The organism is Bacillus sp. UNC438CL73TsuS30, from assembly GCF_000482325.1.
Taxonomy (GTDB): domain Bacteria; phylum Bacillota; class Bacilli; order Bacillales; family Cytobacillaceae; genus Neobacillus.
Genome location: NZ_KI535299.1, coordinates 57,672 through 113,325 on the forward strand (window position 1 = coordinate 57,672; position 55,654 = coordinate 113,325).

The window sequence follows — 55,654 nt, forward strand, 5'->3', positions numbered from 1 at the left end:
TCCTTATCGGTAATCATTTGTGCCTCATCAATGACCACCACATCATAGAATTCTTTTTCATGGAACATTTCAACCGTACAGGAAATATGATTGGCCCCAGGAACGATTTTTTCCTCCTCACCCGTTTTTAAGGAACAGGGTGTTCCTTCGGCATTTAATTTATCATAAACTTCAAGGGCCAAAAGGCGTAGCGGCGCTAAATAGATACCGCTGTCGGCTGCCTTCATCCGCTCAAGGGCATGGTGCGTTTTCCCCGTATTGGTTTCTCCAATATGAAGAATATAACGAATTTGTCTGCCCATTGATGGATTGTATTCCTGGCCGAAAATATCCTCCATCATCCGGGCCTCTTCTTCCCTTTTTCGTTGTAATTCCGCTTCCTCTTCTGCTTTTTTTCGTTCTCGTTCCGCAAAATCTTTTTCAAAAATTTCTCGGTGAACCTCTAAATCAAATGGAAGATCGACAAGTTTTAAGAGATCCGAAACATATTCATCCTGGATATCCTGTGTAAAATATTCCTCTACCTCATATATAAGATTTTCAATACAATTTTTCACGAAAGAGATGGTCAGTTCTTCGTTAAAGATAGCTTGAAATTGTTGATGGATTTTTTCCGGAAGTTGTTCAAATACCTTTTGCGGCAAAAGTTCAGAAACATAGTCGGAAATTAAGCCTTCATATACGAAAAAATAGGTTTCGTATTCGTAAAAGCTTCTGCCCCAATGAAGCGTTTTATGGATGTCACCGGTTAGTTCTTCAAAAAACGTTGCTAACGTAGTATAGGCATTCGGATCAAAATTCCCTTGGTTGACTAGTTTTTCTTCAAGAGCAAAGGTGTCAACGGATTGGAATTTAGGATTGTTTTCGAAATCTGCTTCCAATTGAACTGCAACAAATCTTCGGATATAGAGGTAGAAATTTTGATAATTCTCCTCAATAAACTCTGCCGCAAAAGAGTCAATTTCATTTTGCAGCAGCTGTTTTTCAGCCTGCCGTTTGCTCTCTTCTTCCCGTTTTAAAAAGTCGGCCTTTGCTTGATGGTACCGCTTTTCCCATTTATCTTCTTCACCCTGAAAAGTGTCCTGCAGCCATTCCAAGGCTTCAAACGGTTGATATGTCCGCATTTCATCTCGAAACAGTTTGTTGATTAATTTCCGGTCGATGCCTTCCACCACAAATCCTTTTTCCTTTAAAAATGCCTTTTTTTCATTCCTTGGAACATCATTGGTCGATTTATTCAGCCAAACATTAATCCAAATTTGTTCAGTATACTCGCTTCGATCGGTGAGGTATTGTTCAAAGGTTGGGATCGTTTCTTTCGATACCAAATAATGATCAATGTCTTCAAATAGCTTTTTTTTCGTATGTTCGACCGCTTGAGGATAAATGACAGTTAATTTACTCATTTCGCTAGTCTCCTCTTAAAAATTTGCATCTTTTCTGATTTCTTTTTTTCTTATTTTTATGTATAATGGGATCATAGAGATCGTATAGTAAAAAAGACCGAGCATGACAAAGAACTACTCGGTCAATGCAATAGACGGTTCCCCATTGGGAGTCGGCATATTGGAAGAGATAATCCACCGTTTATGCTTGTCGGCTCAAGGGTGGATTATTTTTTTTTGTTAAATGACAGCACGGTGACGATGAGACCTGCAAATGAAATTGCCAGCGTCAAAGCTTCATAAACTGTCAAACGGCATCACCCCCTTTCGATAGGAGTGATCCGACCACCCTTGAGAGATCCTATTCTATTGCATTTCTAATTATAGCATAAATTTCCACATCGAACAAGCGTTCCCTTAAATATTATGTTGGGTACAATATTGGTCCACTAAATCCTCGATTTGATCTAGCTCCGGAAATTTTCCTGAAAACTGAAATTTAATTTCTTCGATGAAATGTTCGCGATTATATACATGGATGGCTCCATTTTGTGCGATAACGCTATATTCCGGTACAAAACGGTAACCGCTTCTTTCAATAGCCCCCATCATCATGCTCCTTTTTCCTTGTTTTGGTTAGTATTTGCAGATTTTTGGGGAATCATCCTTGTTTGTGAATACTTCGAGCAATGCCCCCCAATCACATAAACAAAAGAACGGCCCTCTAAAAAAGGAGCCGCCCCAAAACCAACAAACCTTATGCTGTTGTATAAACCTCTTCTTTATTTTCATGACGAATCGTCGCTTGTGCTGCTGCCAGACGAGCTAGCGGCACACGGTATGGTGAACAGCTGACATAATCCAAGCCGGTTTTATAGCAGAAATCAATCGAGCTCTTTTCACCGCCATGCTCCCCGCAAATACCAGTTTTTAAAGTAGGCTTCGTTTCACGGCCAAGCTTCACGCCCATCTCAACCAACTTCCCTACGCCATCCTGATCAAGCACAGCAAACGGATTATCCGGAAGCACCTTATGCTCAATATATGCCTGCAAGAACTTTCCTTCCGCATCATCACGGCTATAACCGAAAGTCGTTTGTGTTAGATCATTCGTACCAAACGAGAAGAAGTCAGCTTCCTCCGCAATCTGATCCGCCGTTAACGCAGCACGCGGGATTTCAATCATCGTCCCAACTGTGTAATCAAACTGTTTACCCGTTTCCTCTTGAATACGAACTCCGGCATCAACCACCAATTGACGCATTTCCTTCAGTTCATTCACATGACCGACAAGAGGAATCATGATTTCAGGCTTAACTTCCATTCCCTTGTCAGCTAGCTTTGCCGCAGCATAGAAAATCGCTTTGGCCTGCATATCGTAAATTTCTGGAAAGATCATTCCCAAACGGCAGCCGCGGTGGCCGAGCATTGGGTTGAACTCATCCAATTGGCGAACCTTTTTAAGCAATAATTCTTTTTCCTTTAATTCTGCAGAACCCGGATTTAAAATTTGCAGCTTTGTTACTTCGACTAACAGCTCCTCTTTATCCGGTAAGAATTCATGTAATGGCGGGTCTAGCAAACGAATCGTAACCGGATGCCCTTGCATCGCTTCAAAGATTCCTTCAAAATCGCCCTGCTGCATTGGCAATAACTCATCAAGAGCTTCCATCCGCTCAGCATAGTTCTCCGCTAAAATCATTTTTTGGACAATTGGAATTCGCTTTAAATCCATAAACATATGCTCAGTACGGCACAAACCAATTCCACCTGCACCGAAATCAAACGCTTTTTGAGCGTCCTCCGGATTATCCGCATTGGCACGAACACCAATTTTGCGCTCTTGGTCCGCCCATGCTAACAATAATTGGAACTCATCTGATAATTCAGGATCGATCATTGGGATTTCACCAAGCATGATTTCACCTGTTGACCCGTCAATCGTAATCGTTTCACGGTATTTCACAACCGTTTCTCCAACTGTAAATTGCTTCGCTTTCAAATCAATTTTCAATGGCTCACAGCCGCAAATACAAGCTTTTCCCATCCCTCTTGCAACAACAGCAGCATGGCTTGTCATGCCGCCGCGGCTTGTTAAAATCGCCTGTGAAGCAACAATGCCGTGGATGTCATCCGGCGTCGTTTCCGGACGGACCAGAATGACCTTTTTACCCTCATTGCCTAGTTGTTCTGCTTCATCTGCGTCAAAGACAACCTGGCCAGTTGCCGCACCTGGTGAAGCCGGTAAGCCTTTCGCTAACAATGTACGCTGATATTTATCATCAATGCGGCGGTGTAGCAATTGATTTAGTTGATCTGGGTCCACTCGAAGCAACGCAGTCTTTTTATCAATAATACCTTCTGCCACCATTTCAACAGCAATGCGGATCGCTGCCTGTGCGGTCCGTTTTCCATTACGAGTTTGCAAGATAAATAGTTTTCCACGCTCAACAGTGAATTCAATATCCTGCATTTCCTGATAATGCTGTTCCAAGCGTTTGCACGTTTCTGTGAATTGCTGGTAAACTTCCGGCATTTCATCCCTTAGTGTCGCTATTGGCTGCGGTGTACGAATTCCGGCTACAACATCTTCGCCTTGTGCATTAATCAGGTATTCACCGTATAGAACATGCTCACCTGTCGAAGGATTTCGTGTGAACGCGACCCCTGTACCTGAGTCATTTCCCATATTACCGAACACCATGCTTTGAATATTTACAGCCGTTCCTAAGTGATCCGGGATTTTGTTTAAGCGGCGGTATACAATCGCACGCTGATTGTTCCAAGAATCGAACACGGCATTAATGGCTAAGAATAGCTGCTCTTTTGGATCCTGCGGAAACTCTTTTCTTGTATGCTTTTTGACGATTGATTTATAACCGACAATCACTTCCTGCCAATCTTCTGCACTCATTTCAGGATCAGAACTATAGCCTTTATGCTCACGAACTTCTTCTAAAAATTGTTCGAAAAAATACGTATCGATATCTAACACAACATTGCTGAACATTTGGATAAAACGGCGGTAGGAATCATATGCAAAGCGAGGATTGTTTGTTAACTTTGCCATTCCCACAACGGTTTCATCATTCATCCCAAGGTTTAAAACCGTATCCATCATTCCCGGCATCGAAAAAACAGACCCGGAACGTACAGAAACTAACAATGGATTTTGTGCGTCACCCAATTTTTTACCCATTTTTTCTTCCAATCGGCTAAGAGCTTCTAAGCTTTGAGCCTCTACTAAAGCAGGAATTTTTTTGCCAGAATCATAGTATGCGTTACATGCCTGTGTAGAAATCGTAAATCCATAAGGTACAGGAAGGCCAATCCGCGTCATTTCCGCTAGGTTTGCGCCCTTACCTCCAAGCAATTCTTTCTTATCGCCATTTCCCTCATGAAAAAGGTATACGTATTTTTCCATTGATTAAAAGCTCCTCTCTTTTTTTAAAATATCTAAAATGAGACCGGCTGTTTCCTCAATTGCTTTATTGGAAACATTAATAATCGGGCAGCCAACACGTTTCATAATTTTTTCTGCATGTTCTAGTTCGTCCAATATTCGTTCAAAGCTCGCGTAGCTTGCCTTCGAACCAAGTCCTAGTGCTTTTAAGCGTTCTTTCCGGATTTCATTTAATTTATCCGGAGAAATGATTAAGCCAATACAATTTCGGCGCGGTATTTCGAATAATTCATCCGGCGGCGGAACTTCTGGAACCAATGGAACATTCGCTACTTTAAAGCGTTTATGAGCTAAATACATGGAAAGTGGTGTCTTGGATGTTCTTGATACGCCTATTAACACGATATCTGCCTTAGTAATTCCCCTTGGGTCACGTCCATCATCATATTTAACCGCAAACTCGATGGCCTCAATTTTCCGGAAATACTCCTCGTCCAGCTTTCTCATCATGCCAGGCTGGTGATGCGGGGTTTTATTAAATCTTGTTGTAAAGGCATTCATTAAAGGATTTAATAAGTCAACTGCATAAATCCCCTCTTCTGCAGACCGCTGATCCAAATAATCCTTTAAGGTTGGAACAACGATGGTATAAGCGATAATCGAATGGCCCTCTTTTGCCAATGAAATAACATCTTCAATATCTTCAAAATCCTCCACATAGGAATTGCGGCGGATTTCCACATGGCCCCCATTAAATTGAGTAGCCACGGCTTTTACCACAAGCTCAGCCGTTTCCCCAACTGAGTCTGATACAACATAGACCACTTCTTTTTGATCCAAAATTCCTGCCACTCTCCTCAACCAAGTTTTTGATCCATTATTTCAAGGTATGCACGTGTAATCGTTGTCTTGGTAATCCGACCTACAAGTAAATATGTATGGTCATCCACTTCCTTCACAACGGGTAGGGAATCAATATGATTATTAATCATCTTTTTTGCTGCTTCGAGCAAGGTTTCTTCTGGGCGAATGGTAACGATGTTCGGCATCCGTGTCATGATGACACTAACAGGGAGCTCATTGAGGTTTTGATTACCGATCGCAGTTCGAAGCAAATCCTTCCGGGAAATGACCCCTGCTAGGTTTCCTTCCTCATCAACTGCATAAAGTGTGCCGACATCCTCTAAAAAAAGTTGAACAATTGCGTCATAAACTGAGGTGGATTTTTCTACAACAATTGGGTGGGCTTTAAAATCACTTACTTTTTGATGTAAAAACTTTTCTGCATGCTGTTTAACTTCTAATTCCTGATTATAAAAATATCCAACCCTGGGTCTTGCATCCAAATTGCCGGACATTGTTAAAATAGCCAGGTCAGGTCTTAGAGCCGCCCTTGTTAACGATAGTTTTTCGGCAATTTCCTTCCCGGTGATCGGCCCGCTTGCTTTTACAATTTGTAAGATTTCATCCTGCCGCTTTGTTAGTTTAATAACTTCCGCCCTCCTCTCAAAAAATAGGTCCTAATCTGACGGAGTTTTTTAAATGTGTTATACTTATTTACATATAGTATATTACATTTAGCCAAAATGCGAAACATTTATTTATACTATTTTCGACAATTTTCAAAACTATTAAAAGTTTCCCTCTAAAAAGGCTCCCTCAAGGAGGTGAGCCTCATTTTTGACAAACAGGACAATAAAAGGATTTCCTTGATGCAATGGTTGTTTTTTTAATCGGTGTTTGGCAGCGAAAGCAAGGCTGATTTTCACGATCATACACCTTGCAAAGCTGGTTATAGCTCCCTGTCTTTGTATCTCCAATAAAAAATGGATTTTCTAAATATCCCCCATGATTAAGGGCATCGGTTAGTACATTTTTCATCGAATCAAACAAATGGCTTTTCTTTTCATCCCGTATCTCTTGGATTTCCCTAGTTGGCAATATTCCGGAATGATAGCAGATTTCATCTGAATAGCAATTCCCAATCCCAGCAATAAATCCTTGGTCAAGCAGCTTCGCCTTAATTTTCCCACGCTTATGATCCATTAATTTCAAAAACGCTTCTAAAGTAAAGCTGCTTTCCAGTGGTTCCGGGCCTAAATCAGATAACTCTTGCTGCACGGCTTTTTCACTATATAAATGTAAGTAGCCAAGCCGTAAGCCGATGAAATATAAATGCTGATTCCCAAAGGATAAGCGAATTTGAATTGTCCGTTTCGGTTTTTCTTCCTCTGTCCCGTAAAACATCCAGCCGCCAAGCATTAAATGCAATAACAGGACTTGTCCATTTTGAAAATGGAAAAGCAAATGCTTGGCTCTCCTGTCAACGGTCGTAACCTTCTGGTGAAGAACGCTGTTTATAAAAAGCTCCGGTTTTACATTAATTGATTTTTCACGGTTAATTTGCACATCTGTAATGACGTGGTCAGCAATCCGTTGATTTAATAATCTTCGGTAATTCTCCATTTCGGGAAGTTCAGGCATTTTGATTCCCTCCAATATTTTTCCTTTACTGAATATCTTTTCCTAAACTCCTAAAAAAATGAACGCAAAAAAACCGGACATTGAATTGGTCCGGTTTTCTCCATTTTATACATGTTCTTCTTCAAATGAACATTCTTTAAGCGGGATTACTTTCGTTTTATGGACAATTTTATATCCAAGCCAAACAATTAAAAAGATTGGCAATCCAATATAGGATACGGCTGCACCGTACCAATCAATTTTATCGGCCGTAAATGCTTGATAGTTTTGGCCAAGAATAATCACGACACACATTGCTAATGCAAGCAGCGGACCTAACGGGAACCACTTTGCTTTGTATTTAAGTTGATTCAAGTCTCTTCCCTGTGCATTATAGGCTTTTCTAAATCGGTAGTGGCTTATGGCAATACCTAACCAAGCAATAAAACCGGTTAATCCTGAAGCATTTAATAACCAAGTATACACTTGATCCCCAAAGATAGAAGTTAAAAACGCTAATGCTCCAACAATGGTCGTTAAAACAAGGGCATTCATTGGAATACCACGCTTGTTTACATTTTGCAAAAATTTAGGTGCCTGTCCATCCTTTGCCATCGACCAAAGCATCCGTGTCGCTGCATATAATCCTGAAGATCCACACGATAAAACGGACGTTAATATAACAGCATTCATGACAGAAGCAGTAAAGGCAATCCCTGCTTTTTCAAATACGAGGGTAAACGGACTCACCGCAATGCTATCAACGTCTCCGCCTAATAGCTGAGGGCTTGTAAATGGAATGACGAGACCAATAACGGCAATGGCGCCAATATAGAATAATAAAATACGCCAAAATACTTGTCGGATAGCTTTTGGTACGTTTTTACCAGGATTTTCACTTTCCCCAGCAGCAATCCCGACTAGTTCCGTTCCTTGGAACGAGAACCCGGCGATGAAGAAGATACTTAATATTGACATAAATCCGCCGTGTACAGGAGCATCTCCAATTGTAAAGTTCTTAAAGCCGAGAGATTCACCGCCAAAAATACCGAAAATCGTCAAAATCCCTACTCCAATAAAAACAATAATGGTAATAACTTTAATTAGTGCGAACCAATATTCTGACTCCCCGTAGCTTTTAACGGATAAAGCATTTAATAAAAACATAAGTCCTAAAAACAGTACGCTCCACACGATGCTTGGAACATCCGGAAGCCAAAATTTCATAATAATAGCCGATGCCGCAATTTCAACCGCCACAGTTACTGCCCAGTTAAACCAATAATTCCACCCTAATGCAAATCCAAGTGCTGGATCTACAAACCGGCCGGCATAGGTTGCGAAGGATCCGGATACCGGCATATGGGTAGCCATTTCCCCCAGGCTTGTCATTAAAAAATAGACCATAATTCCAATTAATCCATATGCCAGCAGCGCACCACCTGGTCCAGCCGTATGGATGGAGGCTCCCGTAGCTAAAAAGAGACCTGTTCCGATTGATCCGCCAATCGCAATCATCGTCATATGACGCGCCTTTAAATTACGTTTAATGGTGATTTCTCCACTATTATGAATTTCCTCTTTTACCTCTTCAACAACTGCCATCCACTTCCCGCCTTTACTATTGAAATATAAGATTAATATTTTTCACCTTTTCTCCCATTATTTTCCCCTCTTGATCCCTTCCCTTCTATTTTTTTAAATTGTTTTGGTTATAAAAAAAACCAGACAAGACATCTATCTTCAATAAAGAGGTTCGACTTACGAATATTCCTTACGAAGTGCCCAATGTCTGTCTGATTTTAATTACGATTATGTGTATAGGGACAACTCTTTTTAACTTTATGTAATCGCTTACTTAATTAGCGACAGTTTAACGAAATTCCACTGTCCTCATTCATTATTATATGGACTGAAAAATATCATGTCAAGACAACTATTATTAATTTTCAAAAAAATAAATATATTGAAAATACGATTTGACTATACACCATTCAGCAAAATCTTTTTTAGGGTTAAGATCCCCTTTTCCATTTCCTCAAAGCTTGCATAGGAATACGATAAGCGAATCGATGATTGATAGTCATGATAAATATAACCCGGATTAATTAACACGTTTTCATTTACACATTGCTTAAATAGTTTTTGCATATTGATCTTTTTGTTAAAGAGAACCCAAATAAATAATCCTCCTGATGGTTTGGACCAAGAAGCAACATCACTAAAATGTAGAGTAAGTAATTGCAGAAGGTAATCTCTTCTCTCTTTAAGGATGGTTCGAACCTTCTTTAAATGATTTTCATACATCCCTGATACAAGTAGCTCTTTTACTAGTAACTGAGACAAATAACTTGAACCATAATCGGTTTGCATTCTCACATCCCGAAGGCGGTTAATGACCGCTTCAGGTCCCGTCAACCATCCAATGCGAAGACCAGGCGCAATCGTTTTTGAAAAACTGCCAATATATAAAACTTGTCCATTTTTATCTAATACTTTTATTGGAGCTGGGGGCGGCTCATCCATCCATAAATCTCTAAAAATATCATCTTCAATGATCGGAAGTTGATAATGCTGGCATTTTTCTAGCAAGATTTTTCTTTGTTCCAATGACATACTAGTTGTTGTCGGATTGTGAAAGGTAGGGTTGATAAACAGGGCAGAGGCGTTTCTTGTAAAGGTTTGTTGAAATAACTCCTCGATTCTTACTCCATTCCCATCGACAGGGATTCTTTTGATTATCATCTCTGCCGGAAATAGATTGACGGAATGTAAGTACGAAGGGCTTTCTAGAAACACGGTTGACCCCCTTTTCAATATCCCTACTGTAATTAATTTAAGTGCCTGTAAGGCGCCTGAGACGATTAATATACATTCCGGCTTTATCTTGATGCCGCTTTTTTGGAGATGCCTACTAATCTCTTTTCTTAATCCCAGATCCCCTAACCCATCACCGTACCCAAAATCCTGAATCTGGGTTGAGACTGTCCCCATTGCTTCGGCGATTTCTGCATGTGGAAACAGGTCAGGTCCAAGCTCCCCTTTACTTAGTTGGATTAAATCCTTTCTCGTTTCTAATTCATTAATCAGTTGGACCGTATGTACACTTGAGGGCTGCAGGGACCATTTCGTTAAATCATTCCAGTCTGGGGGAGATATTTCCGAATCAAGGGACCATTGATTGTGAATGACATATATACCGCTGCCTGCTTTTCCCTCCAATAAACCCTCAGACTTGACGATTTCGATTGCGGTTATGACTGTACTTCTGTTGACACCAAATTTTTCCGCTATTTCTCGTTGGGTTGGGATCTTACTCCCAATCACCCATTCGCCCTGTTCAATTTTCTCCCGCATCCAGTGAACGATTTGCAGGTATCGAGGCTTTTTATTCATAAACATCATTCTTTCATATTTGTTGGTTTTTTTCTTATTCAATTGGTTGGCGATTTTGATTCTTTCCTATTTTATTATAATTTTACAAGAAATTCTATTTTGTATTGTTCTCTAATTGGCGGTTGACGCTCTTCAATATTTGAAAGAAATGAGGGAAAATCATGAATGGTAGACTTTTCGTTGCTTATAGTTTGATCATTGTTGCATGGGGATCGGCTTTTCCTGGAATCAAGGCTGCACTAGAATCGTATAGTCCGGAACATCTTGCCCTGTTCCGGCTATTGATTGGCTCCATTAGCCTCATTATTTTTGCGGTGGTTAAAAAAATGAAACTACCAGATTTAAAGGATATCCCCGTCATCCTTTTACTTGGTTTTCTTGGCTTCATGACCTACCATACTGCTTTAAGTATTGGAGAAGGAACAGTGAGTGCCGGAATGGCTAGTTTGTTCGTATCCACCACACCTATAATCTCAGCTATTTTAGCAGTCGTTTTTTTAAAAGAAAAATTCCATAAAATAGGGTGGATTGGCTCACTAATCGCCTTTTTAGGTGTTGCGATAATTTCGTTCGGATCAGGAATTCCACAAACGGCGTATCTAAAAGGGGTTATCTTTATTTTGATTGCCGCCATGGGGGAGAGCTTTTATTTTATCTTTCAATCAAACTATTTAAAAAAATACGGTTTCATCCCTTTTACGATTTATACGATTTTTGCAGGTACGCTTTTCATGCTGATCTTTTTACCGGGTTTAGGAAATGAAATTGCTGCAGCTTCTTATTCTGCTACTTTTTCAGTTATTTATTTGGGGCTGGTTCCGACTGTTCTTCCATATTTGGCGATGGCCTATGTAACCGAAAATGCCGGTGCATTGGCTGCAACAAGCTCGTTATATTTAACTCCTGTCGCTGCATTTGTGATCTCTTGGATTTTTTTAAATGAAGTGCCTACATGGATTACGCTTGTCGGCGGGGTGATTACTTTAGTTGGGGTAAGTATATCCATCATGAAGATTAAACAGGAAGATGTAACTCTCGGTTGTGAGGCAAATACTCGTGGTTGAGCGCTGAATACTCTCGTTTTCCGATCTAATAACCACAAAAACAGATTTGGTCCGATTTTCCATATTAAGTACATAAAATTTATTACCGATATCCCCCAAAATATGATATACCAATATCATAGATGTTCACAAAATATACATAAATCGGGGGAATTAAAAGACATGACGGTTCTACAAATTTTAAGTTTAATTGGAATCGATATTCTGTTATCGGGTGATAATGCTGTGGTTATCGCATTAGCTGCGAGTAAAGTACCACAGCACATGAGAAATCGAGCCATTTTCGGCGGGACATTAATGGCGATTGTATTAAGGATTCTAGCAGCAACAGTATTAATTCAGTTTCTAGAATTCCCGTTTGTGCAATTAGTGGGCGGTTTAATCTTATTGCGTATCAGCTACAATTTAATCGCACATAAAGAAGAAGACGACCCGAATATCAAACAATCCGACAAAGTTCTAGGAGCAATCAAAACGATTGCGATTGCCGATTTCGCCATGTCTATTGATAATGTGATTGCGTTATCAAGCGTTGCGGAAGGCATTCTACCGATTGCAATTGGAATTCTCATCTCCATCCCAATCATTATTTTTGGTAGCAAATTACTAATGAATTTAATGGAGAAATTCCCCATCATCGTGTATGCTGGTGCAGGACTATTAACCTTTGCTGCTGGTAAAATGATGGTTGAAGATAAAGGATTAGAAAAGTTCCACATCTTAGTTCCAGAATCCTTTCACATAGTTATTCCAATTGCTATGGCTATCATTTTGGTGGTAGCAGTATTTGTAAAGAACAACATGACAAAAGAAGAAAAAGCTGCAGCATAATGAGGAAAAGCACCGATTAATCGGTGCTTTTTCTACTTATTCATACTTAATTCTTAAGTAATCTTACGAGGACATCTCCTCGTAAGCATCAAATAGTACACACCTACCACTACACCGTAAAAATACATATGGTGTGGACCTTTTAGAAAAGGCGCTTGTATGTAAAAATGTTAGCAAGGGGGTGAATGCAGTGTTTAACGATTTTAAGTTAACGGAAGGCCGTCCTGTATATATTCAACTGAAGGAATATTTAAAAAGAATGATCACCAATGGGCATATACTTGAGCACCAAAAGCTTCCATCCACCCGTGAACTTAGCACATTATTATCCATCAGCCGAAACACCGTTCTAACGGCATATGCGGATTTGGAACAAGAAGGCATGATCTATGCGGTAAAAGGAAAAGGAAACTTTGTAAGTCACGTTGAGACCTTCAAATCCCCATCCAACCAGTTGAATTGGATTGAAAAAATCAATGAGCAATCCTATTTGGCAGAAGAAATGGACCTCATGAAGCATGGAGTCCGCTGGAATAAGGAAATGATTTCATTTACTAGTATCGCACCTGATGAAAAGCTGTTTGATGTAGAAAATTTTAAAAGAGCTTTTTTAAATCGGATGTCCATTGAGGGTGACATTGTTCTGAACTATGGATATGCAAAGGGCTATAAACCACTGATCGAATACTTGCTTCACTACATGGAAATTAAAGGGGTAGACATTCGAAATAAGGATATTTTAATTACCAATGGCTTCACGGAAGCTTTGGATCTCCTTCTATCCTCTTTAAATAAAAAGAACGGCCGTGTTATTTGTGAAAATCCAACCCATCATTCCGCCCTTAAGCTCTTTCGATTGCATGGCTTTGAAATCGATGGAATTGAAATGGAGGATGACGGTGTCAATATTAGGAAATTAGAAACATCCTTATCAAAAAAGGAATATGATTTTGTCTACTTGATTCCGTCTTATCATAATCCAACTGGAATCGTAACGTCCTCTGAAAAAAGGAAGGAAATCATGGAACTATTTTCCGCCTATCAGCTTCCAATCGTTGAGGATGGATTTAATGAAGAATTACGTTACTCAGGGTCACATCTGGCACCGTTGGCTGCTTTCGCGGGACGCGGCAATCATGTCATTTATATTAGTAGCTTTTCTAAAATTCTTTTTCCTGGCCTACGGGTTGGGTGGATTTTAGCAGACAAAGAGTTGATTTATTACTTGGAAAGTATGAAAAGAGCTCGAACAATTCATACGTCTACATTGGACCAAGCGGTGTTATATCAATATTTGAATGATGGCTACTTTGAGAAGTATATAAAAAAAGCTAAATCCGTCTATAAGAAAAAGTATGAATTAGCTGTTCATTATTGTAAGCAACTTATTCCTTTTAAACGGTTAACGGGTGACGGTGGACTCCACCTTTTTATAGAACTTGAAAACAATATCGATGCACGGAAACTTTTAGAAAAATGTTACCAAAACGGAGTTGTTTTTTCTCCGGGCGATGTTTTTTACACAGACAGTAGTGGAAAGCATACGTTACGTTTAGGATTTTCCAGGCTGAAAGAGAGCGAGATTATTGAGGGAATTAAAATCATCGGTGACACGATAAAAAATCATTATGGGGGATAAAAAAATGAGAGTTGGCGTTATTATGGGAGGGGTTTCTTCCGAGAAACAAGTTTCGCTCATGACAGGTGAAGAAATGATGGTGCAATTAGATAAAAATAAATATGAAATTCTACCGATCCAACTAGATCACAAAGAAGATTTAGTGGAAAAGGCGAGAAATCTTGATGTTGCGCTACTAGCGCTGCATGGCAAGTACGGTGAGGATGGCACCATTCAAGGGACCCTTGAAACCCTTGGAGTTCCTTATACAGGGAGCAACGTCTTGTCCAGCAGCTTGTGCATGGATAAGAATATCTCGAAAAAAATCATCCGGTATGAAGGAGTGCAAACACCGGATTGGATTCACCTAACGAGCATGGATGAACTTAATATGGATGAACTAGGCAAGATGGGATACCCAGTAGTGGTGAAACCGAATTCAGGCGGTTCAAGTGTTGGCGTAAAAATTGTTTATGACAAAGACTCGGTAACGTCTGCGATTGCTGAGGTATTCAAATGTGATACCGAAGTGGTGATTGAAAAATGTATAAACGGTGAGGAAATCACTTGTTCGATATTGGACGGACAGCTTTTACCAGTCATTTCCATTCGTCATAAGGGAGAGTTTTTTGATTATTCCTCCAAATATGATGATGTGGCTACCATTGAAGAAGTGGTCGAGCTCTCGCCTGAAACACAAAACCTTGTCGCAATTGCAGCAATGACTTGCTATAAAGCATTAAAATGTAGTGTTTATGCCCGAATCGACATGATGATTCAAAACGGGATCCCTTATGTTTTGGAAGTGAATTCGTTACCTGGGATGACAAAAAATAGCCTGTTGCCAAAAAGCGCACAAGCAGCGGGGATCCCTTATCATAAGCTGCTAGACATGATCATTGAAAATTCACTTAAAGTAAGAGAAATGGAAGGTTTTAAAAAGAGATTATAAACACTAACTAGAAATTCCATTGGAAGGATAAAAAACCCTTCGTTTGAATAGAAACGAAGGGTCCGTTATAAAAATCTTATCACTTGCTTAGTGCAGACAAGAAAACCTTTTGTGCGGCTCTAACTCCTGCCCCAGGTTCAAATGAATAGGAAAAATCCTGTAACCCCGCTTCGATTAGAGAAACAGCTTCGAGGATATCACTTGGGAAGCAATAGCCCATATGTCCAAATCTAAAAATTTCACCTTGCAGATGGCCAAGCCCGCCGGCAAAATCAAGGTGATATTTCTTCTTTAAATGTCCTAAATAAGCAGAAAGGTCTATTCCTTCTGGGGTCCGAATCGCCGTGATTGTTGGCGAGGCAAACTCATCACTGGTCAATAATCCAATGGAGAGAGCCTTCATGGCTTCACGAACCATATTTTTCATTACTTCATGTCGTTCGACGGTTTGTGAAAATCCGCCTTCCTCCTCAATTAAGTCACATACCGCAGAAAGTCCCATAATCAAGGAAATTGCAGGCGTGTTAGGTGTCATCCCCTTTGTAGCCCACTCCCGATAACTCAATAAATTTAAATAATACGCAGGTGTAGGATTCGCCTCGATCACTTTCCAGGCTCTTTCACTTACACTTAAAAGAGAAAGTCCTGGTGGAAGCATCATTGCTTTTTGTGAACCTGTTACAAGAATATCAATACCCCATTCGTCCATTTCAGCTGGAGCACCGCCAATACAGCTCACCCCATCGACAATGAAGAGTGCTTCTGTATGAGTGCGCACCACCTCGCCTAATTGATTGATCGGGTTTAAGATTCCGGTAGAAGTTTCATTATAAGTTGCAAAAACAGCTTTAATGTTGGATAACGGCTTCAAAAATTCAGTTAGAACTTCTTCCGTACAGGCCTCTCCCCAATTCTTTGCAAGCTTATGTACATGAAAGCCGTATTTCTCACAAATTGAAACGAAGTAATCACCGAAGGCGCCAACCGTGATAACGACTACTTCTTCTCCAGGAGAAACGGTATTGACTGCAGCCGCTTCTAACGCAGCTGTTCCCCCTGAGGGTAGAAGCAAAATATCTTGCTTTGTCCCGAAAATAGGCTTCACTCGATGTGTTGTTTCTTGATATAACTTAACAAATTCCTCCGTACGATGACTAATCATATTCTGCGCCATGGCCAGTTCTACTTTTTTAGGAATTGGTGTCGGCCCTGGATGTCTTAATATATTTGGATACATGCCTTTCCCTCCGTTCTATAAAGATTATTCTTCAGCAAAACTCTTCCCATTGAAATAATAATCAGACTCTTTAAACGTACTAAAAGCAACTTCTACTTCGGGGATCTCGATGGTCTGAACCTGTTTCGTGATAATGTTCGCAAATTCGTCCCGAATTTCCTGCCCTCTTTCAAACCATTTCACTTCAATAAATGGATATCCCGGCACCTCTCTTTCATCAAAAACAAAGGTAGATTGGACAACCTCTAGCGTAAAATTGTCCGTCCCACAGGCACATAGATCCGCTAATTCCTGAACGAGTGGTTTACTAATCGTTTTCACCTGCTCAACTGTTACTCCTCGAATAAATAAATGAGGCACTTCAAAACCCCTCCCGTTTTTTGTAATCTACTCCGATTATAATCGTTACCTTGCTTGTTTCCAATAAACTCGCCTTCCCTCACGATTTCCATCACTTCAAAACGGACTTCCCAAAAAAGTTGTGCTAATAGTTTCAGGGTTTTCACTACTTTATCAGAAAATTGAAAATTATTTTTTTCAAAAAAGCAATTGAAGATTTTAATGAATTATATTAAAATGGTTTCTTTGCTGGCATATTAATGATATATCATAATCCGGAGGGAAATCATGAGCAAAACAGAAGAATTGAAACAGGAATTACAGGTCTTAACCAGTCGACGTGAACGGATGCAGAAGAACCTTTATGAAGTGGAAAAACGCATTAATGAGATTGTTAATGAATTGAAAAAAAAATAAGTATTTAAACCAGAGGAACCGTCCGTCCCTCTGGTCAAAGTTTCACTTTTATAGGCTTTTTTTCCTTGCTGACTTTGATGATTTCTCCGATAATCCCGATAGCAATTTCCTCCGATGTTTCTGAGTCAATTTTCAATCCAATTGGGGAATAAACCTGTTCCAACTGTTCTGGTGTGACCCCTTCACTTTTTAGTTTTTCACATACATGGATGGCCCTTCGTTTACTGGCAACCATTCCAATATAGGCACACGGAAATTGTAGTGCAGTTTTTAAGGCAATATCATCACAATCCTTTGTAAAAATCGCCACATAGGACTTTTCATTTAGATTTGCTGCGAGCAAGGCCTTTTCAATATCTTCATTCACAAATAGATTAGACGCATGAGGAAAGCGTTCCCTCGTACAATAACCTACACGATCATCGACAATGCAATAGGGATATTCAAGGAAATCCGCAAGCTTTGCCACAGCGTAGCCTATATGACCAGCTCCAACCAGAACGAGTTCTGGCCTGCTGGTATACACTTCAATAAAAACCCGTAACGTCCCGCCACAATCCATGTCAATCCCATCTTTTGCGTATTTATTCAATTTATATTCAACGATATTCGATTGGCCATTTTCGATCGCCTTTACACATTCTTCGATCACATAGTGTTCAGCCAAGCCCCCTCCGACAGTCCCTTCTATCGTACCATCACGGTAAACAATCATTTTCCCTACATGCCTGGGAGTGGAACCCTTTGACTCAATAATCATGGCTAAAGCAAAGGTTTCATTTTGACGTGTCAGCATTCCCACTTTTTCCATCAGCAGCATGAAAATCTCCCCCCTTTTTTAAGAAAGTGATTTCGTTTGATCGTGCTTCTGGCTGAGAAAATAACGTAAAAGATTTAACGCTACCGTTTTTCTATAAGCCGCAGTGGAGCGTTGATCGTCGATGGGCCGAATAATCTTTTCGAAGGCTGCCACTATCATCGCGATGTCTGCATCGACCAATGGGATTGTTTTTCCAACCAACATCTTCTCAATATCAAGGGATCGAACCATCGTAGGTCCGACCGCCCCGAAGGCCAAGCGAATGTCATCGATTCGATCTTTGCTTATCTTGATGAAACCCGCAAACGATACTTTGGCAATGGCATCTGCGTTTCGGTTGCCGACTTTCTCAAAAACGACCTTGGAATCTTCTTCTAAAACAGATGGAAGAATAATCTCCGCTACGATTTCATTGTGAAAGCGTTGAATTCGTCGTGGACCTTGAATAAAATCGCCAATCGCAACGATGCGATCCCCATTTATAGAACGCAACAAAAGCTTTGCATTGTATACATATAATAATGGAAGCATGTCACCGGCTGGAGAGGCGTTGCAAATATTACCACCTAATGTTCCTCTGTTTCGAATGGCAGGGGCCGCAATCGTTTTAATTGCGTTTTTTAATGGCAGAGGTATAAGCGGATGTTCAAGTAATTCACTATAGGTACAGCAGGCCCCGATGTGGATATCCTTGTGATTTTGATATACCTGCTTTAATTCGGAAAGGTGATCAATAAAAACAATTGGTTTGGGGATTTTTAGGGGTACTCCCCTACCACTTTTATGAAGAACCATGACATCGGTACCACCGGCGATGATGGCACAGTCTTCTCGATTCAATTGGCTTAAGGTTTGGTCTAAACGCTCAAAACGGTACGCGGCTATTTTTTCTGCCATAAGCCGTCACCTTTTTTAGCTGCTAGGTTAATCGCATCTACAATCATATTGTAGCCGGTACACCGGCACAGATTTCCGGAAATCCCTTCACGAATTTCAGCCTCTGAAGGATGTGCATTTTTTGATAACAAAGCTGCACTCGCCATAATCATCCCCGGAATGCAATAGCCACATTGCACGCCACCGGCAATAGAATAGCTTTCATCTAAAATCTTAAACTGTTCCGTTACCATTATCCCTTCAATCGTTTGAATATCAGCACCAGCAATCGAGCCAATCGGAATAAGACAGCTGTTTTGCAGGAGGTTATTGACAAAAACACTGCAGGCTCCGCACTCCCCTTCCCCACAGCCCTCCTTCGTTCCAATTAACTCAAACTCATCTCTTATTAAATCTAGTAATCTTACTGTAGGAGGGGCGTCCGTTTCTACGATTCTTCCATTTAGTGTGAATTTAATCATCCTTCTTCACCTTCTTTCAACAGAAGACTTTCCATAATGACTTCCGGTGTAATCGGAATTTGCTGAAAAGACGTTTGCAATGCATCTTCAATCGCCGCTTGGACTGCTGGAGCGCCACCGATTAAGGTTAATTCACCTGCGCCCTTCGCGCCGTATGGACCATCAGCATAGGGGTTATCGAAGACCTTGCTCTCAATTGGAACAACGTCCAATGAAGTCGGCGGACCATAATCCGATATGCTTTTTTGCTGGATTCTGCCTTGTTTTGACGTCATCTTTTCTAGATAACCGTACGCTAGCCCCTGCGCCAAACCACCGTCAATTTGGCCTTTCATAATCAGTTCATCGATGACCTTCCCAACTTCATAATTGCCGTAGACTTTTTCTAACTTTACATTTCCTGTTACTGTATCCACTTCTACTTCTACAATATTGGTCCCCCATGAATAAGCAGGGTAGGCATCTCCCGTGAAGGTCGATTCGTTCCAAGGTATCATTTCACGGTGAACATAATGCTCGACTACTTCCTGTTCGACCCCCTTTTTCCACTGTTCTTTCAGTTTTTTTGCGGCCCGTTCAAGCAATTTTCCGACAATCATCGTCGTCCTAGAGGCAACGGTCGGACCGGAGTCGGGAACTTCTTTTGTATCGGGATTAGGGTATAAAACTCTCTCAAATGGGAGGTCGAGTTCTTTGGCAACAATTTTACTCAGCGTCGTATAAATTCCTTGTCCCATATCAGAATTCGAGATTTTTAGCATAACCTTGCCGTCTTTTGATTTAACCAGTTTCACCGTTGCTTTAATATGATCCCGTTCGCCACTGCCGGTAAATCCACAGCCGTGGAGGAACAACGAGGTTCCGATGCCCTTTTTATAGCGCTGGCTTTGTTGGTTGAAACGTTGAAACTCCTCTTTTCTCCTTTTATATTCAGATTTGGTTTGCAAATCCTCAATCATTTCTTCCATTAAGATTGGGTCGCGAAAATTTCCTTTAGTGATTGTGGGGTCTCCTTGTTTGACGAGGTATTTTCGTTTATATTCAAGCGGGTCGATGTTTGCTAGTTTACTAAGATGTCCCATATGACTTTCGATTCCAGCAAAGCTTTGTGGGGCTCCAAAGCCTCTGAAGGCTCCGTTGGGAACAGTATTGGTTTTTAAGACATATCCTTTTGCATGAAAATGAGGAATTTTATAAACACCTGCACTATTTATTAAGGCACGCTGTAATACGACAGAGCTCAATCCCTCATTCGCTCCGCCATCAAGAAAAACATCCACACACATGCTCAAAATATTTCCTTCCTGATCAAGGGCCGTTCGATATTTGAGTTTGGCCGGATGCCTTTTCGTCGTCACCACCATATCCTCAGAACGGTCGAACACGAGCATCACCGATTTTTTAACTGCTTTTGCAGCTACTGCGACGTGACAAGCCATCATCGAGGGAAAATCTTCTTTGCCGCCAAAGCCACCGCCAGTAGGGCTTTGAACCACTCTGACTTCCTCGTCACCACACGCTAAAGCGTTTACCAGCGCGTTTTTTATATAATAAAGACATTGCATCGATCCCTGGACGACAATTTCATCCTCCTTATAAATGGCGAGCATTCCTTGTGGCTCAAGGTAGACATGCTCCTGATAACCTGTATCATATTCTTCTTCAATGATTTGATGGGCCCCCTGCTCGATTGTTGAAAGAGTCTCTAAACTTTCCCCAAATTCATAGCAAGACATCATAACCCCGGATGTTGATTTTTGCTGGATCGCTTCGTCCAATGTATAAATAGCCTGATGTTCTTCAAATTCAATCTTTACTTCATCTAACAAACTGTACAGGATATCCAGGTCTTTTCCAACGAGCATCAGAATCGGCTCACCAATATACTGGACCCACTCATTGGCAAAAATGGGCTGGTCATCTTTGATAATTTTGACATAATTCGGTCCGGGGATCTGCTCTGCGCCAACCGCTTCATACCCTTCCGGAAGGGTTGGTAATTGAATGGATAAGATTTTTCCGTAAGCAATGGGCGACCGATATAACACACCATACACCATGTTTTCCACTTTCACGTCACTAATATAGGGTAATTGACCTGATACTTTACCTTTATGGTCCTTTTTGGGTACTGAAATGCTTATGTCTTTGAGATTCATGGCAGCAACACCCTTCGACTCGTTTTTTAAAAGGGGACATAGAATGATAGAAACCTCTTCCTTCCGATTTTATAAATAAGAAACCTATTTTATGATTAATTTTTATGATAATAAACGACATTTAAAAATGCAGGTTCATTCGACCTGGAAAGCTAATCGAATAAACCTGCATGGATAAAACGCAAAAAATATTGAGAAATTTAAGCTTTAAAATAACTTAGGGCTTTTTGGTAATCCTCCTGCGTATCCACATCCATTAATACTCCCGGATCCTCTACATTCATATAGTTCTTTTCATACTGGTTGAGAACCTCACGCAAATTGCGATCTGGATGGGTTTCAAGAATTGCCTTTTTCACTTCGCTTGATAATTTGATGGGGTGACCACCTTTATAATGAAAGCTGGGAATGACCACGTCCCCTTCGGATTTTTCGATTAGCTGAATGGTCTCTTTTTTAACAAGCGGACAATCTCCAGGTGTTAAAAAGAAGGTTGTGCTCTGTACTTCATTGCAGCCTGCTTGAATGGAACGAAACATCCCCTGGGTAAAGTTTTCATTATAGACAAACTTGATTTGGAAAGAATAGGCATTCTTACTGCTGATTTTTGCGATTTCCTTTTGGATGATTTCCGCTTGAAACCCAGCTACGACGATGACCCTGCTGCATATTCCTTCATATTTAGAGATGGTTTGCTCCAAGACGGTCATTTGCCCCAATGGCAACGTCAGCTTAAATGCATTTGCTCGGCTGGAGTATCCAGCAGCTAGGATGATGGCTTCCATATTTGTCACCTTCTACCATTCAGTATTCTTAACCCTCTATAAGTCTTGTGAATTTATTCCCGCATTGTTTACTTTCTTTATTATATGGAATGACAAAGTTTGGCATGACTCTTGGAAATGAATGGAATATGGAAATAACACTTAATCATACTTAAAATAAAAAACAGTGGGACACCAATGCCTTCACTGTTTTTAACTTTATTCAGCTGGTGTTTTTATTAATTGATTTGAACAGTTGACTGATCTAATTTCACTAACAAATGTAGAGCCTAATAGCAGTACACCACCAAGCACTTGAACAATTGTCATCTGTTCTTGCAGGACAATTGCAGAAATCAATATAGCTACAAATGGATCCACATAACTTAGCATAGCTATACTCTGTCCTTTTAATCCTTCCATACCAGAGAAAAATAACCAAAACCCAATCCCTGTATTGATAATCCCTAAAATTAAAATAAAAGGAATGGAAGAGCTTGATACTTCAAAGATACCAACGCCGGAAGTCAAGAAAACATATGGCATTAGAAGTAAAGTAGTTATTCCAAGCTGAATGATGGTCAGCTCTAACTTTCCCATATCTTTAATAAATTTATTTAAAAGCAATAACGCAGCATAAAATGCAGCTGCGATTAATCCGAAAGAAAGTCCAAGCACATCGTCTGAGCTGGATGCTCTCACGCCTTCCCCTACAATCATTAACATCCCTAGGATTGCTACACCAATACACACAATTTTCTTGATGGATAATTGTTCCCGAAGTACAAAAGGAGAAAGAATCATCACAAAAACAGGTGCAAAGTAATAACCTAGCGTTGCATTGGCAATTGTCGTATGGTCATACGATTGATAAAGAAAAATCCAATTTCCTCCCAATGCAATACCTGAAAGAATCAAAAATAAAGCATTTGATTTAACTACTTTCCATGATATTTTTTTCTTAATCATGAAGAATATTAACAGTAAAAATATGCATCCTATGAAACTGCTAAGTAAAGCTCTTTCACTCGAAGATAGACCAATGTTTCGAACAACTAAACCAATTGTACCGAAAATAATCATTGATAATATAAACTGAATTTTAGATTTCATCATCTAACCCTACTTTGATGAGAATTGTAGCTGTTTGGTTTTTTTTCGTCATACACCTTTTCCTTTCCTAACTTGAATAATTAATAGAAATAATTTATCATACTTACACACATTACAAAAACGAATGTTTATCATGATAGGTATGACAAAATCAGATGGGATGAGAAAAGAGATATGAATATCCAAAAATATATGGCATTTGTCAAAGCAGTAGAATTGGGTAGTTTTACAAAAGCTGCCGAAATATTGGACTATTCACAGTCCGGGATTAGCCGTATGATTAACGATTTAGAAAAGGAATGGGGGATTTTCCTTTTTGAAAGAGGACGTGCCGGTATCAATTTAACCTCGGATGGTTTAAAGTTACTGCCCCAATTAAAGCGAATATGCAATGAGTATGAAATCTTAATGAAGCAGATAGAAGGCTTACATAATCTGGAGTCTGGAATAATACGTATTGGGACATTTTCCAGCGTAGCATCTCATTGGCTCCCTAACATTATTAAAATTTTTAAGAAGGATTACCCATTGATAGATTTTGAATTCTTGCTTGGCGATTATACTGAAATTGAGAGCTGGATCCTAAATGGGCGTGTTGACTTTGGATTTTTGCGACTACCGACAAAAGCAGAACTTGAAACAATCTTTTTGGAACAGGATCGTTTGCTGGCAGTGATTCCACAAAATCATCCTCTTGCTAATTGCGAAAAGTTTCCGATCAACGGCTTACTGAACAGTCCGTTTATGCTGTTGGAAAAGGGGGCAAAAGCAGAGATCTCTGAAATTTTTGAGAGGCACTATATTTCACCGAATGTTAATTTTACAACCTGGGATGACTATGCCATTATGTCTATGGTGGAAAATGGGCTAGGAATCAGTATATTACCAGAATTGATCTTACAGCGTATTCCACACAAAATTATAGCAAAAGAGCTTGAAGTTCCTGCTTATAGAAATATTGGTGTTGCGATGAGAGAACAAAAATCACTTTCCCTTGCATCCAAGAAATTTTTAGAATATTTATCATATAGGAACAACAAGTGAGTGAGTATTTACATATCGTCCCCTTCGTTTAGCAGCAAATTGCTATAAAGAATTTGTTCTATCATCTTATTTGTAAACATCCGACACTATGTTCAAAAAAGCCTGCAAGGCATGTGTTTTATATGCATTTTTCTTCACAACGATGCCAATTTTCCATGGGATATATTGACTGCAGATTTCTTTTAAACAAAGATTCTTTGAGATCATTTCAGTTAATGGCCTTGGAACAATAGCAACGCCTAGTCCATCACGGACTAATGCCATTAACAAGTCCCATTGCGTTGTACTATATGCAATATTCGGTACAAATTGCTCCTTACGGCAACTATCTAGAACTACCTGACGCAAAGCGAAGGTAGGATCAAACATGATCCAGTCATCGTGTTGTAGTTGTGCAAGTGAAATCTGCTTTTCATCTTTTGAAACATGAGCTTTTGGCAAACAGGCAACAAACGGTGCTTCAAAAATAAGTTGTTCTTCTAGTTCCTTACTTTGTGTTGGTAACACTACAAAAGCTACATCCACTTCCCCTTTTTCAACGAGCTTTTCTACACTCAATCCCCCTTCTTCGACAATTTCAAGTTTGACCTCTTGATATTTTTTAGAGAAAGTTTTTGCCACTTGTGGAAAGAAAAATGTGCCAATAATTTGTGGCAGTCCGACTTTTAAATGCCCTTTTACATGTTCACTCATATCTTCAAGCTGTATATGTAACTCCTTCATTTGCTGAAGCATTATAATCGCTTTTTCATATACAAGCTCACCTTCATCGGTTAAACGAATAATTCGATTAGAACGCTCAAAGAGTGTTACGCCGAGCTTTTTTTCCAACCTTTGAATCGTTTTAGAAAGGGATGGCTGTGCGATAAATAGCTTCTCACTCGCCTTAGAAAAGCTTCTACACTCCACAATTGTTTTAAATACCTCGAAGTCTTGTAAGTTCATCAATTTCCTCCATTATTCCTTTTAGGCATAATTAATATGATTATCATATATTTTACACTATAATCGGCTCCTCTTAAAATTTGAGAAAAAGGAGGGATTCAAGTGACAACATGTAAAGTTGCTGTCGTTCAAGCGGGTTCAATTGTAATGAATAAAGAGAAATGTGTTAACAAGGCCATAAAGTTTATCGAAGAAGCTGGGGAACAAGGAGCTAATATTATTGTTTTTCCGGAAGCTTTTATCCCGGCGTATCCACGGGGGATGAGCTTTGGGGCAGTAGTAGGCAGCCGTTCTGCAAGTGGACGCAATGATTTTTTACGCTACGCAAAAAATGCCATAACGGTACCCGGAGTCGAAACAGAACAACTAGGAGAAGTCGTGAAAAAAGCAGGTGCTTATACTGTTATTGGTGTCATTGAACGCGACCAAGAAACAAGCGGAGGAACACTTTATTGCACTGCGATTTACTTTGGTCCAGATGGAAATCTGTTGGGTAAACACCGAAAACTAAAACCAACAGGAAGTGAACGTCTCATTTGGGGTGAAGGGGATGGGAGTACACTCCCTGTATTTGATACACCTTATGGCAAAATTGGTTCGCTCATTTGCTGGGAAAACTATATGCCTCTAGCACGCGCAGCTATGTACGAAAAGGGGATTCAGATTTATGTCGCACCAACTGCTGATTCGCGTGACACTTGGTTTTCTACTATGAGGCATATTGCTATTGAGGGCCGTTGCTTTGTTTTATCCTGCAATCAATATAGTACAAAGGATATGTATGAAGATGATTTACTTGAATCAGAGGAAATGCAAAAAATGCCTAATGAAATAACAAGAGGTGGAAGTTGCATCGTAAATCCACTTGGTCAATTTATAGTTGAACCAGTATTTGGAAAAGAAGAAATACTGTATGCGACTTTAGATTTGGATGACAGCACTCGGGGTCATTTTGACTTTGATGTTGTCGGACATTATAATCGCAAAGATGTGTTTCAATTAATCGTGAATGAAGAAAAGCAATAGATTTCTTTTTGGTATTTTTATTCATAAAGGTCCCTACTCACCTGCAATAACGGGGTAAATGGTTGCATAAGTATAAAATCACACATACAATAGGTGCGAACTGAACACGCTAAAAATCCTTTTGAATCGGATACGCCCTGCAAGCCCTATCCCTTGCTTCCCTACAAGATTTATTTAATCCATACACTGAGTTTACAAGGATTTAATATTCAGATGATATGATTCGTTTATCAACGAATGAGGAGGCAGTATAAATGAATGTGCGTGCAGTATTTATTGATATGGATGGTACACTACTAACAGCCTCAAACAACATTACCCGCCGAAATATGGAAGGCATTTATAAGCTTATGAATCAGGGAGTCAAGGTTTTCCTTGCTACTGGTCGACACTATGAAGTAACCGCTCCTTACCATAAAGAAATTGGATTGCAAACTCCTATGATCTGTTTGAATGGTGCCGCTATTCACGATGCAGTGACAGGAAGAGCTATTCAAATGAAAACCGTCCGACTAAACGAAGAACGTTTCCACGATCTGACCGCTGAAAATCCTTGTAATGTTATGATCCATACAGTAAATGGACTTTATTGTAAGGAAACAAATGAAGAAATCGATTATTGGACTAAAGTTGGGCAAATTGCGCCAAGTTATATTGGAGATTTAAGACAGGCAAATTACCAAGATGTTCTTAAATATAGTGTTCGAACAGGTACACCGTGTCAGGAATTTTCCGCTATGTTTCAAAAGGAAGCAGAAGTCATCAATTGGAATGACGGATTTGAACTGGTTGCTCCTCATGTTTCCAAATGGTCTGCTATAAAAAGTTTACTTCGAGAATTTCGAATTAGTCCCAATGAAGTGGTTGCCATTGGTGACGGACCCAATGATATTGAGATGCTTCGGCATGTCGGAACTGGTGTGGCAATGGGGAACGCTAGCGAAGAGGTTAAAGCGGCAGCAGATTTTGTTACAGGACACCACGAAAATGATGGATTAGCAGAGTTTATCGAACGTTATCTTCATAAATCATATGAATCAAATGTGATTTAGGTTATTCAAAAAGGACGGATATTCCGTCCCTTTTTTGTGTATGCATTTTAAAAAGCGTTGCGGTGAACCCTGGTGAATCAGGTAGCTAATCACTGAAAGATCTTAGTCCATTCCCCCATAAGGCGCCTAAGTAAGCATGCAATCAACTGCCAGGGAGATGTTGCTAGAAAAACAAAAATTTCTCAGCTGATCAAATGTGATATGTTATGATGAATAAGTGCGTTAACCTATTTATTCTTTTGGTTAACATTTAAATATTATCGAACTTGTCGGACTGGGGGAAATTTATGTATAAGCTAAGAGGTCATCATCTTTTTTGCCTTCTGGGCTATCGTGGAATGGGCTATTCCAAAGAATACGTGGAAAATATGACCCGTTTGCATCAAACATTGAGAAGCGACCCCAAGACGTGGATTGAGCTAGTACATGGACCTGATCATTTGTGTGAAAAGTACCCCAACTCTGGTGATTACCACTGCCTACACAATAATATTTATGAAAGAGATGCCGTTATTTTAGAGAAATTGGGGCTTAAAATCGGGCAATTTCTAATTTGGGAGGATATTGAGTCGCACATCCAAAAGTATGTCGTACCCTCCGATATTCAAACTGTCTGTGAAACTTGTTTCTGGCGTTCATATGGAGTTTGTGAAGAAGGTATTCAAGAGATTCTTGAAGGGAAGGGCTTAAGGGAAGTTAAATAAGTCCTGTCCTTTTATTAAATCGAATCTGTCCGAATGAGACCTTGATTCGGACACAATTGCCACATGGCATCATCGAAGCTGTCCGAATGAAGTCTTGGTTCGGACTCGATTGCTCATGGTTACATCGAAACTGTCCGAATGAGCCCTTGATTTGGACTCGATTGCCACATGGCGACATCGAACCTGTCCGAATGAGCCCTTGATTCAGAATCGATTGCCACATGGCGACATCGAACCTGTCCGAATGAGCCCTTGATTCGGACTCGATTGCCACATGGCGACATCGAAGCTGTCCGAATGAGCCCTTGATTCGGACTCGATTGCCACATGGCAACATCGAAGCTGTCCGAATGTGCCCCTGATTCGGAATCGATTGCCCTTGGCAACACCGAAGCTGTCCGAATGTGCCCCTGATTCGGACAAAAATGCCCATAGCTTCGCCAAAGCTGTCCGAATGAAACCATGATTAGGACTCGATTCCCCGTGGCTCCGCCCAAGCTGTCCAAATGAACCCTTGATCCGGACTCGATTGCCCTTGGCAACATCAAAGTTATCCGAAAATCCTCTAAATGGAATATTTTTTATACCAAGAGTAACAAAGTTTACCAAAAGAGCCAATGGTAAAGAAGAAGGATATACATAATACATCCTTCTTAACCCACTTCATCAAGAGTTTGAAACCCTTATTTCCATTTACCTGTTAATACCTCTCCTCGGTCTGTTGCTGGTGCTGGTGTTCTTGATAAATTGGAGATTTCTGTATACATTTCAGGTGTCATTTTAAAATCAGCAGCTGCTAATGAATCTTCCAACTGGTTTAAATTACGTGCACCAATAATTGGAGCAGTAACAGCAGGATTAGCTTTTACCCAAGCAACGGCTATAGTTGCAGGTTTCACATTATGTTCTTGTGCAAATTTGGTGAACAGTTCAGCTGTGATAAAATCTTCATTTGCACCGTAACGGTCACCATAGCGGGCATTCTGTACAAGGCGACCCTGCTCCGGACGTTTGTTCACACCATATTTTCCTGATAGAAGTCCAGCACCAAGTGGGCTGTAAGTAATAACTCCAATTTGTTCGGAAGCAGCCATTGGTAAAATTTCAACCTCTGCTTGGCGTTTAACGAGGTTATACATAGGTTGGATCAATTCAAAACGAGCAAGTTGCTCTTTTGCAGAAATTCCTAAAGCTTTTGTGATTTGCCACGCTGCCCAATTGCTTACTGCTGGGTAAAGAATCTTTCCTTGACGCTGCAAGTCATCGAGTGTTCGTAGCGTTTCCTCCATTGGCGTTTGTTCATCAAAATCATGGACGAAATAAAAATCAATATAATCTGTCCTTAAACGACGAAAGCTATTTTCAATCCCTTGCATCATATGTTTTCGAGACAATCCTCTAGCATTTACATCAGTTCCCGTGTTCCAGAACACTTTTGACGTTAAAACGATTTCGTCTCTTTCATGTTCGATACACTCTCCTAGAATTTCCTCAGAACGCCCATAAACATCGGCAGTATCGAAAAAGTTGATACCAGCTTCCCGACAGCGTTTATACATGGCTATAGATGTTTCTTCATCAGCGTCTCCGCCAAAAGACATTGCACCAAAACATAAATTTGAAACCTGAATTCCTGTTTTTCCTACTGTGCGATACTCCATCATATACCTCCAAAATTTTTCGTTCTTTTATTAATATAAGGTTAATTCGCATCTTTATTTGCAACGTAATCAGTACATCCTCCATTTAACACCTTTCTCGTAATTCGCCACTTTTCTAGTAAGGCTAAATGAGACCGCCGCTATAATTGCAGCAATTGCCACTGATGCGGCCCCGATCCAGCTGACCGATAGTACGGATGTGCTTTTTACGGCAATACCCCCAATTCCTGCCGCTGCCGCTATCCCTAACTGTATAAAGGAGCCATATAAGCTAAGCATGATTCCTGAAGCTTCAGGGGCAAGCCATACCAGGTTATACTGCATACCTGGACCAGACGACCATGCCGAAAAGGACCAAAGCATAAGCAACGGAATGGCAACAAAAGTTGACCTGGCGATGGTAGAGAGTAAGACAAGAGCTATACAATGGACAATCAAACCGCCAACAAGAGTTTTTGGGTTACCAATCTTATCCGTCATAAATCCACCAAACTTGGAACCTATTAAAGTTGCGACGCCAAACGCAAACAGGGCACCGCTCACTTCTCGTCCACTCATTGCTGTGATGGTTAGTAAAAATGGTGCAATATACGAATACATCACCCCATATCCTAACTGCCAAAAGAACGTTACACCAAGGCCCATTAATATTTTCGGGTTCTTTAAATAAGCGAGTTGCTTGACCAGAGGAACGGTGGACCCTTTAATTGTGGCCGGAATCGTTCGGATGATAACGAAAATAGCTAGTAAACTAAGAACACCGATCCCCGCGAAGATTAGCTTCCAATCGTAGAGGAGCGCTACAACACGACCAATTGGTACACCAATGATGATGGCAGCACTAAACCCAAGTATAACTGTGCCGATAGCCCCTGCTTGTTTTTCGGGTGGTGCTAATTTCGACGCAGCAGTCTTCGCAGCAATGGCAAAAACTCCACTTCCTAAAGCAAGAATAATCCGTGAGACGATTAAGAAACCGTAGCCAGGAAGAGTAAAAGTCATTACACTGCCAAGCACCATTAAAACAAGAGAAAGTATCAATAACTTCCGCTGATTTAGTTTTGTCGTTGCCATCACAACGAGAGGAGAACCAACCGCATTCGCAATCGCAAATACGGTGATTAGTTGTCCTGCTGCTGATACAGAAACGTGATTAGAAGCAGCGATTTTATCCAGAATACCCGCAATAACGTACTCCGATGTACTTACCATGAAGGTAATCAAGACCAGCGTGTATATTATCCAGGTGCTTTTCATAATTTTTATATCCCCAACCTTCCTTTATTTTCCCCTTATTGATTTTCATTCCTGTTCGGGAATAATTTCATTGATGCACGCTAATGCGTTCAGTGTTCTCGGAAATCCTATATATGGGAGACAGTGAGTGATGGCGGTGATCAATGTTTCCTTGTCATTACCTACATTTTTGTTTCCCTGCACATGTGCCTTTACTTGACCTTTAGCGCCGCCTAAGCTACTAACGATGCAGAGGGTCAGCAGCTCCCGTGTTTTTAGATTAAGTCCCCCGCGAGTGTAGAAATCTCCGAAGCAAAAAGCAGAAAGATAATCTTGGATATGCTTTTGATTTGCTGGGGCAGCCTCACGCATTTTTGCGATTATCTCGCCAAAAATTTCTACCTGAACAGCAAGTCCCCTCTCACAGCGATTATCTTCATCTACAGTCTTTTGGCTTTCAATTGGTAAAGCAATATTCTTTGCTTTGAAAACCTCATTGACTTCATTGATGGCGTTTAATGTTTTCGGAAATCCAATGTACGGAGCACACTGGTAAACAGCCTCTTTTATTTCCACAGGTGTCAGCTGGGCGTTCAGTGCGGCAATTACATGTGCCTTGAGCTGAGGCAGCGTCTGGTTCGTAGTAAGCACTGCCAAAGTAATCAACTCACGTTGCTTGTCATCCAGATTTCCTTGATAGAAAACTTCTCCAAAAATGAAGCGGCTAAGAATGTCCTGAAAATCAGGATCTGAAGCATATGCGGATGGCACTCCATTTCCAAATAGCTGTCTATATTTTTGCTTGCTCTTTTCAATGCGATCCATAAATAAGCCTCCTGTTTCTTGTTCATTTATTTTTTTATTCCAAAAGTTAGCGGTAACATGATGCTTAAAAAATCAATATTGATTGATTAATCAACAACTGTTTATAATTATAAAAAAGCTTTTCATACTTTCAATGGTTAAAAGAATGTAATTCGTTGATTACTCAACAAATCCATTAAAATTGTTGATTATCTTTAGTGTGATTGGAGAAATAAAATGTCTAAAGTAGATAGAAGAATAGCCAAAAGCCAAATAGCGATAAAAAATGCTGTAACGGAACTGATGTCTGAAAAAAGTTTTGACGACATTACCATTCAGGATATTGCGGACAGAGCAGATGTGAATCGAGGAACCATTTATCTTCATTACACGGATAAATACGACCTCCTGGATAGGATGATTGAAGAACATATGGACAATCTCCGAGAATTATGCCAATTGGCCTCTGAGATGACGTTTCAAGAAGGAAATTATGTCTGGTACGAATACTTTGAGCGTCATTATTTATTTTTTTCAACGATGTTAGCAAGTAAAGGTGCACCCTATTTCCGTAATCGTTTTCTTGATTTAGTGATTGAAGAGACTAAAGCTGAGGTGGATACAACCGAAGGAAAAAATCAAGGATTAAGTGATGACGTGATTCTTCAATTTTTTGGTTCAGCGGTTGTCGGTGCAGTGGAATGGTGGTTCAAGAATGGAATGCCATTGCCAGCTCGTATTATGGCAGAACAAACGGGGGCATTGTTAGATAGAAACCTAGAATAATTCATTCATTTTCAAAAAAATAACCTGGGTCAGCATTCTATACAGACCCAGGTTATTTCTTTGATTAAGGATTGCTTGATAGAGTACACTCATCTGATGTTTATTTGTCATCATTATGCTACTAACCAGGCGCTTACTTTTATTTTACTGCATCGGTTTTTCCCAAGCGCCTCTAACCTCAACACCAGTCTCTTCAGCTGCTGTCTCAAGATCACGGATTTCCTGTTCTGTCAGACTAACCTTAGTCGCTTTTATAGCATCTTCAATATGAGACGTCTTGGTAACACCGATAATCGGCACCGTTCCTTTTGCAATGGACCAGGCCGTTGCAATTTGTGCTGTAGACGCATTATGTTTGCTGCCGATTTCCTTCATTACTTGGATTAAGCCTTCGAGCTTCGAAAGCACGTTTACGTTAAATGCCTCGCCCCTTCTGGTGTCACTTGGAAGAGGATGTTTAGCACTGTATTTGTCGGTTAATGCACCTTGTTCCAAAACCATATATGAAAAGAACACCATATCATTTTCATTGCAGTAATTAATAATTCCAGCTTCTTCCGATGAACGGTAAAGCAAACTGTAATGGTTTTGTACAGCGGAAACTCTCAACCCTTCTTTTGCCAATATGCTATTTGCCAGTTTAATTTCTTCTAGATTGTGATTGGAGACACCTGCATATTTCACCTTGCCGCTTTTCATCAATGGGACTAATTTTGAAGTCCATCGTTTCACATCTGCTGGGCTGTGTATCCAATAAATATCGGCATGATCCATGCCAAGTCGGTTTAAGCTTCCCTCCAGTAGCTCCTCAACCGCGTTCTCATTGTCTCCCGCCATTTGTGGAGTGAATTTAGTGGAGATTAAGACATCCTTCCTTCCCTTGATGAAACTACCTAAAATATCCTCTGATGCGTTCATCCCATATACAGCTGCCGTATCCCATAAATTGAATCCAGCATCCATCGCAGCATCAAATACCGGCTTTAAGTCGGTTTCCGTAAGATGATTTCCAAAAACAGCATCTCCTCCATTTGCACCAGTGCCCCATGACCATGTACCAAATGCAATTGGAGGGATTTTCCCATTTTGCAATTTAATTAATTTCATTGCGTTAAACACACCTTTCTAAATTGTTAATTGTTTACTTTTGTGAATTTTTATATACCAAAATTTTATAAACCATTTCTGAATATAAAAAGAAAACTGTCGATGTATTCGACAGCTAAAGTTTTAGAAAATAAATAGCTCTTTAGTTTTAACTTATCTCGCAATTATTCTCAAGGTTGACTTGTTGGTCCAATTGTATATTCAATACTGTTCGTATCTTCTGGTTGATCAATCGCCAATGCTAAAACATTGGCGCAACTCGAACTAATTTTGCCAAAAGTTCTTCAGGGGCATCATTATTTTATTATTTACCAGAGTGCAAGTCTCTGCTTTGATTGGGGTTTACTAAAGACGGAGTCAATTTTAGTGAGCTCAAATTCATTTAAAATTATATTTACAGAATCAACATTTTTTTCTCTACTAATTTCAAATCATCAGCCCCTATTCTTTCCCATTATAATACGTAGCACCTAAATGTTGATTACATCATGGAGTTTTAAATGATTTTTTGAGAATCTCATCCCAATGAGATAAATAAAGTAAGTGTCCTTCATTATCTATAAAGGAATAAGTGGAATTAGAATATTTTTCACGAAGGTAATTAGAAGTCTCCGAAGTCCAAATAGTATCTTTGCCGCCTTGCCAGATATTTACTTTTACATTAAGAAATGGACTCCTTTTGTCATCAAATTTTTGGCATAATGCAAGAGCGTCATAATATACCCCGATGCCTTTATTATGGTAACTTTCCACTGCACCTTTGATAATGACCGACATCATTATAGGGTCAACTGCAACTTTTTTGTCCTCTTCAACCATTTGTTGTATAGATTTATGTATGGTAGAATCCAAATTATTTGTTATCTTCTTACTGAGACTTTTAAAATATAATTTTGTCATAAGAGGTATGTACTTGTTCATATTCACAATGCTTTTCCAATTCGCAGGTAGAATCTTTGTAGTTTGGTTACTATTTAAAGGTATCGCACTACTAATTAGGTTAAGGGAAGTGACTTTTTCGGAATATTTGCCTGTGAAAACTTGGCTATATAATCCACCCGCTGACCACCCTATAATCGAAGCCTTTTCAATTCCTTTAGCAATAAGGAGCTCATTTATTGAGTCAGCAAAATCCTCCATCGAATATTTTATCTTCACATCGGATTCTCCATAACCTGGGCGATTAATGGCAAAGAAACGAACATTATATTTATCTAATATTTTTGTATCAGGATGTATGGAACTAGCTGACGAACCGAAACCGTGAAAGAAGATAACTGTATTCTCGTTCGTATCCCCGTAACTTAAAAAAGATAATTTTCGATTATCCTGTAATCGAATAAATGAGTCATTATACTCTTTCAATATTATACTCCTCTCTCTCTTGGTTTTTCTACATTATATTCTACGCAGGAATTCCAATATCCTTTTTCAACTCAATCAACCTGATAGGTTAAGAAAGTTACATTGATTTTAGTATTACACCTGAAAAATCCCCTTTTAATACTTCTTTTTCATTCTGGTTTTTACATAAAAAGGATGCAATAATAGCGGTTCTATTATTTTCTTGCCTTTCATATTTTTCAATTTTAACTTCACAAATGATCGTATCGCCTGTAAACACAGGTCGTAAAAAATCAAAATTCATAGTTCGTGCCAAAACGTTATGATCTCCACCTACTTTTGTTGGTAGAGTGGCCGTTAATAACCCTTGAACGACAAGTCTCCCCTGTTCATCTGGGGCTATATGGTGAATACCTTCATCACCTGAAATCTCTGAAAATAATTCAACATCCCTTATAGAAAAGATCCGTTCAAACGTAATGATATCTCCTACTTTTAATGGCATATAACTACCTCCTTCAAGGGTTTATACTGCACACATATTATTCTGAATATTGCGAGAATATAAAGTAATAATCAAATATACCACTTTATAAGTTCATAAGCTTTTCCTCCTAAAATACAAAACTCCTCCTCAATTTATATGTGACAAATATTCAAATGCTGTTGTTCCGTATACACTTTTAAAATGTTTATTTAAATGAGGTAAAAACTAACTCCCTTTTAAAAAAGATGTCTTGTCCTTAATCGAGTAACCAGCAGAAGTAAATAAGCGGAGTTTTTTCCGTTAGATGCAGAATGGAGCACGTTTCGGGGTAAATAAGGGAAGATTTTCCGGTTATGCAAAGGAAAATCTCCCGTTTTTGAATTTTTCGAGTCAATAGGCGAATTATCTACGCCTATTTACGCCATTTTTAATAATAATTAACAATTAAGCGAAATTTTTCCGTCTATTTATCAGATCGGGTGCTTAACCTTTGGATAGGTTTTTTCTTTTGTAAGGTAACGATCACGACACCTATCATAATGATGAAACCACCAATAAAAAAGTTCACGTCTAACTTTTCTTTTAACATAAGCCATCCTAAAAATGAACCTACAAGTGGCTGGAAAAAGAAAAACAAAGAGCCGATTCCAGCATCCATTAAATCCATGCCTTTATTCCAAAGAAAAAATGCGCCAGCAGTTGAAACCACTCCAAGATAAATAACTCCTAAAATGATTAAAATGTTTTGATAATATACATCATTCGATTGAAGTTCCCAAATCATTGCCGGCGTAGTAAAAATAAGTGCAAATAGTACTGCATAAGTCGTTATGGTTAAGGAGGAAAGTCGGCTCGAGGCAACCTTTACATAGACTGATAATAACGCCCAAGTGATTGCAGCCCCCACCAATATGATACTTCCTGTTAGGTAGGTTCCAACCTTTGTATCCCAACCAATGACAATAACAACTCCAAATGTAGCTAATAAAACAGAAATAATCTTTCTAACGGTCAGTTTTTCCTTTAATATAAATCGTGCAAAGACCACAATAAAAGCTGGTGTAGCGGATGTAATCAAAGCTCCGGTGTGTGCATCAGATAATTTTGTGCCAATGAATTGGAAAGCAATGGATACGAAGTAGCCTATAAAACCAATCCAAGCTAATAGGAACCAATCGCTTTTCTTAATAACGGTACGATTACCATTTTTTATATGAGTTATTTTTAATACAATAAACAAAAAAACAAACGCGATAACATACCGTACCCATACCAAGGTTAAGGGTGGAATATAATCTAATACATATTTACTAACTACATACATACCGCCCCACATACTTGCGGCTAAAGATAAACAGATTGCTCCAATTAAATTTTGATTCATTAATAATACCTCCGTCTTTTTAAAAGGGAATTTAAATGAACTTTCCCTAAGACGAGGCATGACCTTAATCGTAACGATTCATCCCTCAACTTAGGAATGAATAGCTGGTTGGTCGTTTTCAAAAATATCTAAATATAATCTCATTACTTAATCCCCCTTGTTTATATTTTCTTAATTTTAACACAATTCCATATTGGTTATAAAATAAAAAAAGAGCTATCTTAGTAGCTCTTAAAAAGTAATTAGAAATTCGATTAAAGCTCCTCACCATTTGTTGCAATAACGTTTTTATACCCCAACAATAACTTTTTCTTCTTGCGTTATAGTGTTCCAGAGCCATCATCGTGCTTATCTACATAATATAGCCATAACGTTTACTCATCTCACCAGTTGATGCGCTATATTACTCCTATTATTCTTTGATAAATTCCTTTGTACTTCTTTCTGTATCAATTGGGCGAACTAATTTTTCTATTTCTGCACGTTTAGGCTCTAAGAATGGTGGTAAAGATAATTTTTCCCCAAGCGTTTCATATGGTTCGTCACCCATAAAACCAGGACCATCTGTAGCGAACTCAAATAAAATTTGCGGTGCCACTCTTGCGTATAATGACTCAAAAAAGTGACGATTTACATAACCGGATGTATGGAATCCAAAACTATTCATACGTTCAATCCATTCTTCTAAAACAGAGCGATCTTCTACACGGAATGCCGCATGGTGAACCGTTCCAAACCCTTGCCGGGCTTCAGGAAGAATGGAATTATACTCTACAATTACGGAGGCACCATTCCCGCCTTCCCCCACTTCAAATAAATGGAATGACCCTTCTTTATCTGTCTCTTTAAATAATAGAACTTTTTCCATCATTTCTTTAAAGTAATCAAATTTCGCAATTCGAACAAATACAGGTCCTAAACCAGTAATTGCATATTCTAATGGAATTGGACCTTTCTGCCAAGGTGTGCCAGAATCCACCCCTTTATTGAATTCATCTGAAATCAATTGATAGTGTTGATCATCAAAATCAACGAAAGAGAGAGTTTTATTGCCAAATTGCTCTTTAATACCAGTATGCTTGACTTCCAGACGATCAAAACGTTTTACCCAATAATCTAATGCAGTATCACTTGGTACACGGAACGAGGTCTTTGAAATCTCATTAGTACCATGTACACCTTTCGGAATGCCGGGAAAATCAAAGAAAGTCATGTCTGTTCCTGCGCTGCCTTTATCATCTGCAAAGAATAAATGATAAGTTTGAATATCATCTTGATTGACCGTTTTTTTAACTAAACGCATCCCTAAAACATTCGTGAAAAATTCATAGTTCTTTTCCGCACTGCTTGTAATCGCTGTTACATGGTGGATTCCTTTTAAATGGTTCATTATATTTTCCTCCTAGAAAGTCAGATTTAATTTAAAATTAATGGACGTAATTTTTCTTCGATTTCTTTTCGTTTTGGTTCCAAAAATGGTGGAAGTGCCAGTGTTTCTCCCATTGTTTCCATTGGTTCATCTGTCGCAAATCCTGGTTTATCCGTCGATAATTCAAATAATATCCCATTGGGTTCCCTGAAATATAAGGCCTTAAAGTAATACCGCTCCACTTTTCCTGAATTAGGTAACCGGTACTCTTTTAAACGCTCTGCCCATTGTTCATATTCTTCCTCATTCGGAACACGAAAGGCAACATGGTGAACACCTCCGCGACCTAAGCGAACTCTTGGCAAATCAATCCTTGTTTCAATATGAACTTCCGTACCACTGCCGCCTTCGCCAGTTGCATAAACCAATATATCAGGATAATCCCCCTCAAGTGATGGATAGGAACCGACAAATCGAAAACCCATTACCTCTGTTAAAACACCGATTGTTGGTTCTGCAATGGAGACTGTGAGCGTTACTGGTCCTAAACCAATAATGGCATGTTCCAATGGAATGTCATCCCTTTGCCAAGGAACCCCTGCTCGCACACCTTTTTCATCGTTATCAGCTACAAGGATTAAACGAGTCCCCTCGAAATCTCTGAAAGCCAATGTATCACGATTTGCTCTTTTTTGAATATCATCATGTTCAACCTCGTATTGGTTAAAACGATCTTTCCAAAATAACAATGAATCCGAATTTTTTACCCTTAGTGATACAGTAGAAATATCGGATGTTCCCCTGTATGTTTTTCCAAGATGTGGAATATCAAAGAACGTCACGTCAGTCCCTGGGGTTCCTTCCGCGTCAGCATAGAAAAGATGATAGGATTCTGTATTATCTTGGTTAACTGTTTTCTTAACCAATCTCATTCCTAAAATTTTTGTATAAAATTCATAATTTTTTTCCGCTTTTCCTGTTAATATTGATACATGATGTAGTCCTAAAAGTTCCATCTCCTAATCACTCCTGTCAAAAGATTAATTACGCTAAAAGTGCTTTAGAATAAAAATGCATCTAAAGCATATTGGCCAGGACCCACTAAAGCTATACCGATTGCAACCGCAAGCAAAGTTAAGTTATACTCATAACCATTTGATGTTGCCCATATTCCATTTGCACCATGCACTTTCGCGATCGCCATTACCATGGTTCCCGCAATCATAATTCCTGCAAGTGGGGTTAAGAGTCCTAAAGCAAACAATATACCCCCAACAAGTTCTGCTAATCCTGCAAATAGAGCCATGGTTACCCCCGGCTTCATGCCAATGGATTCAAACCATCCACCGGTTCCTTTCAATCCATAGCCACCGAACCAACCAAACAATTTCTGAGCACCGTGTCCGATGAACAATACACCAATTACCAGACGAATAATTAATAATCCAATATTTATCATCTCTATTTCCTCCTTGTATTTTATCTCGAATTCGAGATATTATTCTAAAAAAATTGCGTTTATTCAATCATGAATTGCTTTAGATGTTTGCATTAAGTGCATTTCCCTTTCGGTAATTTCATCCCCCTTAAAAAATCTTGAATTTAATTATCTTGAATATGAGATAATAATAATACTTATAATTTCTTTTGTCAATAACCTTTTATTTTAAGGCTCTTTCTTTTGATTTCCGTGTAGGTATAAGGTTTCATAGGCGGAGAAATTCCGGCTAATGTATAAATAACAAGCATTAGAAGCAGCTATAACCGTAGATATTCCGATTAACTACTCTAAATAGGACAAAGTCTCAAGTGTAAGAGTTAACTCTAAATCAAGGAGAAAGTTCAAGAAACATTTTTTGACAAACAGAGCCACCAGTACTTCATAAAAACATGTATGAAATACTGGTGGCTCTCCTCTGTTAATTAGGATTGGAAACCTCTATTTTATCATTTTTATGAATATCTTCTGTTCCGGCATCCAATGCAGTCCTGTAATATAAGCATTTATGCTCGATGACTTCCATGGTTTTTTTTAGTTCTTCCATTTGTGCTTCTACATTCGCTTTTCGCTCCAGAAACATTTCATATCTTCGTTGCAAGGTGGAATCCCCTTCAGAACACCAATCAATGAAATTTTTAATTTCCTTAATAGGCATCCCGGTGGATTTCAGACATTCAATTACTTTTAAAGCACCGATATCGGATTCCTTAAACAATCGTGTTCCGCTGGGTGTCCGTTCTACAAAAGGCATAAGTCCCTCCTTGTCGTAGTAACGCAAGGTATAAACTGTAAGATTCAATTCTTTTGCCACTTCGCTGATCGAAAATGTCTTCATCATCTATCTCCCACTCTTTATGATATAGATTTCGAGTTAACTCTATGTTTCGATAGCATGCTATCATGCTGTATGCAAAATGTCAAAGCTTACCGAAATCATTTTGTGGAATTCTGCTTAAAATCTTATCGCTTGACCTAGAGTTAACTATAGGGATTATTCTAGTTTTTGCAAGAGAAAAAAAGAGAGAAATGAATCAAGGGGAAATTATACATTTATACCCGGAACAAGCGCATTCTCTTAAAAAATATGGGAGGTTTTATTCATGATAACTGCTAAAGCACGAGCTGTCGATGGTCCAGACAAACCGTTTCGAGTGGCTGAAATTAAAAGACGCGATCTTGATTCGCATGATGTTCTGATTGAAATTAAATATGCCGGCATCTGCCATTCTGATATCCATACTGCTCATGGTGAATGGGGTCCCGTGAACTATCCACTCGTCCCTGGCCACGAGATTGCAGGAATTGTTACTGATGTAGGAACAGAAGTCTCGAAGTACAAGGTAGGTGACCGCGTTGGGGTCGGATGTATGGTTGACTCCTGTGGCGATTGTGAGAACTGCCGTAAAGGAGAAGAACAATACTGTCTCAAAGGAAATGTCCCTACATACGCTGGTGTTGACAAATACGGAGAGCCTACTCAAGGTGGCTATTCTACTCACATTGTCGTAACAGAGGACTTCGTAGTCGGAATTCCTGATAGCATTGAACTTGATGCCGCGGCACCATTACTTTGTGCTGGGATTACGACCTTTTCGCCATTACACCGTTGGGGAGCTGGCCCAGGTAAGAAAGTAGCGGTTGTTGGTATGGGCGGACTTGGTCATATGGCTGTCCAAATTGCACATGCCATGGGTGCAGAGGTTACCGTTCTGTCACAAACATTGAAGAAAAAGGATGATGGACTGGCATTGGGCGCAGACCATTACTATGCGACAAGTGACCCGGAAACATTCGAGAAACTTGCCGGATCCTTTGACTTAATGATTAACACGGTCAGTGCGAAGATTGATTTGGATGCCTATTTAGGCCTGCTCAATCTTGATGGCACTCTGGTAAACGTTGGTGCTCCTGCAGAACCGTTGTCATTAAACGTATTTAATTTAATTGGTCATCGCCGCTCATTTGCAGGTTCAATGATTGGAGGCATCCGGGAGACTCAAGAGATGTTAGACTTCTGTGCAGAACATAACATTGCTCCTAAGATCGAAGTCATCTCAGCCGACCAAATTGACGAAGCCTACGAACGTGTCTTAGCTTCAGATGTCAAGTATCGATTCGTGATTGACATTAGTACAATGTGAGTTGCGTAATTGATAAATTCTATTGTTAGTCGAGAGTATCCGTATTTTTTTAAACAAAATGACCAGAGGAACCATCCCTCTGGTCATTTTAATTTTAACCCTAGTGTATTGTATTTTTACCAATCTTGTTAGAGCAAAAAGACGCTTCTTTAGGAAAAATTAAAGGGTTCCGTTAAGAGGTGCATTCTTATTTAAAGGCACAAGAATTGACGTACGTCTTTTTCTATATTTATCAAGGTTTATACGAAATTTCATTTTCTTTGACATAGCAATTGGCATCATTATTATGATGGACAATAAGTATTATACAATTAAAAAATAAGGTCAAAACTTCTGTCATTTGCAGCACCGTTTATAGGTTGATGGATTAGGTTAAGCACCCGATCAGATAAATAGACGAAAAAATTTCGCTTAATTAGAAATTTTCATACAAAAAGCTTTAAATAGACGAATATTTTTCGCCTATTGACTCGAAAAACATGGAAATGGGGGATTTTGCTTTGCATAATCGGAAAATCTTCCCTTATTTACCCCGAAATGAGCTCCATTTTACATTTAACCGAAAAATCTTCCCTTATTTTTCTTTTGCTGGTTACTAGATTAGGACGAGACATCCTTTTTAAAAAGGAGTGAGTTTTACTCAAAAATCCAAAAGAACCTTAACCGGATGCATTACGGTAAGATTTTTTTGCATTCCTAATAAAGGCAAGTTTTACTTTTTATATACCAATAACGATGCCAATACGACTGTCATTTCGGCACGTATTTTAAGAAAATCACCTCAAAACGGAACCCTTATAGGAAAAATCCTAGGTTCGCTCAACAAGTAATCTCCGCACATGACCAGTCTTTTGCATGTTTCAAGGTAATATCGATGAACATGGATAATGCCGGGGAAATCCACTTGTTCTTGTGATAAACGACCTGGGAGAAAATCTGTTTAAAGTCACCAACGCAGGGAATAATTTTTAACCTTCCTGCCTTGATTTCATCCTTTACTGTCATCAAAGGTAAGTAAGCAATACCAAGCCCACTCATTACACAACGTTTCATCGCTTCTATACTCCAAAGCTCCATCGTGTGGGAAGGTACAATTCCCCGTTCTCCAAGGTATTCTTCAAACATTGTTCGATAACTGCATTCTTTCTCGTTCACAATTAAACACTCGCTAATCTTTTGATTATCGTAGCTTTTATCTAACATATTCAGCGAACAACAATCAGGGCTTCCAACAAGGACAATCGATTCGTCCAACAACGAATGGACGACTAAATCTGAATCCTGCAATTGTGGCAGCATGACAAAGGCAATATCTGCACTACCATTAAGGATGAATCTCTTGTTATCTCCGCAGCTTGCGTTACTTAAACTGATGCTAACATGAGGAAATTTCTTTCTATATTCTCTTAATATAGGTTCTAGGCGGTATACCGTTAGAGATTCCGGAGCTGCAATCTTTAGCTCCCCTCTTATGTCCTCTTCATCACTGGTAATGCTTTCGATTTTTCCATAGGTATCTAAAATCTCTTGAGTATAGGGCAACAACCTCTTGCCAATTTCCGTCAACCTTACCTTTCGACCCATCCGATCAAACAGTGGTCCGCCTAAATGTTCCTCAAGTGCCTGGATATGAGAAGTCACCGTGGATTGAGTGTATCCTAAATGTTCTGCTGCTTGTGTGAAGCTACCCAATTCAATGACTTTTTTAAAGGTAACAAAATGGCGTATTTCCATCATTTCACCCACTTTCACATTGTTCTTTCTTGTATAGTATCAAAAAAATCAATAGATAACTTCATAAACTTCAATTTTACTAATATATAGTTACAAGTTAAGATTAAGAAAAATCAAGAAAATGAAGACAACAGAGGTGATTCAGTTTTGAAACGTATACATTATAGCTGGTTTATTCTTGCCATAACCTTTTTCTCCATTATTGCTGCCGGAATTGTCATGTCATCATCGGGAGTTTTCATTGACCCTTTTGAAAAGGAATTTGGCTGGGATCGATCTGTTATTGCACTCGCTTTTGCCATTAGTATGTTTTTATATGGTATATCTGGCCCGTTTATGGCAGCATTACTTAATGTGATTGGCTTAAAGAAAATGATGATTGCATCTATGGCAACTTTGCTGACAGGTATCCTACTAACCTTCATTATGAATCAATCATGGCAGATGATTATCATTTGGGGCATTATGATTGGGCTGGGATCAAGTCTTTTTTTAACCGTATTAAGTCCGTATGTAGCGAATCATTGGTTTGAGAAAAGAAGAGGTCTTGCAGTAGGAATATTAACCGCAAGTTCAGCGACAGGTCAGTTAATACTACTTCCTGTTTTAGCGACGATTATCGATCATTATTCGTGGCGCCCGGCGATTGGTTTAATGATGATCCTTAGTATCATTATGCTATTAATCATCCTTTTATTTATGAAAAACAAACCGAAAGATGTTGGTATTCTTCCATATGGTCTTGAAGAAGAAATACAAGAGAGTAATGAAGGACCAAAAGAAAACCCAATTGTTATTGCCTTCAAAGGTTTATTAGAAGCTGTGAAGGTGAAGGAGTTTTGGTTATTATCTGGTAGTTTCTTTATTTGCGGACTTTCAACGAGCGGTTTAATTGGTACACATTTTGTTTCTTACTGTATAAGTTTTGGAATACCTTTAGTTACAGCAGCTTCGTTTCTATCGTTTATGGGAATCTTTAATCTAGTAGGAACAACTCTATCCGGTTGGCTTTCAGATCGTTTCGATAATCGCTGGCTATTATTTTGGTACTACGGTTTTAGAGGGGCTTCTCTTCTATTACTTCCTTATGCTTTAAATCAAGGTTCCACTACAATGCTGGTTATCTTTACTGTTTTTTATGGATTAGATTGGATTGCAACTGTTCCACCAACAATTAGCATCTCAAGACAAATTTTCGGCACTACTAAAAGTGGAATCGTATATGGTTGGATTTATGCTTCCCATCAGGTAGGTGCTGCAACAGCTGCTTATGGTGGAGGTCTAATTTATAAATTTTTCAACACATACACGTGGGCATTCTTTTTGGCAGGATTGTTCTGTTTATTAGCAAGCTTATTTGTCATTATTATAAAAAAACAACATTCAAGTCAATTACCTAAAGAAGAAATAATGACTTTATAGAAATGCTTCGAAAGCCCACCACCAAATGAATCTGCATAATAATATGCTATAATTTGAAGGGTGAAAAAAAGATAGAGGTGACCTTCCTTGGCAATACATGTTGTATTATATCAACCAGAAATTCCGGCTAATACTGGAAATATTGCACGTACTTGTGCGGCAACGGATACTGCCTTGCATTTAATCCGACCACTTGGCTTTTCAACAGATGAAAAGATGATAAAACAAGCTGGTTTAGATTTCTGGCAGTCTGTAAACATAACGTATTATGACTCATTGGATGACTTTTTTTCAAGAAATCAAGGTGAGTTTTACTATATTGAGACGTTTGGTGAAAAACCACATTCATCCTTTGATTTCAGTGATGGATCAAAGGAGCATTATTTTATGTTTGGAAAAGAAACAACAGGATTACCTAAAGATTTACTAGAAAAAAATAAAGATCACTTTTTAAGAATACCAATGAATGAACACGTTCGTTCACTGAACCTCTCGAATACAGCTGCTATATTGGTGTATGAGGCCTTGCGTCAACAAGGATATCCCAATTTAATTTAAAAAATCTTCCGTCTTGGAAGATTTTTTTTGATTTTCAAAACAGAAAAATCGTGCTTAATAAAGTGCACCGTCTGTAAACACACAAAAAACCAGAGGAACCCCCCCTGGTCACTTTATTTCGCCTTGTAAACTTTCCCTTTTGTACTTCTCACAATCGTATTTTTACCGATTTTATTGGAACTGGAATGGCTGGTTAGAGCGATTCCATATTTCCCGCTATCCTTAATCGTATTTCCGGATACTTCGCTTCGAGTAGAATAGGTACTGATAGATACACCGTTTTCCTTTGAATAATAAATCGTATTCTTTTTAATAGCTGCGGAAGAACGTTTGTAAACTTGGATCCCATGTTTTTTAGACAGATCTATTTTGTTTTGATCCACAACATTCTGTTTTGAATCATATTTCATTAAGATACCAGAACTTCCCGATGAGTAAATTTTATTTTTTAAAATTTTATTTCCACTTGCATAGGCTAAGTAAATCCCGTTTGCCTTGCTCAATTTAATCGTATTGCTGGAAATCGTATTCGTTTTTACTTGTTTTGTCTTCGTTCCCACTAATCCAATACCTTTTAAAGAACTGTTAATCGTATTATTCTTGATTACATTTTTACCAGAACCGCCACTGACAGCCATTCCATATTGGCTGCTCCTTAAAATATCATTATCGTCCACCGTATTTTGGATTGAATTTGAGCTAATAGAAATCCCGTTTTTCCGACTATCTTTAACAGTGTTTTTAAATAAATTGCTGGAATTAGAATATGTGCTAATGCTAATTCCGTTTTCCTTACTATTACTAATTTTATTTCCAGACATTTTTGCAGCCGAGTGGTCATAAATCAAGACTCCGCTTTTGGTGCTTACTGAAATCGTGTTATCCTTAACCGGATTTCCTGTTGAATATTTACTAATAGCAATACCATTTTGTCCTGCGTTATTAATTTTATTACCTGTCATATCGGCAAATGAATGGTTCGCAACTTGAATCCCTTGCAATTTTGGATATTTTACTTGGTTCAGGTTCACTTTATTCTTTTGTGAATAATTGTTTATTGAAATGCCTGAACCACCAGGAGATGTAATAATATTAGCAGTTAATACATTACCATTTGCCTTATCCAAGTAAATCCCATCCGTCTTATTAAAATGAGAACGATCTTGTGTAATCGTATTCGAGATCATTTGGTTATTTATCGTTCCACTTAAAAATATCGATTTTTCCTTAGAATTGTTAATTTTGTTATTCTTGATTGTATTGTTATTTGAACTGTCACTAATCCAAACGCCATAGCGTCCACTGCTCAGACTTTTAGAGCTGCTAGTAATGATGTTATTGTCTAAAATGTTTTGAGTTGATTTTGATAAAATCGAAATCCCGCTTTGTCCACTATCTTTTATCGTATTTCCTCTTACCACGCTTGAACTCGAGTAGGAACTCATACTAATCCCGTCTGTTTTGCTTGAATTGATCGTATTATTCAAGACATTAGCAGCTGAGTGATCATTAAGAGTAATTCCATTTTTGCTGCTAGAAGCGATGGTATTAGACTCCAACTTATTCCCTATTGAAGTTTTATTCAGATATAAACCATGTTCGCCCGAAAGAGCAACGGTATTCTTATTTATTACGTTTTTATTGGCATGTTCCAGATAGATACCATGCGAGATACTTTTATCTATTTTATTATTTGTGACCTGTGTGGTTTGAACAGAGGTCTCTGCTGTACCATATAACCGAATCCCATTCTTACCAGAACTGGTAATAGTATTATTGGCTAATACGTTTTGCTCAGAAGCTCTAAATATCGCAATCCCATATTTTTTTGAATTTTTTACTGTGTTGTCTAAGACAGAGGCATTGCTTGTAAAATTTAAATAGATCCCATTCTCATCGCAGTCGCTGATCGTATTGTTCTGAACCGTAACATCTTTAATTGGGTAATCAATGGTCCCAGATAATATAATCCCGTTGCCAATTTGGTATGGGTTTGTATGGGTTCTTGTAATTTGATTTCCTGTAATTTTTAGTGAAAATTGGTCCTCAGTTGTTATGGGAGCAGCGGTATCATTCGGATTATAATTAGCATCTTTATTGACAGATTGTGTGGTAAACTCCACTCCCGAGCCGACATCTTCAAAAATATTATCTTTGACGGTAAGATCCTTATAGTTCAGTGCATCAATGGCTTCATCTGTTAAATCTTTAAAAGTGTTATTTTGAATAACGATATTACGAGGATAAACTCCTTTTACCGTAGTATGGCTCCCAACGCCCCTGGAATAGTTTTCGATTGTATTTCCCTCAATGATAATGTTTTCACAAGGGGTGTCATCATAGTATCCAAATGGGTACGATACACTATTATTGTGCGTAATATCGAGTTGAACGGCTTCCTTTTTCTGATTTTTACTATTATGGAAGTACCCCGATATTTTGCTGTTCAACACTTGTCCATTTTGAACTCCAACGAACTCGATGGCGTGTGCACCATAGTTGTTAATCACGTTGGTATTCTGAATTGTGATATTGCTGGAATGGCCAAATTCGAGGTTATCAAACCCTTTATCTCCCATAGGAAAGTGCTCCCCATTCCCATCCCAAGTTCCTCCATCGATGACAATGTTTGTGTTACCTGTAAAACCAGGTGCACCCGTTGCATTCCGTAACATCGGACCAAAGGTATTATTCCTTACGATCACTGCCTTTTCCGATAAAAGTAAGTGCGTATTAGAATTGATTTTGAGCGTTTTAGTGATTAAATAGGTACCGTCTGGGACTATAACGGTTGTTTGTGTACCATCATCTTTATTTGCATCAAGTGCTTTTTGAATTAGGGCGGTATCATCTACCTCATCTGATCCATTTGCCCCAAAATCAGCTACATTTAGGGTAACTGTATTTTCTTCCGCAGCAACTTTTCCACCCACGGAAAAAACAATGCCCAAAACCGCCAGGCATGTGAAAATATGAAAAACAAGAGAACGCATTCTGAACTTCCTTTCATAGAAGATATATGTATTCATTGAATAGACTATAAGAATCATATCCTACTTTTTTTCTATTTAAAAGTAAAATACTCCTATACTTCCTTAAATTGGTTAGCTTCCATAAAAATAAAAGAGATTGGAATCCCAATCCCTTTCACTAGTTTATAAACAATGTCAGTACAAGATAAACAGCTGCCCCCCACATAACTATGGCTGATATTTTATTTAATACCAAGATAAAGTTTCCGGATTTATCGAGTTTTCCACTTATTCTCCCAAATAACGAAAGTCCGAAAAACCAAATCCACGAAACCAAAATACACGCAAATGTAAAAAATACCTTTTCTTCCTCATGATATCTTAATGAACTCGTTCCAATCACACCCATCGTGTCCATAATCGCGTGTGGGTTCAGTAAGGAAACAGATGCGGCAAATAAGATTTGTTTTTTCAAAGAAAATTTCTTCTCGATCTCTTCCTTTCGATTACTTGGTTTACTATTCCATGTGGTCCATCCCATATAAACTAAAAAGATAAACCCCCCGCCAATTAGAATGGTCTTCATCCATACGGAACCAAGAATAATGAATGAAACTCCCAAAACAGCCACCAAGATTAAAAAAGTATCACACAAGGAAGCGGTGATGACGGCTGGTAATACTTTAATAAAACGAGGCTGCAGGACTCCTTGATTAAAAATAAAAACATTTTGGACACCGAGTGGCAGGATTAGTCCTATTGCAAGAATAAATCCATGAATAAATGGTTCAAACATCAAATCTTCTTCCTTTCTTTCTATAACCTAACCCTATTTTAGTTAGAAACAGTTTCCATGTCTCCATCCAATTGGATGGCATCTAACCCAACCAAGTTATATAATCATATAAAGAGAGGAGTCCTACATCTATGCTTACAATCGACTGGAAACCAAATAAATCTTCATCTGTCCCATTACATAAACAAATTACAGATTTTATGAAAGAAAAAATATCAAATGGTGAGTGGACGATCGGCTTTAAGCTCCCTCCCCAACGTACCTTAGCGAAGTCTTTGGGAGTCAATCGAAGTACAGTGGTAGCGGCTTATGATGAATTAATCGCGGAAGGACTTATTGAAGGGAAAAGTGGGAGCGGAACAAGAGTGGTCAATAATACATGGAATCTTTTAGCCACCACCCCTCCCCCAGACTGGAATTCATACGTTACTGTTGGTATTCATCAGCCAAACCTGCCAACCATTAAGGAAATTAATCAAGCTGAATTCTATCCAAATATCATCCGCTTAGGAACCGGGGAATTATCGCCATCCTTAATGCCCGCCACTCTAATGAAAAAAGTTTTTAATCAATTGTCTACAAAAGAAATTTCTTATGGTTATGAAGAACCAAAGGGGTTGCTGCCATTAAGGGAACAATTGGCCAGCTATTTAAAAACAATGGGGATTCCAGCTTCTCCTTCTTCTATTTTAATCGTATCAGGTGCTTTACAAGCTTTACAGCTCATCAGTGTTGGTTTACTGCATAGGGGGTCTACGGTGTTAACCGAAAAGCCTTCCTATCTTCATTCATTAAATGTCTTTCAGTCAGCGGGAATGCAATTAATTGGAACCCCGATGGATCGGGAAGGAATTGAAACCAAACACCTATCTAAATATAAAAAACAACATAAAGCGGCGCTACTCTATACCATTCCTTCTTTTCATAACCCGACCGGAACCCTTATGACGGAGGAAAGACGCCATCAATTGTTAGAAATCTGTCAACAAGAGCGGTTACCATTAATTGAAGATGATGTATATCGGGAATTATGGTTGGATGAAAAACCTCCGATGCCAATTAAAGCGTTTGACAAAAATGGTCTTGTCCTTTATTTGGGAAGTTTATCGAAATCGTTAAGTCCCGGTCTCAGAATTGGTTGGATTGTTGGCCCGGAACCCGTTGTCGAGCATTTAGCAGATATTAAAATGCAAATGGATTATGGTTCTAGTTCATTATCTCAGTGGGCAGCCACGGAGTGGTTTTCGAGTGGACTTTATACTCAACATCTTAATGATGTAAGAAATGAATTGAAAATACGAAGAGATTTTACGTTAACTACTTTGAATAAATATTTTTCTGATCTTGCAGTATGGGAAAAACCAAAAGGCGGATTTTATGTATGGGTCCGTTTGATCCCATCCATCTCGATTCGAAAATTATTTGAAATGGCACTTTCAGAAGGCATCTTACTGAATCCAGGGAATGTGTATGATCACCAATCTGAACAATATCTGCGGATTTCTTATTCGTTTGCTTCTCTTTCAGATTTAGAGGATGGGCTGAAGCGTTTGTCGGAAATCGTAAGGAGATTAGTGAAATAAGCCAGTGTTTGTGAAGGGGTATTTGTGATTTAGTTTTAAGAGAAGAGCGCTAAACTTACGCTCTTCTCTTTTATTTTTCTTAACGGTGAAAGCAATATGAATTACTTTACTTCAAAGAACACATTTATAATTAAAAGAATTATAACTTTTACAAAATTCAGATTTTTATATATTATATTTATAAAGGGAGATGGATAAAAATACGGAGGCGGTTGATCTTGCATAAGAAGGATAAGGTGATTAATTTAAAAGAATATAAAAAAATGAAAAAATCAAAAAAAAATACTGAGTTATTTTTAATACTCCCAGTGTTTCTGACTGTATTAGTTGCCTTGTTCACATCTTTTTTTGTTACACTAAGTGGAGACTTACATATCCAAACATTTACAGAAACACATGCAAATTGGCGTAGATAAACATCACTTTCACCACGGCGACGGTTCCCATGGTTCAATTGGGGTAATTCCGACCACAAGAACCGTCCCCGTTGGTCCTTAACTAAAAGAACGAGAAAACCCCCCGGCACTACTTTTTCTTTATTCTAAGGATTTGACCTGCATATAAATCATTGGAGCTAAGATTATTTAGTTCAACCAATTGTTGAATCGGGACATTATAGATATTGGCAATTCTTGAAAGATGATCACCTGGTGAAACCGTATGCATTTCATAGATTTCTTTGAGAAATTCCGAAAAATGGATAATATCTCCGATTTCTCTTAGAACACCTCTTTTTTCTAATACTTCTAGCATTTCCTTTGCTCTATTTCGATAGGAATGATTTTTGACAGCTATTTTACCATTTTCACGAATTTGCTGCCTTTCTAAATCATTTTTTAAATAATATTGAATTTTCTCTACCGTTTCCTCAGAGGAGGAGGTAATAATTAAATCTTTACCTGGTTTAAATTGATCTCGAACGGCCGATGTATCCGACGTAAATAAAACCCCACCAGAACCAAGAATTTCGTATGTGCGCTGAGTAAGTTGTGTTCGAGAGTTTTGCAAGCCAATCACGATTTTGGCAGAACTATAGACTTTATAGGCGTCCCTGTAGTCTAAATAGCCATGAATCCAATTAATTGGAATTTCCCTCCCCAAAAACTTACCCATTCTTTCCCAATCCTTTCCCCAAAAGTCAACACGTATTCCATTCTGGATCAGCGGCCTTATTAATCTTTTTAAGGATCTTGAACGGTACTCATCTGGATTTTCTTCAAGATATTCAGGATAAGCATTCGCTACTACCGCTATGTCACAACGATAGTTATTCATTGGTTGTACCTGAAAATGTACACTCTGATGGTACCCAAAATCTAAATGAGCAGCTTTAAAACCAAGCTTCTCGTATACTTCACATAATGAAGGGGTAACGGTAAAAACAAAATCTGGTCGAATAGCATTAATAAGTGGTAGTGTAAAATTTTCAGTGTGTAAAGGATCTTCTGTTGCCCAATAAACGAACGGAATCGTTGTTTTCTTAATAGCCTCTCGAATCCAGGGCCATTTTTCTTTAGAATGTTCAGGTGTCCATCCAAGAGATATGATTAAATCAGGCTTAAACCAATCTAGTATTTCCGAAATATTTTCCTTACTTATTGGCCCAGAAATCATCACCGTATGCCCTTCTTCTTTAAAACCATTCGGTAAACCATAAATCCACATTGGGTGACTTTCTAGAAATAATATCTTCAAAAGCAAGCATCCCTTTCTATTTCCGTTTATCTATTGATATGTGAATTTCCTATAGCTTGTAACGGTATAAGTCTATGGATTAGAAATTTACACTAGAGAAACTAGAAATGATTGCTTTTTTCGATAGTACTTTCATTCCTATTAATTAAAATGTAAATTATTGGATGTTCTGGGTAAACTAATAACAAAATAGTGTTTACCAAAGGAGCGAGCGAAATGTTCCAAAAAAATAAAGATAACACAATCATTAAACTCGGACTTGGGACAGCCTTTCTGTCGACGATGTTCAGCTTAATCATTGTTCGTTTATTAGTGGAGATCAAACATTCGACTGGGAAGGGATAAATCCTTTCCTTTTTTATTTTTGCTCCATTTAATTGTCACTACATGGACACAGACTTTTAACGATCATTCAATTACTATTAAGTTAAAAATCTTGGGATGTGATTTAATGGGGAAAATCTTAGTAATTTTTGAAGGTAAGGAATACACAATTCTTCATCAATATGCATCCGGTTTTTGTGAAATAGTGGATGAAGATTCTCCGTTAAATATAAAGCTAGTTCACTTTTCTGAATTAGTTGTAAAGCCTTATAAATGAAAGCTGAAAGCCCCTTCTCCGTTATTAAAGGGTTCCGTTTTGAAGTTTTTTTCCTTCTTGTCCTTATTTGAGTGACTAGCAATAGTAAAAATAGGCGGAGATTTTTCCGTTAGATGCGGAATTGAGCTCGTTTCGGGTTAAATAAGGGAAGGTTTTCCGATTATGCAAAGCAAAATCCCCCAATTTCGCATTTTTTGAGTCAATAGGCGAAATCTATTCGTTTATTTAAGCCTTTTTTAATAATAATTACTATATAAGCGAATTTTTTCCGCCTATTTATCAGCCCGGGTGCTTAACCTGATCCCCCAACTGATAAGTGCGGACCCTCTTGATCCAATGATGGAATAAGCAGCATTTTATCCTCCGTAACCACTCGCAAACATTAAAAAATGTTCATTAAAGGTAAAGGTCAGATTTGTGGGAATTAAAATTTTTCCAATGGAAATCATAACTAGAAATGCGGGAAAAGGAGAATAGTTATGACCACGGAAAAAGATTTAAATCCTATGAATGTGATGAAACCGCTAAATATCAATCCAAAAATATTGGATGAGACCCAACCCTTATCAACTTTTGAAATTGGTAAACTTTGGGCTACCTATATGGGAAACAGCATGTCCATTCAAATTTTAAGTTATTATCTTCAGCATTGCGAGGATGAAGATATTAAGCTGCTTTTGGAAAATGGTTTAGCCTTATCAAAGGATTTCATTCAAAGGACAGAATTATTTTTTAAAAAAGAAAATTTCCCCATCCCAATTGGATTTACTAAAGATGATGTCAATCTTGGAGCCCCTCGTTTATATGAAGATGAATTTTATGTTCACTATTTAAAATATGCTGCGAAGGCAGGTATGAGCCTATACGCAGTAGCAGTTCCATTGGTAATGAGAGAGGATATAAGGGAGTTTTTTATTTATTGTAATCAATGTACAACCGTCCTTTTAGGGCAAATCAATAGTGTTTTAATGGAAAAAAAATTCATTGCAGCACCTCCTATCATTCCAATACCAGATGGAATTGATAAAATCAATAAACAAAGCTACTTAAATGGATATTTTGGAAATGTTCGGCCATTACAGGCATTAGAGATTATTCATCTTTGGGATAACATCGAGAATAACACCACAAGTATGGCATTATTATTTGGCTTTCATCAAATCGTTCAAGATGAAAAGATAAGAGCTTTGTTTAAAAGAGGTTTAGACATGACTGATAAAGCGGTAAAACAATATAAGGAAAAACTTCATCTTGAACACATACAATCACCAGCGTACCTAGACCATTGTGTTACAACATCTACCTATCCTCCTTTTTCAGATAAAATAATGTTGTTTCATAAAGTGGATATGTTTGCAATGAAAATAAGGTCATTTGGAAATTCACTGGCGGTAACTGCAAGAAGAGATATCGATATGTTGTATATAAGAACTCTTATCAACATTGGCGCCTTTGTCGATGATGGTATGAATATCATGATTAGTAAGGGTTGGTTGGAAGCACCACCAGAAGCGTATGACAGGGCTTAAGATACAGCTACCCATATTTAGTGTTTTAATTACATCAGATACATCTATTTTGTAAGGCTCCTTTTCCTTATTATATTTTCATTTTAATGTGGGTTAATTTTACAGTTTATTTAAAATTATTAAGAGGAAAATTAATGTTAATATATTAAAGGGAGTAGATTCAATGAGCGATTCATCAATGAAAGAAAAGGTGCTAAAAGTGATTACTGAACACAGAACAGGTGTTCTTTCTTCTGTTGAAAATAATAAGCCCCATTCCCGGTACATGACATTTTACAATGATAATTTAACCTTATATACACCAACGAAAAGGGATACGGAGAAAATTGAAGAAATAGAAAGAAATCCTTCTGTATCCGTTTTGTTAGGGTACGAAAAACAAGGCCAAAACGATTCTTATGTTGAAATTTCGGGAACATCGACCCTTAATGATTCGCCAAAAGTGAAACAACAATACTGGAACGAGTCCTTTGAACAATGGTTTGAGGGTCCTGAAGATCCAAACTACGTTTTTCTTGAAATAAAACCCGAAACTGTCCGCATTTTAAACCTTAATGGTGAGCCGCCACAAGAACTCAATTTAGAGAATTGAGAAACTCGAATGCAAACATTTGCACCGTATTTTAGGTGCTTTTTGTTTTAAAAAGCTCTTTTCATATACAAAAATGTTCCATTTAGAGTCTTTTCGGACAACATCGATGTTGCCATGAGCAATCGTGTCCGAATCTAGAGCTCATTCGGACAGCTTTGATGTAGCCAATTGAAATCGTGTCCGAATCAGGGTTTCATTCGGACAGTCTTGGTGAAGTCATGGGCAATCGTGTCCGAATCTAGGGCTCATTCCGACAGCTTCA

At 38.7% G+C, this 55,654-nt stretch carries 53 protein-coding genes (1 of these 53 running past the window's edge); 19 read left to right on the top strand and 34 right to left on the bottom strand.

Annotated elements, in window-relative coordinates:
* The 9 genes from M028_RS0127215 to M028_RS0127255 form a co-directional block, all read right to left on the bottom strand.
* A protein-coding gene (locus M028_RS0127215) for a DEAD/DEAH box helicase (RefSeq protein ID WP_026576669.1) crosses the window boundary here: on the bottom strand, positions 1–1,406 show its 5' portion. Its footprint begins 1,177 nt before the window's first position; 1,406 of the gene's 2,583 nt are visible here — the first part of the coding sequence; the start codon lies at positions 1,404–1,406; its stop codon lies off the left edge, out of view.
* A gap of 206 nt (positions 1,407–1,612) precedes the next feature.
* On the bottom strand, positions 1,613–1,696 hold the full coding sequence (locus M028_RS34125; protein WP_372512772.1) for a putative holin-like toxin: 84 nt from the start codon (positions 1,694–1,696) through the stop codon (positions 1,613–1,615).
* 106 nt (positions 1,697–1,802) lie between these two features.
* Positions 1,803–1,994 carry a YbxH family protein gene (locus M028_RS0127225; protein WP_026576670.1) on the bottom strand — a complete coding sequence of 64 codons (192 nt, stop codon included), beginning with the start codon at positions 1,992–1,994 and terminating at the stop codon, positions 1,803–1,805.
* 148 nt (positions 1,995–2,142) lie between these two features.
* The gene (gene ppdK, locus M028_RS0127230; RefSeq protein ID WP_026576671.1) at positions 2,143–4,809 is read right to left on the bottom strand and encodes a pyruvate, phosphate dikinase; all 2,667 of its coding nucleotides are present in this window, start codon (positions 4,807–4,809) and stop codon (positions 2,143–2,145) included.
* A 3-nt stretch (positions 4,810–4,812) separates the two neighbouring features.
* A complete protein-coding gene (locus M028_RS0127235) occupies positions 4,813–5,628 on the bottom strand; it encodes a pyruvate, water dikinase regulatory protein (protein ID WP_026576672.1) in 816 nt (271 codons plus the stop codon).
* Between the two features lie 17 nt (positions 5,629–5,645).
* On the bottom strand, positions 5,646–6,278 hold the full coding sequence (locus M028_RS0127240; RefSeq protein ID WP_026576673.1) for a helix-turn-helix transcriptional regulator: 633 nt from the start codon (positions 6,276–6,278) through the stop codon (positions 5,646–5,648).
* 184 nt (positions 6,279–6,462) lie between these two features.
* A complete protein-coding gene (gene mutM, locus M028_RS0127245) occupies positions 6,463–7,272 on the bottom strand; it encodes a bifunctional DNA-formamidopyrimidine glycosylase/DNA-(apurinic or apyrimidinic site) lyase (RefSeq protein WP_026576674.1) in 810 nt (269 codons plus the stop codon).
* Between the two features lie 105 nt (positions 7,273–7,377).
* Entirely contained in the window at positions 7,378–8,856 is a 1,479-nt protein-coding gene (locus tag M028_RS0127250; protein ID WP_051591279.1) for an amino acid permease, read from the bottom strand.
* 378 nt (positions 8,857–9,234) lie between these two features.
* Positions 9,235–10,647, bottom strand: coding sequence for an aminotransferase-like domain-containing protein (locus M028_RS0127255; protein WP_231510907.1), 1,413 nt, complete (start codon positions 10,645–10,647; stop codon positions 9,235–9,237).
* Positions 10,648–10,808: 161 nt separating this feature from the next.
* Between M028_RS0127255 and M028_RS31185 the strand changes: the two genes are divergently transcribed.
* From M028_RS31185 to M028_RS0127275, 4 genes are all read left to right on the top strand, one after another.
* Positions 10,809–11,711 carry a DMT family transporter gene (locus M028_RS31185; protein ID WP_051591281.1) on the top strand — a complete coding sequence of 301 codons (903 nt, stop codon included), beginning with the start codon at positions 10,809–10,811 and terminating at the stop codon, positions 11,709–11,711.
* A gap of 162 nt (positions 11,712–11,873) precedes the next feature.
* Complete coding sequence (locus tag M028_RS0127265; RefSeq protein ID WP_026576677.1) at positions 11,874–12,542, top strand: YjbE family putative metal transport protein; 669 nt, start codon at positions 11,874–11,876, stop codon at positions 12,540–12,542.
* A gap of 190 nt (positions 12,543–12,732) precedes the next feature.
* Complete coding sequence (gene pdxR / locus M028_RS0127270) at positions 12,733–14,181, top strand: MocR-like pyridoxine biosynthesis transcription factor PdxR (protein ID WP_026576678.1); 1,449 nt, start codon at positions 12,733–12,735, stop codon at positions 14,179–14,181.
* 4 nt (positions 14,182–14,185) lie between these two features.
* Positions 14,186–15,112, top strand: coding sequence for a D-alanine--D-alanine ligase (locus M028_RS0127275; protein ID WP_026576679.1), 927 nt, complete (start codon positions 14,186–14,188; stop codon positions 15,110–15,112).
* A 79-nt stretch (positions 15,113–15,191) separates the two neighbouring features.
* Here the strand turns inward: M028_RS0127275 and M028_RS0127280 are convergent, their stop codons facing one another.
* The gene (locus M028_RS0127280; protein ID WP_026576680.1) at positions 15,192–16,349 is read right to left on the bottom strand and encodes a pyridoxal-phosphate-dependent aminotransferase family protein; all 1,158 of its coding nucleotides are present in this window, start codon (positions 16,347–16,349) and stop codon (positions 15,192–15,194) included.
* Positions 16,350–16,373: 24 nt separating this feature from the next.
* Entirely contained in the window at positions 16,374–16,709 is a 336-nt protein-coding gene (locus M028_RS0127285; protein WP_026576681.1) for a DUF1904 family protein, read from the bottom strand.
* Between the two features lie 267 nt (positions 16,710–16,976).
* On the opposite strand from M028_RS0127285, the gene M028_RS33945 reads away from it, so the two are divergent.
* A complete protein-coding gene (locus M028_RS33945) occupies positions 16,977–17,105 on the top strand; it encodes a hypothetical protein (RefSeq protein ID WP_269320963.1) in 129 nt (42 codons plus the stop codon).
* 34 nt (positions 17,106–17,139) lie between these two features.
* Here the strand turns inward: M028_RS33945 and M028_RS31190 are convergent, their stop codons facing one another.
* From M028_RS31190 to M028_RS0127320, 6 genes are all read right to left on the bottom strand, one after another.
* The gene (locus tag M028_RS31190; protein ID WP_051591282.1) at positions 17,140–17,925 is read right to left on the bottom strand and encodes an XdhC family protein; all 786 of its coding nucleotides are present in this window, start codon (positions 17,923–17,925) and stop codon (positions 17,140–17,142) included.
* A gap of 18 nt (positions 17,926–17,943) precedes the next feature.
* On the bottom strand, positions 17,944–18,822 hold the full coding sequence (locus M028_RS0127300; RefSeq protein ID WP_026576682.1) for an FAD binding domain-containing protein: 879 nt from the start codon (positions 18,820–18,822) through the stop codon (positions 17,944–17,946).
* Positions 18,807–19,283, bottom strand: coding sequence for a (2Fe-2S)-binding protein (locus M028_RS0127305; RefSeq protein ID WP_026576683.1), 477 nt, complete (start codon positions 19,281–19,283; stop codon positions 18,807–18,809). Before M028_RS0127305 ends, M028_RS0127300 begins: the two co-directional genes overlap by 16 nt.
* Positions 19,280–21,442, bottom strand: a complete 2,163-nt coding sequence (locus M028_RS0127310; protein WP_026576684.1) for a xanthine dehydrogenase family protein molybdopterin-binding subunit — start codon at positions 21,440–21,442, stop codon at positions 19,280–19,282. Before M028_RS0127310 ends, M028_RS0127305 begins: the two co-directional genes overlap by 4 nt.
* A gap of 200 nt (positions 21,443–21,642) precedes the next feature.
* The gene (locus M028_RS0127315; RefSeq protein ID WP_035424917.1) at positions 21,643–22,227 is read right to left on the bottom strand and encodes a nucleotidyltransferase family protein; all 585 of its coding nucleotides are present in this window, start codon (positions 22,225–22,227) and stop codon (positions 21,643–21,645) included.
* 198 nt (positions 22,228–22,425) lie between these two features.
* Entirely contained in the window at positions 22,426–23,319 is an 894-nt protein-coding gene (locus tag M028_RS0127320) for a DMT family transporter (protein ID WP_026576686.1), read from the bottom strand.
* Positions 23,320–23,493: 174 nt separating this feature from the next.
* Between M028_RS0127320 and M028_RS0127325 the strand changes: the two genes are divergently transcribed.
* Positions 23,494–24,363 carry a LysR family transcriptional regulator gene (locus tag M028_RS0127325; RefSeq protein ID WP_026576687.1) on the top strand — a complete coding sequence of 290 codons (870 nt, stop codon included), beginning with the start codon at positions 23,494–23,496 and terminating at the stop codon, positions 24,361–24,363.
* 66 nt (positions 24,364–24,429) lie between these two features.
* Here the strand turns inward: M028_RS0127325 and M028_RS0127330 are convergent, their stop codons facing one another.
* On the bottom strand, positions 24,430–25,308 hold the full coding sequence (locus M028_RS0127330) for a LysR family transcriptional regulator (RefSeq protein ID WP_026576688.1): 879 nt from the start codon (positions 25,306–25,308) through the stop codon (positions 24,430–24,432).
* A gap of 96 nt (positions 25,309–25,404) precedes the next feature.
* Between M028_RS0127330 and M028_RS0127335 the strand changes: the two genes are divergently transcribed.
* From M028_RS0127335 to M028_RS0127345, 3 genes are all read left to right on the top strand, one after another.
* Positions 25,405–26,334 (top strand): nitrilase-related carbon-nitrogen hydrolase, encoded by a 930-nt coding sequence (locus M028_RS0127335; protein ID WP_026576689.1) that lies wholly within the window; start codon positions 25,405–25,407, stop codon positions 26,332–26,334.
* Positions 26,335–26,588: 254 nt separating this feature from the next.
* Positions 26,589–27,386 (top strand): Cof-type HAD-IIB family hydrolase, encoded by a 798-nt coding sequence (locus M028_RS0127340; protein WP_026576690.1) that lies wholly within the window; start codon positions 26,589–26,591, stop codon positions 27,384–27,386.
* 287 nt (positions 27,387–27,673) lie between these two features.
* A complete protein-coding gene (locus M028_RS0127345) occupies positions 27,674–28,090 on the top strand; it encodes a DUF1284 domain-containing protein (protein ID WP_026576691.1) in 417 nt (138 codons plus the stop codon).
* Between the two features lie 119 nt (positions 28,091–28,209).
* Here M028_RS0127345 and M028_RS0127350 read toward each other — a convergent pair whose 3' ends face one another.
* The 4 genes from M028_RS0127350 to M028_RS0127365 all read right to left on the bottom strand — a co-directional run bounded on the left by M028_RS0127350 (position 28,210) and on the right by M028_RS0127365 (position 31,812).
* Positions 28,210–28,635, bottom strand: a complete 426-nt coding sequence (locus tag M028_RS0127350; protein ID WP_197031482.1) for a hypothetical protein — start codon at positions 28,633–28,635, stop codon at positions 28,210–28,212.
* A 138-nt stretch (positions 28,636–28,773) separates the two neighbouring features.
* Entirely contained in the window at positions 28,774–29,754 is a 981-nt protein-coding gene (locus tag M028_RS0127355) for an aldo/keto reductase (RefSeq protein ID WP_231510908.1), read from the bottom strand.
* A gap of 66 nt (positions 29,755–29,820) precedes the next feature.
* Positions 29,821–31,008, bottom strand: a complete 1,188-nt coding sequence (locus M028_RS0127360) for an MFS transporter (RefSeq protein ID WP_026576694.1) — start codon at positions 31,006–31,008, stop codon at positions 29,821–29,823.
* Positions 31,009–31,053: 45 nt separating this feature from the next.
* The gene (locus M028_RS0127365; protein WP_026576695.1) at positions 31,054–31,812 is read right to left on the bottom strand and encodes a carboxymuconolactone decarboxylase family protein; all 759 of its coding nucleotides are present in this window, start codon (positions 31,810–31,812) and stop codon (positions 31,054–31,056) included.
* A 216-nt stretch (positions 31,813–32,028) separates the two neighbouring features.
* On the opposite strand from M028_RS0127365, the gene M028_RS0127370 reads away from it, so the two are divergent.
* Complete coding sequence (locus M028_RS0127370; protein ID WP_026576696.1) at positions 32,029–32,577, top strand: TetR/AcrR family transcriptional regulator; 549 nt, start codon at positions 32,029–32,031, stop codon at positions 32,575–32,577.
* A 144-nt stretch (positions 32,578–32,721) separates the two neighbouring features.
* Here the strand turns inward: M028_RS0127370 and M028_RS0127375 are convergent, their stop codons facing one another.
* The 8 genes from M028_RS0127375 to M028_RS0127410 all read right to left on the bottom strand — a co-directional run bounded on the left by M028_RS0127375 (position 32,722) and on the right by M028_RS0127410 (position 40,604).
* Positions 32,722–33,684: an aldo/keto reductase gene (locus M028_RS0127375; protein WP_081810909.1), complete on the bottom strand. Its 963-nt coding sequence runs from the start codon at positions 33,682–33,684 to the stop codon at positions 32,722–32,724.
* Positions 33,685–34,170: 486 nt separating this feature from the next.
* Positions 34,171–35,049: an alpha/beta hydrolase gene (locus tag M028_RS0127380; RefSeq protein ID WP_026576698.1), complete on the bottom strand. Its 879-nt coding sequence runs from the start codon at positions 35,047–35,049 to the stop codon at positions 34,171–34,173.
* Between the two features lie 97 nt (positions 35,050–35,146).
* Positions 35,147–35,533, bottom strand: coding sequence for a hotdog domain-containing protein (locus M028_RS0127385; protein WP_026576699.1), 387 nt, complete (start codon positions 35,531–35,533; stop codon positions 35,147–35,149).
* 445 nt (positions 35,534–35,978) lie between these two features.
* Positions 35,979–36,899 carry a DMT family transporter gene (locus tag M028_RS0127390; RefSeq protein WP_026576700.1) on the bottom strand — a complete coding sequence of 307 codons (921 nt, stop codon included), beginning with the start codon at positions 36,897–36,899 and terminating at the stop codon, positions 35,979–35,981.
* Between the two features lie 412 nt (positions 36,900–37,311).
* Positions 37,312–38,289 carry a ring-cleaving dioxygenase gene (locus M028_RS0127395; RefSeq protein ID WP_026576701.1) on the bottom strand — a complete coding sequence of 326 codons (978 nt, stop codon included), beginning with the start codon at positions 38,287–38,289 and terminating at the stop codon, positions 37,312–37,314.
* A 26-nt stretch (positions 38,290–38,315) separates the two neighbouring features.
* Positions 38,316–39,284 carry a ring-cleaving dioxygenase gene (locus tag M028_RS0127400; protein ID WP_026576702.1) on the bottom strand — a complete coding sequence of 323 codons (969 nt, stop codon included), beginning with the start codon at positions 39,282–39,284 and terminating at the stop codon, positions 38,316–38,318.
* A 44-nt stretch (positions 39,285–39,328) separates the two neighbouring features.
* Positions 39,329–39,727 carry a DoxX family protein gene (locus tag M028_RS0127405; RefSeq protein ID WP_026576703.1) on the bottom strand — a complete coding sequence of 133 codons (399 nt, stop codon included), beginning with the start codon at positions 39,725–39,727 and terminating at the stop codon, positions 39,329–39,331.
* Positions 39,728–40,187: 460 nt separating this feature from the next.
* Positions 40,188–40,604 (bottom strand): MerR family transcriptional regulator, encoded by a 417-nt coding sequence (locus M028_RS0127410; protein WP_026576704.1) that lies wholly within the window; start codon positions 40,602–40,604, stop codon positions 40,188–40,190.
* Between the two features lie 265 nt (positions 40,605–40,869).
* Here M028_RS0127410 and M028_RS0127420 point away from each other — a divergent pair, with 265 nt between their 5' ends.
* A complete protein-coding gene (locus tag M028_RS0127420) occupies positions 40,870–41,910 on the top strand; it encodes an NAD(P)-dependent alcohol dehydrogenase (protein WP_026576706.1) in 1,041 nt (346 codons plus the stop codon).
* A gap of 819 nt (positions 41,911–42,729) precedes the next feature.
* On the opposite strand, the gene M028_RS0127425 is transcribed toward M028_RS0127420, so the two are convergent.
* Positions 42,730–43,647: a LysR family transcriptional regulator gene (locus M028_RS0127425; RefSeq protein WP_051591283.1), complete on the bottom strand. Its 918-nt coding sequence runs from the start codon at positions 43,645–43,647 to the stop codon at positions 42,730–42,732.
* Between the two features lie 144 nt (positions 43,648–43,791).
* Here M028_RS0127425 and M028_RS0127430 point away from each other — a divergent pair, with 144 nt between their 5' ends.
* Both M028_RS0127430 and trmL read left to right on the top strand, forming a co-directional pair.
* Entirely contained in the window at positions 43,792–45,066 is a 1,275-nt protein-coding gene (locus M028_RS0127430) for an MFS transporter (RefSeq protein WP_026576708.1), read from the top strand.
* Positions 45,067–45,153: 87 nt separating this feature from the next.
* Positions 45,154–45,624, top strand: a complete 471-nt coding sequence (gene trmL, locus M028_RS0127435; protein WP_026576709.1) for a tRNA (uridine(34)/cytosine(34)/5-carboxymethylaminomethyluridine(34)-2'-O)-methyltransferase TrmL — start codon at positions 45,154–45,156, stop codon at positions 45,622–45,624.
* A 113-nt stretch (positions 45,625–45,737) separates the two neighbouring features.
* Here the strand turns inward: trmL and M028_RS0127440 are convergent, their stop codons facing one another.
* Positions 45,738–48,617: a right-handed parallel beta-helix repeat-containing protein gene (locus M028_RS0127440; protein ID WP_026576710.1), complete on the bottom strand. Its 2,880-nt coding sequence runs from the start codon at positions 48,615–48,617 to the stop codon at positions 45,738–45,740.
* Between the two features lie 157 nt (positions 48,618–48,774).
* Complete coding sequence (locus M028_RS0127445) at positions 48,775–49,392, bottom strand: LysE/ArgO family amino acid transporter (protein ID WP_026576711.1); 618 nt, start codon at positions 49,390–49,392, stop codon at positions 48,775–48,777.
* A gap of 131 nt (positions 49,393–49,523) precedes the next feature.
* Here M028_RS0127445 and pdxR (M028_RS0127450) point away from each other — a divergent pair, with 131 nt between their 5' ends.
* On the top strand, positions 49,524–50,975 hold the full coding sequence (gene pdxR, locus M028_RS0127450; protein WP_026576712.1) for a MocR-like pyridoxine biosynthesis transcription factor PdxR: 1,452 nt from the start codon (positions 49,524–49,526) through the stop codon (positions 50,973–50,975).
* 218 nt (positions 50,976–51,193) lie between these two features.
* Positions 51,194–51,391: a hypothetical protein gene (locus M028_RS0127455; RefSeq protein WP_026576713.1), complete on the top strand. Its 198-nt coding sequence runs from the start codon at positions 51,194–51,196 to the stop codon at positions 51,389–51,391.
* Between the two features lie 109 nt (positions 51,392–51,500).
* Here M028_RS0127455 and M028_RS0127460 read toward each other — a convergent pair whose 3' ends face one another.
* On the bottom strand, positions 51,501–52,670 hold the full coding sequence (locus M028_RS0127460; RefSeq protein ID WP_026576714.1) for a glycosyltransferase family protein: 1,170 nt from the start codon (positions 52,668–52,670) through the stop codon (positions 51,501–51,503).
* A 216-nt stretch (positions 52,671–52,886) separates the two neighbouring features.
* Between M028_RS0127460 and M028_RS33950 the strand changes: the two genes are divergently transcribed.
* From M028_RS33950 to M028_RS0127480, 4 genes are all read left to right on the top strand, one after another.
* On the top strand, positions 52,887–53,015 hold the full coding sequence (locus M028_RS33950) for a hypothetical protein (RefSeq protein WP_269320965.1): 129 nt from the start codon (positions 52,887–52,889) through the stop codon (positions 53,013–53,015).
* A gap of 106 nt (positions 53,016–53,121) precedes the next feature.
* Positions 53,122–53,271, top strand: coding sequence for a hypothetical protein (locus tag M028_RS33180; RefSeq protein ID WP_155925841.1), 150 nt, complete (start codon positions 53,122–53,124; stop codon positions 53,269–53,271).
* Between the two features lie 479 nt (positions 53,272–53,750).
* Complete coding sequence (locus M028_RS0127475; RefSeq protein ID WP_231510909.1) at positions 53,751–54,800, top strand: DUF3231 family protein; 1,050 nt, start codon at positions 53,751–53,753, stop codon at positions 54,798–54,800.
* A 163-nt stretch (positions 54,801–54,963) separates the two neighbouring features.
* Complete coding sequence (locus M028_RS0127480) at positions 54,964–55,392, top strand: pyridoxamine 5'-phosphate oxidase family protein (protein WP_026576716.1); 429 nt, start codon at positions 54,964–54,966, stop codon at positions 55,390–55,392.
* The last annotated feature ends 262 nt before the right edge of the window (positions 55,393–55,654 follow it).

Bases quoted from the DNA above. Each gene is read 5' to 3' on its own strand.
- M028_RS0127320 (WP_026576686.1), bottom strand. From the start codon at position 23,319: ATGAAATCTAAAATTCAGTTTATATTATCAATGATTATTTTCGGTACA.
- M028_RS0127330 (WP_026576688.1), bottom strand. From the start codon at position 25,308: ATGAACTTACAAGACTTCGAGGTATTTAAAACAATTGTGGAGTGTAGA.
- M028_RS0127225 (WP_026576670.1), bottom strand. From the start codon at position 1,994: ATGGGGGCTATTGAAAGAAGCGGTTACCGTTTTGTACCGGAATATAGC.
- M028_RS0127385 (WP_026576699.1), bottom strand. From the start codon at position 35,533: ATGCCATTAAAAGTAGGAGATATCATTACGTTTGAACGGATCTTTTCT.
- M028_RS0127410 (WP_026576704.1), bottom strand. From the start codon at position 40,604: ATGAAGACATTTTCGATCAGCGAAGTGGCAAAAGAATTGAATCTTACA.
- M028_RS0127265 (WP_026576677.1), top strand. From the start codon at position 11,874: ATGACGGTTCTACAAATTTTAAGTTTAATTGGAATCGATATTCTGTTA.
- M028_RS0127390 (WP_026576700.1), bottom strand. From the start codon at position 36,899: ATGAATCAAAATTTAATTGGAGCAATCTGTTTATCTTTAGCCGCAAGT.
- M028_RS0127420 (WP_026576706.1), top strand. From the start codon at position 40,870: ATGATAACTGCTAAAGCACGAGCTGTCGATGGTCCAGACAAACCGTTT.
- M028_RS0127395 (WP_026576701.1), bottom strand. From the start codon at position 38,289: ATGAACCATTTAAAAGGAATCCACCATGTAACAGCGATTACAAGCAGT.
- M028_RS31185 (WP_051591281.1), top strand. From the start codon at position 10,809: ATGAATGGTAGACTTTTCGTTGCTTATAGTTTGATCATTGTTGCATGG.
- M028_RS0127365 (WP_026576695.1), bottom strand. From the start codon at position 31,812: ATGGATCGCATTGAAAAGAGCAAGCAAAAATATAGACAGCTATTTGGA.
- ppdK (WP_026576671.1), bottom strand. From the start codon at position 4,809: ATGGAAAAATACGTATACCTTTTTCATGAGGGAAATGGCGATAAGAAA.
- M028_RS33945 (WP_269320963.1), top strand. From the start codon at position 16,977: ATGAGCAAAACAGAAGAATTGAAACAGGAATTACAGGTCTTAACCAGT.
- M028_RS0127445 (WP_026576711.1), bottom strand. From the start codon at position 49,392: ATGTTTGAACCATTTATTCATGGATTTATTCTTGCAATAGGACTAATC.
- M028_RS0127250 (WP_051591279.1), bottom strand. From the start codon at position 8,856: ATGGCAGTTGTTGAAGAGGTAAAAGAGGAAATTCATAATAGTGGAGAA.
- M028_RS0127405 (WP_026576703.1), bottom strand. From the start codon at position 39,727: ATGATAAATATTGGATTATTAATTATTCGTCTGGTAATTGGTGTATTG.
- M028_RS0127440 (WP_026576710.1), bottom strand. From the start codon at position 48,617: ATGCGTTCTCTTGTTTTTCATATTTTCACATGCCTGGCGGTTTTGGGC.
- M028_RS0127350 (WP_197031482.1), bottom strand. From the start codon at position 28,635: ATGTTGCCAAGGGCAATCGAGTCCGGATCAAGGGTTCATTTGGACAGC.
- M028_RS0127345 (WP_026576691.1), top strand. From the start codon at position 27,674: ATGTATAAGCTAAGAGGTCATCATCTTTTTTGCCTTCTGGGCTATCGT.
- M028_RS0127255 (WP_231510907.1), bottom strand. From the start codon at position 10,647: ATGAATAAAAAGCCTCGATACCTGCAAATCGTTCACTGGATGCGGGAG.
- M028_RS0127325 (WP_026576687.1), top strand. From the start codon at position 23,494: ATGAATATCCAAAAATATATGGCATTTGTCAAAGCAGTAGAATTGGGT.
- M028_RS33180 (WP_155925841.1), top strand. From the start codon at position 53,122: ATGGGGAAAATCTTAGTAATTTTTGAAGGTAAGGAATACACAATTCTT.
- M028_RS0127355 (WP_231510908.1), bottom strand. From the start codon at position 29,754: ATGATGGAGTATCGCACAGTAGGAAAAACAGGAATTCAGGTTTCAAAT.
- M028_RS0127310 (WP_026576684.1), bottom strand. From the start codon at position 21,442: ATGAATCTCAAAGACATAAGCATTTCAGTACCCAAAAAGGACCATAAA.
- M028_RS33950 (WP_269320965.1), top strand. From the start codon at position 52,887: ATGTTCCAAAAAAATAAAGATAACACAATCATTAAACTCGGACTTGGG.
- M028_RS0127315 (WP_035424917.1), bottom strand. From the start codon at position 22,227: ATGGAAGCCATCATCCTAGCTGCTGGATACTCCAGCCGAGCAAATGCA.
- M028_RS0127425 (WP_051591283.1), bottom strand. From the start codon at position 43,647: ATGATGGAAATACGCCATTTTGTTACCTTTAAAAAAGTCATTGAATTG.
- M028_RS0127360 (WP_026576694.1), bottom strand. From the start codon at position 31,008: ATGAAAAGCACCTGGATAATATACACGCTGGTCTTGATTACCTTCATG.
- M028_RS31190 (WP_051591282.1), bottom strand. From the start codon at position 17,925: ATGCTGCTGATGGAAAAAGTGGGAATGCTGACACGTCAAAATGAAACC.
- pdxR (WP_026576712.1), top strand. From the start codon at position 49,524: ATGCTTACAATCGACTGGAAACCAAATAAATCTTCATCTGTCCCATTA.
- M028_RS0127340 (WP_026576690.1), top strand. From the start codon at position 26,589: ATGAATGTGCGTGCAGTATTTATTGATATGGATGGTACACTACTAACA.
- M028_RS0127480 (WP_026576716.1), top strand. From the start codon at position 54,964: ATGAGCGATTCATCAATGAAAGAAAAGGTGCTAAAAGTGATTACTGAA.
- M028_RS0127400 (WP_026576702.1), bottom strand. From the start codon at position 39,284: ATGGAACTTTTAGGACTACATCATGTATCAATATTAACAGGAAAAGCG.
- M028_RS0127275 (WP_026576679.1), top strand. From the start codon at position 14,186: ATGAGAGTTGGCGTTATTATGGGAGGGGTTTCTTCCGAGAAACAAGTT.
- M028_RS0127305 (WP_026576683.1), bottom strand. From the start codon at position 19,283: ATGATTAAATTCACACTAAATGGAAGAATCGTAGAAACGGACGCCCCT.
- M028_RS0127370 (WP_026576696.1), top strand. From the start codon at position 32,029: ATGTCTAAAGTAGATAGAAGAATAGCCAAAAGCCAAATAGCGATAAAA.
- M028_RS0127280 (WP_026576680.1), bottom strand. From the start codon at position 16,349: ATGTATCCAAATATATTAAGACATCCAGGGCCGACACCAATTCCTAAA.
- M028_RS0127375 (WP_081810909.1), bottom strand. From the start codon at position 33,684: ATGAAATTAATTAAATTGCAAAATGGGAAAATCCCTCCAATTGCATTT.
- M028_RS0127300 (WP_026576682.1), bottom strand. From the start codon at position 18,822: ATGGCAGAAAAAATAGCCGCGTACCGTTTTGAGCGTTTAGACCAAACC.
- M028_RS0127475 (WP_231510909.1), top strand. From the start codon at position 53,751: ATGACCACGGAAAAAGATTTAAATCCTATGAATGTGATGAAACCGCTA.
- mutM (WP_026576674.1), bottom strand. From the start codon at position 7,272: ATGCCTGAACTTCCCGAAATGGAGAATTACCGAAGATTATTAAATCAA.